Origin of the sequence: Kitasatospora sp. NPDC127060 (assembly GCF_042724935.1) — a bacterium.
GTDB lineage: Bacteria > Actinomycetota > Actinomycetes > Streptomycetales > Streptomycetaceae > Kitasatospora.
On the sequence record NZ_JBHXEG010000007.1, the window covers coordinates 1 to 54,996 of the forward strand.

Below are 54,996 nucleotides of genomic sequence, written 5' to 3' on the forward strand. Positions count from 1 at the left end.
CCCACCACGGTGGCCCGCCGCCGGCGGGCGTTGTGGGGGTCCGACGGCCCCCCCCCCCGTTGGGGGGGGGCCCCCCCCCGGCCGCGCGGGGGGGGGGGCCCCTCCCCGTACGTCACGTCCCGACGGTCTAGTAGACCGGCTTGTGCGGCTCGATCTGGTTCACCCAGCCGAGCACCCCGCCGCCCAGGTGGACGGCATTGGCGAAGCCCGCGGCCTTGACCACGGCCAGCACCTCGGCCGAGCGCACGCCCGACTTGCAGTGCAGCACGATCTTCCGGTCCTGCGGGAGCTTCTCCAGGGCGTCGCCCATGAGGAACTCGTTCTTCGGGATCAGCACCGCGCCGGGGATGTTGACGATCTCGTACTCACCGGGCTCGCGGACGTCGATGAGGTAGATGTCCTCCTCGTCGTCCTGCCACTGCTTGAGCTGCTTGGAGGTGATGGTCGACCCGGCCGCGGCGGCCTGCGCCTCCTCCGACACGACGCCGCAGAAGGCCTCGTAGTCGATCAGCTCGGTGACCGTCGGGTTCTCCCCGCAGACGGCGCAGTTCGGGTCCTTGCGGACCTTCACCTGGCGGTAGTTCATCTCCAGGGCGTCGTAGATCATCAGCCGGCCGACCAGCGGGTCCCCGATGCCGGCCAGCAGCTTGATCGCCTCGTTGACCTGGATCGAGCCGATGGACGCGCACAGCACGCCCAGCACGCCGCCCTCGGCGCAGGACGGGACCATGCCCGGCGGCGGGGCCTCCGGGTAGAGGCAGCGGTAGCAGGGGCCGTGCTCGGCCCAGAAGACGCTGGCCTGGCCGTCGAAGCGGTAGATCGAGCCCCACACGTACGGCTTGCCGAGCAGCACCGCGGCGTCGTTCACCAGGTAGCGGGTGGCGAAGTTGTCGGTGCCGTCCACGATCAGGTCGTAGCCGGAGAAGATCTCCATCACGTTGGAGTTGTCGAGGCGCTCCTCGTGCAGGACCACGTCGACGTAGGGGTTGATCTCCTTGACCGAGTCGCGCGCCGACTCCGCCTTGGAGCGGCCGATGTCGGCCTGGCCGTGGATGATCTGGCGCTGCAGGTTCGACTCGTCGACCACGTCGAACTCGACGATGCCCAGCGTGCCGACCCCGGCCGCGGCCAGGTACATCAGCGCGGGCGAGCCGAGGCCGCCGGCGCCGACGCACAGCACCTTGGCGTTCTTCAGCCGCTTCTGCCCGGCCATCCCGACGTCCGGGATGATCAGGTGGCGGGAGTACCTGCGGACCTCGTCAACGGTGAGCTCGTCGGCCGGTTCGACCAGGGGTGGCAACGACACGGGGACTCCGATGGGTGTCTTCTTCAGGCGGCCAGGGCCAGCCTCGGACGGGGTTGTTGCACCGCCACTCAGGTGGCTCTCTAGGCCAACAGTGTCACGCCCCGCCGGTATTCCGAGACAGCTCGTCCGGTGGGCGAGACGGCCCGCGCCGGATCGTGGAACCGCCCACCGGGCCCCCGGGAGCCCCCCGGGCCCGTGGTTGCGGGCCCGGGGCGCCCCCGCGCCCGACTCACACCCGGCAGGCCGTCTCCAGCCAGACGTCCCCGAGCGACTCCTCCAGCGGCACCTGTGTCCGCCAGCCGAGACGGTCCCGGGCGGTGCGCACGTCCGCCTGCCGCCACGGCACCGGCTCGCCCGGGGCGGGCCGGCCCTCCGGCCGGTGGCCCTCCGCGCGGTGGCCGGGCAGGTGGTGGCCGGCCACGTGGTCGCCGCCCGGCCCGCCGACCTGCGCGGGCAGCAGGACCGGCCGGTTCTCCTCCACGATCGCCCCCTCGAAGCCCGAGGCCCGGACCAGCAACTGGGCCGCGTCCCGGGCCCGCACGGCGTGCCCGCTGCCGACGTTGATCACCCCGGTGGCGGCCGAGACCGCGGCCGCCTGGATCGCCCGGGCGACGTCCCGCACGTCCACGAAATCCCGGTATCCGGACAGGTCCGGCATCCGCACCTGGTTCTCGTCTCGCTCCAGCGCCCGCCGCAGGCCCTCGGCCAGGCGCCCGAACAGCGAGGCGGTCGGCGCCCCCGGGCCCACCACGTCGAACACCCGCAGCACCGCCGCGTCCAGCCCGGAGGCCAGCACCAGCTCCGTCCCGGCGAGCTTGGAGACCCCGTACGGGCCGACCGGCCGCGGCTCGGACTGCTCGGACACCGGCACCCCGCCGGGCACCGGCCCGTACTCGGCGGCCGAGCCGACGTGCACCAGCCGGGCCGGCTCCCGGCTGCGCCGGATCGCCTCGCAGACCGTCGCGACGGCCAGCGTGTTCGACCGGATCAGGGTCCGCGAGCTGCCGTAGGTGGCGCCCGCGCAGTTGATCACCACCTGCGGCGCGACCGCGTCCAGGAAGCGGGCCAGCGCGCCCGGACTCCCGGTGGTCAGGTCGAAGCGGATGTCGGCCGAGTCGCGCCGGCCGAGCACCGTCACCTGCAACTCCTGGTCCATCAGCAGACGATCGGTCACCCGGCGGCCGATGAAGCCGTCGGCGCCCAGCAGCAGCACCCTCATCGGGGGCGTCCTTCCACGAAGCGAGGTCGGGGACGACCTGGCGGACTGAAAACAGCGAGAACAGCGAACGAGATCTGACAGGTGTTCATCGAGCGGCGGTTCCTCGGGCGGGGGTTCATCGGACGGTCCTCGGCACGGCGGGGTTCGCCGGGCCGTGCTCAGCGGTGCGAGCCGGCCCGGCCGAGCACCGCCCAGCCGTGGACCGCCAGCACCGCCGCTACCGCACCGCCGCCCAGCAGGACGGCCGACGGCCAGGGACGGCCCAGGGCGAGCAGCACCGCCGCGGCGGCGGGCCCGGCCACCGCGCCCAGCGCTGCGGCCGTGGCCCGGCCGCACCGGGCCAGCAGCGCGGGCAGCACCAACAACAGGCCCAGCACGCCCTGCGCGGCCCACGCGGCGGGGCCGGCCCGCTCGGCGGCCAGGTGCAGCAGCCCGCCGCCGTGGCCGGGCCCGGGGCGCGGCGCGACGACCGCCAGAACGGCCAGCGCCGCGTAGGTCAGCACCCCGAGCACCGCCAGGTGCAGCGCGACCGCGACCGGCAGCACCGGCCGCATCCGGGCCCGGAACCCGGCCAGCGTGCGGGCCGCCCCGAGGTGGCCCCGACCGACCTGCCGGTACCAGCGGGCCGCCCGCTCGGCCGAGCCCGCCGAGACCCCGGCGGCCAGCACCAGTGCGGCGGCCAGCGGCCGGTCCGCGCCCGGCGCCGTCAGCGGGAGCAGCAGCAGCGCGGCCAGGCCCAGCCCCTGCCCGAGGGCGGTCGGGCCCGACCCGGAGCCCGTCGGCCGGGTCGGTGTGCGGGCCGGGCCGAGCGCCGCCGGGCGGGCCGGTCCGCCGGGCTCGGCCGGGGCCGGGGCGGTCAGCGCGGGCAGCAACACCAGCGGTACGGCGGCGGGCAGCAGCACCGGCCACCGGGCGCCGAGCGCCACCACCCCGGCGCAGGGCAGCGCGGCCAGGGCGGCGGCGGTCAGCGCCGCCCGGGCGGCGGGCCCGCACTGCCGGGGCCCGGGCGGCTCCGGTGCCGGCGGCCGGCGGGGCACCCGGGCGTACAGCTCCTCGGCCAGCGAGAACAGGTCGGCGTGCCGGCAGCGGGCGGCGGCGTCCGGGCCGTAGCCGGCCTCCTCCAGTCCGGCGGCGATCTCCAGCGGGTCAACGGCGCGCTCGCACAGCTCCCGGTGCTCGGCCATCACCTCGCGCACCGGGTCTGCGCTCGGGCCGGTCCGCGGGCCGCCGGCGCCCGCCCGGGGTGCGGGCCCCGCCTCCGCGCGGCCGGGGGTCCGCGGCTGGGCCGGGCCGGTCATCAGACGGCCTCCGCGAGGGCCGGCCCGGCCGGTCGCGCCGGATCGGGGCGGGCCGCGGCCGGGGCGTCGGCGAGCACCGGGAGCGCGGCGAGGCCGCGCGGGCCCGGAGTGACGGCCTCGGCGGCTTCGCCGTCGTCCTCCCCGCCCTCGCCCCGCCCTTCGCGCTCCCGTCCCTCGCGCTCGTCCCGCTCGCCGCGCGGGCCGTCGCTGAGCCAGTACTCGGCGGGGCGGGCGAACGGGCGCGGCCCCCGGGCGTCCTCGCCGGCGCCGCCGCCGACGGGGAAGGCCGGGTACTGCGAGACCAGCTCCAGGTAGATCTCCCGGAAGGCACCGATCACCGGCTCGACGGCGAAGCGTTCCTGCGCCCGCAGCCGCCCGGCCAGGCCCAGCCGGGAGCGCCGTTCCTCGTCGCGCAGCAGCGCCAGGCAGGCCCCGGCCAGCGCGCGCGGGTCGCGGGCGGGCACCAGCAGCCCGGTCGGGCCGAGCACCTCGCGGGCCACCCCGACGTCGGTGGACACCACGGCCCGGCCGCTGAGCATGGCGTCGGCCAGCAGCCGGGGGCTGCGCTGGGAGAGCGCGGAGAAGACCGCCACCGTGCCGCCCTGCCAGGCCTCGGCGAGCGAGCCGGGCCGCCCGGCGAAGTCCACCGCCGCGGCCACCCCGAGCCGCTCGGCGACCGCCGCGCAGTGCGCCAGGTAGCCGGGGGCCGCCTCCTCGCCGTGCACCACCAGCCGGGCCGCGGGCAGTTCGGTGCGGACCCGCGAGAAGGCGTGCAGCATCAGTTCGGTGTCCCGCCCCGGCTCCAGTGCTCCCGCCCAGACCAGGGTGGGCCGCCGCGGTTCCGGCCCGGCGGCCGGGCGGTCCACCGCCGGGGTGCCCTCGTACACCACCCGGGTGCGCGCCGGATCGGCCCCGCAGCGGCGCTGCCACTGCTGGTCGTGGGCGCTACCCGGGGTGAGTATCGCGGCCCGCCGGTAGGTCTCCTCGGTGAGCGCCCGGAAGTAGGACAGCAGCAGCGCCCGGACCGGCCAGCGGTAGGGCGCCCGGTGACCCGCTCGCCGCTCGCCCTCCTCGCCCGGCGTCGGGCCGGAGGGGCCCGCGCTTCCGGCACCGGCGCGCCCTCGGGCTCGGGGCGCGCAGCCGAGGTACTGCTCGCGCAGGTGCAGCCGGTGCTCGGTGACCACGAACGGCACCCCGTGCAGCTGCCGGGCGACCAGGGCGGGCAGCGTGGCCGGGCCGCCGCCGACCACGTGGCACAGGTCGGCGCCGCCGAGGCCGCCCGACCCGGTGCCGTACCAGGGCGCGGACAGCGGACGCAGGCACTGCTCCAGCAGGTCCGCGGCGACCAGGACGTCGCACACCAGCGGCTGTCCGGCCGAGGTGTCCGCACCGGGCAGCCGCCAGGTCCGTTCCAGCACCCGGCGGGCGTGGGCGGAGGCGAGGAAGGCGGGCAGCGTGCCCGAGGCCTCCCTGGCCAGCGCCGCCAGCCGGTACAGCCCGGCCCCGAAGCCGGCCCGCTCCCCCGGCAGCACCAGCGCCCGCACCAGCTCCTCGTACGCCCGGGCGTACTGGCGTCTGCGCAGCGCCCCGGGCGCCCGGCCGCGCGGGCGGCGCCCCCACAGCGCCAGGTCGCGGGCGCCGTGCCAGGCGGGCGAGAGCCGGGCGGCGGCGCCGGGGCCGTCCGGGCCGGTGAGCAGGTACAGCTCGAACTCGTGCTCCGGCAGGCCCTCGGCCAGCCGGTCGCACCACGGGCCGGCGCCACGGTCGGGGTGCGGGCGGGCACCCTCGGTGAGCAGGGCGACGCGCACGGGAGACCTCCTAGGGTTGCTGCCCCTCCCAGGGGCGACCGGAGCCGCGGGGCCGTACGCCGGGACCCTTGCTGTCGCTTGTCACCCACCCAGTGGTCCGGTGTCTGCGGCTCTCCCCCACACCTGTTCGGTCCGGCAGCAGAACGGTAGGACCGGCTTCCGGCCGCCCATCGGTCACATGCCTGGCTGCCACCTGAACGAGTGAACCCCCGTGTCCTCGGCCCGGACCGGGGCGTTGGTCCGCGCTATACGCCGCAGCCCCCGCCCGCGGACGGGTGGGGGCTGCGGCGGTGGGCCGGACGGGACCCAGGGCCGGACAGGGCCTAGCGGGCGGCGGCCGCGATCAGCTCGCGCACGGCCCGGGCGACCGCGTCGGGGTGCTCCATCATCGCCACGTGCCCGGACTCCGGCAGCACCAGCAGCCGGGCGTCGGCGAAGGCCGTACAGGCCCGGCGGGCCGAGCGGTAGCCGACCAGCTTGTCGCGCAGCCCGTACACCAGCAGCACCGGCGCCGTCACCTGCTCGGCCTGCCGCCACAACGCCTGGTCGCCGCGCTCGGTGTACGCGGAGACGATGCCGCGGGCCGAGCCGACCAGCGCCGGCATCGCGTGCGGCAGCTCCAGCCGGTGCCGGTACTCGGCCACCGCCGCGGCCCGGGCGGCCGGGCTCAGACCGGCCGGGTCTCCGTAGACCAGGCGCAGCAGGTCCTCGGTGGCGGCCTCGGCGTCCCGTCGGCCGGCCGGCAGCCGGCGCAGCAGGGCCGGCAGGCCGGGCACGGCGAGCAGGCCGGTGGGCCAGGCGGAGCGCTGCGGGGGCAGTTCGGGCAGGGCGGGCGAGACCAGGGTGAGGCTGCGGACGAGGTCGGGGCGCAGGGCGGCGAGCCGGACGGCGACGGCGCCGCCGAGCGAGTTGCCGAAGAGGTGGACGGGGCCGCGGCCGGCGGCCTCCAGGTAGCCGATGACGGCGCGGACGTGGCCGGAGAGGCTGAGGTTGCCGTCGGCGGGCGGGCCGGAGCGGCCGAAGCCGGGCAGGTCGACGGCCTCGCCGTCGACGAGGCCGGAGAGCCGGTCCATCAGGTCGTTCCAGTTGGCGGCCGAGCCGCCCAGGCCGTGCACGAAGAGCCCGGGCTCGCGCCCGTCGGTGCCGGTTCCCCCGCCGGGCCGGTGCACCGCGAGCACCGCGCCGGGGACCTCGACCGTACGTACCTGCTGCTCAACGCTGCTCATGGTGGACGATGGTAGTGAGCCCCGGCCGGGGGCGGCGGGGGTGGTCCGGCCGTCCGATCCCTCGTCACACCACTGCCGACGCCGAGGTCAGCGCCGTATTGTGGGCTCCTGACAAGGGGGCGGGCAGCTTTTCTCGCGTTCGCCGAGGGCCGACGCGGTTACCGAAAAGTAGAATCGGCCCTCTTGCCCGCCCGATCAACCCCGAAGTGAGGAGCGCCGTGACGGCCATCCAGGAGGCGCAGGAGCGCCCGCGCGGTGCCCGCCTGCCGCGAAGCGCCCGCCGTGAACAACTGCTCGGTGCCGCCCAGGAGGTGTTCGTCGCGCAGGGCTACCACGCGGCCGCCATGGACGACATCGCCGACCGCGCCGGGGTGAGCAAGCCGGTGCTCTACCAGCACTTCCCCGGAAAGCTGGACCTCTACCTGGCGCTGCTGGACAAGCACTGCGACGCCCTGGTCGAGTCGACCCGCGAGGCGCTGGGCACCACCACCGACAACAAGCTGCGGGTGGCGGCGACGATGGAGGCGTACTTCAACTACGTCTCCAGCGAGTCCGGCGCCTTCCGGCTGGTCTTCGAGTCGGACCTGACCAACGAGCCGGCCGTGCGCGAGCGGGTGGAGCGGGCGTCCGAGGCGAGCGCGACGCTGGTCAGCAAGGTGATCCAGGAGGACACCGACCTGCCGGAGGCGGAGTCCAAGCTGCTGGCCGCCGGGGTCTGCGGCCTGGCTCAGATCACCGCCCGCTACTGGCTGTCGCAGGGGCTGGAGATCCCGCGCGACGAGGCGGTGCGGCTGGTCGCCAGCCTGGCGTGGCGGGGCCTGAAGGGCTTCCCGATGCACCCGGGCGACCTCGCGACCTGAGACGGGCCCCTGGGTTCCGCTCAGCGCTGACGATCCGCTGGGCTTCGCCTGAGCGGTGATCGGGTGCTCTATGGTGAAGCCGTACGGCGTGGTCGCCGCGGTCGCTTGTCCCAGGCGCTCCGGTGGCCGCGCGTGGAGGCTGCAACCCCGGAGGGACGGAAGCCGTGGAGGTCAAGATCGGCGTGCAGAACGCGCCCCGCGAGATCGTGATCGAGAGCTCGCAGACTGCCGATGAGGTCGAGAGCGCGGTCGCGAAGGCGCTGGAGGGCTCCACCAAGCTCTTCTCGCTCACCGACGAGCACGGCCGCCGCGTCATCGTCCCGGCCGAGCGCCTGGCGTACGTGGAGATCGGCGAGCAGGCCGCCCGCAAGGTCGGTTTCGGCACCACCTGAGGCGCCGCCCGCAGAGGGTCCGACCGGTGCCCCGCTCCCACCAGGGAGCGGGGCACCGTCGCGTGTACGGCCTGGTCGGCCTGGGTACGGCGACAGGAGCGGCGCCGGTGCCGCGCACCCTTCCCCGGGGAGGCCGCCATGCTGGTCGAATCGATCGTCTTCGCCCTGGTCGGGCTGGCCGCGGCCGCGGCCGCGCTGCTCGGCCTGCCGGGGTACTTCCGGGCCTCCCGCCCGCTGGTGGTGGGGACGGCCACGGCCGCGGCGCTGCTCGGCGGGGTGGTCGCGCACTTCTGTCTGGACGGGCGCCTGCCGGTGGTCTCGGTGGCCTTCTCGGCGCTGTCCGCGGGGGTGCTCACCTCGCTGCTGGCCCGGCCGGACCTCGCCGCCGGGCGGGCCCCGGCGCACCGCCACCACCCGCACCGGGCCGGCGCCCACCGCGCACCGCGGCGGCACCGGCCGGCGTGAGGGGTCGGGGCCTAGCTGGCCAGGCCGAGGGCGGCCATCCGCCGGGTGTGCGCCTCGGTGATCCGGTTGAACATCTTGCCGACCTCGACCAGGTCGAAGCCCTGCACCTGGACGCCGCCGACCAGCAGGTTGGACAGCGCGTCGCGCTCGGCGACGACCCGCTGGGCCTGGCTGAGCGCCTCGCCCATCAGCCGCCGGCCCCAGAGGGCGAGGCGTCCGCCGGCCCGCGGGTCGGCCTCGATGGCCTGGCGGACCTTGTCGACGGCGAACTGGCCGTGGCCGGTGTCGGACATGACGCCGAGCACCAGCTCGCGGGTGTCGTCGTCCAGCCGGACGGCCACCTCGCGGTAGAAGTCGGTCGCGATGGCGTCGCCGACGTAGGCCTTGACCAGGCCCTCCAGCCAGTCCGAGGGCGCCGTCATCCGGTGGAACAGCTCCAGCGGCTCGACGAAGGGGCGCATGGCCTCCTGCGGGTCGGCGCCGATCTCGGCGAGCCGGTCGTGCAGCCGCTGGTAGTGCTGGAACTCGGCGGAGGCCATCCGGGCCAGGGCCGCCTTGTCGGCGAGGTCGGGCGCCAGCTTGGCGTCCTCGGCGAGCCGCTCGAAGGCGCTCAGCTCGCCGTACGCGAGTGCGCCGAGCAGGTCCAGCACCGCGGCGCGGTAGCCCGGTTCGGCCGAGCACGCGGCCCAGTCGCCGATCGAGCCGCCCGTGCCGTCCTGCGTCTCACCTTGGGTCTCCATGACCCGCCACCTTAGTCCCGCGGCGGCGGCCGCCCCACCACCGACCGCACCCGGGTGACCTGCCGGATCGGCCGATGGAGGGCCGGTCACCGGGGGCAATGTCAGACGCGTCACGTGTTCGAGTCGTCGCCTGACTGTATGGTGGTACGGAGCCCCGTCGTGTTCGCACGGTGTCACCGCCGTCTCGGTGGCCCGCACGAGCCCGCTCCCAAGCGGCACCGTCCCCTCGGACGTGTCCGCACCGGAGGCACGGGTACTCACGTACGCGGATGCCCGGTCGGAGAGCCGATCGGCTCCGACCATGGCTTGGACTTCAAGCCTTGGCACCGCATCAGTGGCCGAGCGAGGGCCGCCGAGACCACGCCCACCTGGCGGAGGTCCCGCGCAGGTCCCTCACGGGAAACCCTCCCCGACGCCGCCGGCGACGCGCCCCGCCATCGGGCCGCGCGCACCGGCCGGCCGCAGGGACCGGCGCGGTTGTGCGTCCGCGCAGCTGTCATCAGGGCCGCCAGGCCCGTACGCAGCCGCGCGGCTGCCCGCCCGCCGCTCGCTCTCGGCCCCTCCGAAAACGGAAGAGGCAGCACCCTGTCCACCACCGCTGAACCCATCAAGACGACGTTCCGGGACCTGGGGATCCTCCCGGAGACCGCCGAGGCCCTCGAGTCCGTCGGCATCGTCCATCCCTTCCCGATCCAGGAGATGACCCTCCCGGTCGCGCTGACCGGCCACGACGTCATCGGCCAGGCCAAGACCGGCACCGGCAAGACCCTCGGCTTCGGCCTCCCGCTGATCGAGCGGGCCATCGTGCGCGCCGACGTGGACGCCGGCCGGGCCACCGAGGAGCAGCTCTCCGACTGCCCGCAGGCGCTCATCGTCGTCCCGACCCGCGAGCTCTGCACCCAGGTCACCAACGACCTGCAGACCGCCGGCAAGGTCCGCAACGTCCGCGTGCTGGCCGTCTACGGCGGCCGGGCGTACGAGCCGCAGGTCGAGGCGCTCAACAAGGGCGTCGACATCGTGGTCGGCACCCCGGGCCGGCTGCTGGACCTCGCCGGGCAGAAGAAGCTGAACCTGTCCAAGGTCCGCGCGCTGGTCCTGGACGAGGCCGACGAGATGCTCGACCTGGGCTTCCTGCCCGACGTCGAGAAGATCATCACCATGCTGCCGGCCAAGCGGCAGACCCTGCTGTTCTCGGCCACCATGCCTGGCCAGGTCATCAGCCTCGCCCGCCGGTACATGAGCCAGCCGACCCACATCCGGGCCGCCGCCCCGGACGACACCGGCGCGACCGTCGCCAACACCGAGCAGCACATCTTCCGTGCGCACTCGCTGGACAAGGTCGAGACGGTCTCGCGCATCCTGCAGGCCGACGGCCGCGGGCTGGCGATGATCTTCTGCCGCACCAAGCGCACCGCCGCCGACGTCTCCGACCAGCTGACCCAGCGCGGCTTCGCGGCCGGCGCCGTCCACGGTGACCTCGGCCAGGGCGCCCGCGAGCAGGCGCTGCGCGCCTTCCGCAACGGCAAGGTCGACGTCCTGGTCTGCACCGACGTGGCCGCCCGCGGCATCGACGTCGAGGGCGTCACCCACGTCATCAACTACCAGTGCCCCGAGGACGAGAAGACCTACCTCCACCGGATCGGCCGCACCGGCCGGGCCGGCGCCTCCGGCACCGCCGTCACCCTGGTCGACTGGGACGACATCCCGCGCTGGCAGCTGATCAACAAGGCGCTGGACCTGCCGTTCAACGAGCCGGAGGAGACCTACTCCACCTCGCCGCACCTGTACGAGCTGCTGAAGATCGCGCCGGGCACCAAGGGTGTGCTGCCGCGCTCGGAGCGCACCCGGGCCGGGCTCGGCGCGGAGGAGATCGAGGACCTCGGCGAGACCGGCGGGCGGGGCGCCCGCTCCGGCCGCGGTGGGCGGAGCGGCCCGGTCCGCCCGGCCGTCGAGACCCCGGCGGCGGAGGAGAAGCCTCGTCGTAACCGTGAGCGCCGCCGCACCCGCCGTGGCACGGAGGTCGGCGCCGAGGGCGAGGCGGCCGTCACCGCCGCGGTGACCGAGGCGGCTCCGGCCGTCGAGGGCGCCGAGGGCGAGAGCGCGCCGCGCCGTCGTCGCCGCCGCTCGCGCGGTGGCGCCGCCGCGGCCGAGGCCGCTCCGGTGGCCGAGGTCGTGGCCGAGGCTGCCGCGGTCGTCGAGGCCGCCGTGGTCGCGGCCGAGCCGGTGGCCGAGGAGAAGCCGCGTCGCACCCGGACCCGCAAGCCCAAGGCGGAGGTCACCGAGGTCGCCGAGGCCGTCGAGGCGGCCGCGGTGACCGAGGCTCCCGCCGAGGCCCCGGCCGAGAAGAAGCCGGCCCGCACCCGGGCCCGCAAGCCGAAGGCCGTCGCCGAGACCGTCGAGGCGGCCCCCGTGGCCGAGGCCCCGGTCGACGCCCCGGCCGAGGCCCCGGTCGCGAAGAAGGCGACCCGGGCCCGCAAGCCGAAGGCCGTCGCCGAGACCGCCGAGACCGTCGAGGCGGCCCCCGTCGCCGAGGCCCCGGTCGAGGCCCCGGTCGAGGCCCCGGTCGCGAAGAAGGCGACCCGGGCCCGCAAGCCGAAGGCCGTCGCCGCGGCCCCGGAGGCCTCGGCCGCCGAGGCCGCGGCGGCCGAGGTGCCGGCCCCGCGCAAGCGGACCCGCACCCGCAAGGCCGTGGCCGCCCCGGAGGCCACTCCGGAGGGCTGACCAGTCCCACCCCCGAGGGGGCGGCCGGACCGTCGTGGTCCGTCCGCCCCCTCGGGCGTTCCCGGGCGTTCCGGCCGGTGGGAGGGGGTGCCGGGACGGCATAGGCTCGGGGCGTCGCCTGCCCCGGAGGGAAACCGCTCATGAGTACTCCGCCGTTCCTGACCCTGCCCGGCTGCGCCCACGCGGAGCGCGTGGTGACCGCGCGCGGCGAGTTCGCGGCCCTGCGGGCGGAGCCGGACGGGCCGGTGCGCGGGTCGGCGCTGCTGGTGCCGGGGTTCACCGGCAGCAAGGAGGACTTCATCGCGCTGCTCGGCCCGCTCGCGGCGGCCGGGTACCGGGTGACGGCCGTGGACCAGCGCGGCCAGTACGAGACCGGCGGGCCGGACGACCCGGCGGCGTACGCCGTGGCGGAGCTGGGCGCCGATGTCCGGGCGCTGACCGCGGTGCTGGCCGCCCGGGGCGGGCCGGTGCACCTGCTGGGGCACTCCCTCGGCGGCCAGGTGGTCCGGGAGGCGGTGCTCGCGGCCGCCGCCGAGGGCCCGCTGCCGTGGCGTTCGCTGACCCTGATGGCCACCGGCCCGGGGGCGATCGACCCGGCCGAGGCGGCCCGGACCAAGCTGCTGCTGGACGCCCTGCCGGCGATGAGCCTGGAGGAGATCTGGCAGGTCATGCGGCAGCTGGACGAGAGCAGCGGGGTGACCAAACCCGCCCTGGCACCGGACGTCGCGGAGTTCCTGCACCGCCGCTGGGTGGCCAACGTGCCACGCTCGCTGGCCGTCACCGGCGCGCACCTGATGGCCGCGCCGGACCGGGTGGACGAGCTGGCCGCGGTGGCCGCCGGGGCGCTGCCGGTGCTGGTGCTCTCCGGCGAGCGGGACTACGCCTGGCCGGTGCCGGGGCAGACCGCGATGGCGGAGCGGCTGGGCGCCCGCCGGGTGATCGTCGCGGGGGCGGCCCACTCCCCCAACGCCGAGCGGCCGGCCGCCACGGCCGACGCGCTGGCCGCGTTCTGGGCCTGATCGGCCCCCGACCGGCGCCCTCTTCGGAGTGGTCTGTACCACTTCCGAGGGTTTCACCGGTATCGACGCAGGACAAAATTCGTTAGTTACGGTAATCTTTGATTCTGTCCGGGACTCATCGACGGCCTCCACCGGGGTGCCCATCAGTCGAAACCTGGACGTTACGGACGGGCAACGGCCCAGTAGCACCGCCACGGCACCGTGGTTCACGAGGCATTGGACGCACCAGGCAAGCAGGGGGAGCCCTTGCCGCAGCAGACCGCCGCACGCACGCCCCGCCCGATCCGGCCGCAGCGCCGGATCCGTAAGACCCCGAAAGGGCTGATACCGACTCAGCCGCAATCGCCCCGCCCGTCGGGGCCCGGAAAGGAGACGCCCATGACCAAGCCCATGCGCTTCGAGATCCTCCGACTGGACGACGCCAACGGCTCCGCGACCGACCGCGTGATAGCCGACGCCGAGACCGTCCGCGAACTCGTCCAGGACGCCGCCCGCACCGGCGAACGCCTGCTCATCCGCCCGTGCCCGACCGTCTGACCCTGCGCGGCGCCTCCGACCGGGAGACCCCACCCGCCGCCGACGAGCCGGGAGCGTCCGATCCGGACGTACCGATACCCGACTGACGCCCCGTCACCGCGATCGCCGTTGACGGGGCGTCAGTGTGTCCGGCCCCGGCCCCCGGGACGTTTGCCGCCGCCCGCCACGGGACATCCCCCAACGGGAGCCGCCCGCGGCGCACCCACCCGCGCAGGCCGGGCGTCACCACCGACAGGTGCCGCCGAGCCGTCCGTACGGGTGATCGTCCTTGACGCGGCGGTCCGGAGGGAGGAGCGTTGTCGGCTATGAGGGGCGAGCCAAGCTGCCCGAGGTGCGCCGGTCGGGTCCGCGCCCCCGGTCTTTTTTCGGACACCTGGCAATGCGACCGGCACGGAGCCGTGCACCCGATGCAGCCCGTGCTGCCGCCGAGCGTGGAAGCCCTCGGAGTCGCCGTCGCCCGCTCGCAGGTCCCCGTCTGGCTGCCCTGGCCGCTCCCGGTCGGCTGGCTGTACACCGGCATCGCCCATGTCGGCGACGACATCTCGGGCGCCCGGGCCACCGCCGTCGCCTGCTCCGGGCCCGCCCCGCTCGGCGGCTTCGGCGAACTGGTCCTGGTCGCCGAGGAGCTGGGGGTCGGCCTCGGCGCCCGCTACGCCGGACTGCCCGGCCCCGACCCGGGCGACTCGGTCGGCCTGTACAAGCCCGCCGACGCCAAGCTGATGGCCGCCGGGCGGCCCACCCCGATGTTCCACGTCCCGGACGCCCCGGCCGACCGCGCGGTGTTCGTCGGCGAGGCCCGCGGGCTCTGGCTCTGGGCGGTCGCCTGGCCCGAGCAGTCCGCCCTGGTGATGTACGACGAACTGGTGCTCACCGACCTGCGCGAGGCCGGCGCCGAACTCGGCCTGCTGCCCTGCGGGGCGCTCACCCCCCGACTGCTCGGCTGACCGCCGCACGAACGGCCTATCCTGGGCGGCACCCCACGAGCCTCCAGGAGTCCGCCCCGTGCGCATCGACCTGCACGCCCACAGCAACGCCTCCGACGGCACCGACAGCCCGGCCGAGCTGGTCGCGGCGGCGGTCGCCGCCGGCCTCGACGTGGTCGCGCTCACCGACCACGACACCGTCGCCGGCCACGCCGAGGCCGCCGGGGCGGTGCACGCGCTGCCGGACGGCGCCCGGCTGACCGTCGTCCCGGGCGCCGAGCTGTCCTGCGTGGTGGACGGCGTCAGCATGCACCTGCTGGCGTACCTGTTCGACCCCGCGGAGCCGGAGTTCGCGCGCGAGCGGGAGCTGGTGCGCACCGACCGGTTCCGGCGCGGCCGGGCGATCGTCGAGCGCTGCCGGGAACTCGGTGCGGACATCAGCTGGGAGCAGGTGCAGCGGATCGCCGGGGCCGGCTCGGTCGGGCGGCCGCACATCGCCAGCGCGCTGGTCGAGGCGGGCGTGGTGGCCACCGTCTCGGACGCCTTCACCCCCGACTGGCTGGCCAACGGGGCCCGGGCGGACGTCCGCAAGCACGAGACCGACCCGGTGCGGGCGGTCCGGCTGGTCCGGGCGGCCGGCGGGGTGCCGGTGTTCGCCCACCCCGGCGCGGTCAAGCGCGGCCGGACCGTCCCGGACCAGGTGATCGCCGACCTCGCGGCGGCCGGGCTGGCCGCGCTGGAGGTCGACCACACCGACCACGACGAGGAGACCAGGCAACGGCTGCGCGGCCTGGCCGGCGACCTCGGCCTGCTGGTCACCGGCTCCAGCGACTACCACGGCAGCCGCAAGACCGTCCGGCTCGGAGAGCACACCACCGACCCCGAGGTGTACGAGGCGCTGCTCGCCCAGGCCACCGGGGCGAAGCCGATCGAGCGCTGACGGCGGGCGGGGCTCCGGCGCACGAGGCCGGGGGTCAGTCGAGCTTGACCCCGCGCCGCTGCGGGTCGCGCAGGTCGGTGCCCTGGTTCAGCCAGCGCTCCTGCAGCGCGGCCGCGCCGTGCACCCGCTTCCAGCCGGCCTCGTTGGGCGTCATCGGGAGCAGCGGCAGGAAGCGCACCGGCTCGGCGGGCTCGGCCAGTTCCAGGTCCTCGACCAGGCCGCCCGGCTCGGCGGCCAGCACCGAGGTGAAGGGGGCGCCGTCCCAGAGCGGGGCGCCGAGGTCCAGCGAGCCGCCCGGGGCCACCACCAGGCCCTCGACCTGCGGGGTCGCGGCGAAGGTGGCGAGGCTGCGCAGCACGCCGTCGCTCCCGCCGCGCACCGTCAGCACCAGTTCGACGCGGGGGCCGCGCAGCTGGTCGGCGACCAGCGCGGTCGGGTCGGCCATCGGGGCGGCGGACATCCCGAGCGTCGCGTAGCGGACCAGTCCGTCGGCGTCCGGACCGAAGCGCAGCACCTCGATCCGGTCGGTGCCGAGGAAGGTGACGGCGGCTCGGCCGCTCGGCTCGCCGAAGGTCGAGATCAGCCGGGCCTCGACGGCCGCCAGCACCGCCTCCCGGGTGAGTTCCGGGGAGCTGCCGCCGTGGGGGTCACCGAAGGACGGGAAGTCGTGCGCCATGCCGGTGAGCGTAACCCGGGCGGATTCGCGGTCCGCGCGGGGGCGTACGGGCAAAGGGCAGGGAAACCCCGGGGCACCGATGCCCGGTCAGCTGTTAGGGTGAGCGACTGGCCACCGGGATCGTTCGTCCCGGGGCGGCGGCGCGAAGGAGGTGGTTGCGGTGGATACCGGCCGACCATGCAGTACCGGCAGCTCTGCCCGGCCCCGACTTCCCCGCATCCCTCGCCTCGCAGGCCCTGCCGGCTGATCCAGCCGTAGCGGCCCGGGCGCGGGTCGGCGGCGGACGGACCGGCCGGGAGAGCACCCTCATCCCCTTCACCGGTGTTCCTCGCCGTCGCACCACGGCCCTGCCCGCGGTTCTTCCGCGCCGCCGTGCGACGGCTCCTGCTTCAGGGAGCCTGCCATGTCGATGATCAACAGCCTGCGCGCCGCCGTCCGCACCAACCGCCGCCGGGGTGCCACCGGGGTGTACGACGCCGTGCCCGAGGGCACCGGCTCTGCGGTCGTGGACTGTGCCGTCTACCAGCACGGCCGGCGCAACGGCGAGGCCTGCAGCCCGCGCGAGGCCGCCCGCCGGGTCAAGGCCGCGCACCAACTCACTGACACCGCGGGGTCGTTCAGCTGGATCGGACTGCACGAGCCGACCGGCGCCGAGTTCGAGGGCATCGCCCAGCGGTTCGGTCTGCACCCGCTCGCGGTGGAGGACGCGGTGCACGCCCACCAGCGGCCCAAGGTCGAGCGCTACGACGACGTGCTGTTCGCCGTCTTCAAGACCATCCGCTATGTCGAGCACGACCAACTCACGCCCACCAGCGAGGTGGTGGAGACCGGCGAGCTGATGGTCTTCGCCGGGCGGGACTTCGTCATCACGGTGCGGCACGGCGGCCACGGCTCGCTGCAGGAGCTGCGGCACCGGCTGGAGGCGGACGCGGACGAGGCCGGACTGCTCGCCAAGGGCCCGGCTGCGGTGCTGCACGCGATCGCCGACCACGTGGTGGACAACTACCTGCTGGTCGCCGAGCGGCTGCAGAACGACGTGGACGAGATCGAGTACGGCGTCTTCTCGGCCAAGGGCGCGCGCAGCGCGGACGTCGGACGGGTGTACCAACTCAAGCGCGAGGTACTGGAGTTCAAGCGCGCGGTGGTGCCGCTGCTGCGCCCGATGCAGCAGCTGTCCGAGCCGGTGCAGCGCCTGGTGGACCCGGACATCCAGAAGTACTTCCGGGACGTCGCCGACCACCTGGCCCGGGTCACCGAGCAGGTGCACGGCTTCGACGAGCTGCTGAACTCGCTGCTCCAGGCGAACCTGGCGCAGGTGTCGGTGGCGCAGAACGAGGACATGCGCAAGATCACCGCCTGGGCGGCGATCTTCGCGGTGCCCACCATGATCACCGGCGTGTACGGGATGAACTTCGACTACATGCCCGAACTGCACCACGCGTACGGCTACCCGATGGTGCTCGGCGCGATCGCGCTGATCTGCGTCGGGATGTACCGGGGCTTCCGCCGCAACGGCTGGCTGTAGCCCCGCCTCCGGGAGGCGGTCAGCGCCGCCCGCCGCGGGCGACCAGGACCAGACCGAGCAGGATCAGCGCCACCGCCGGGTAGGCAGCCGCCGGCGGCCACTGCCCCAGCCACAGGGCGGCGATCAGGGCCGCGCCCGGGGTCTCCAGCAGGATCGCGGTGGAGGTGATCGACGGGCCGAGGTTGCGCACCACCCGGTTGCTCAGCGAGTGCCCGAGCAGCTGCGCGGTGACCATCAGCAGCACGATCTGCCACCAGGCACCGGCCGACCAGCCGGCCAGCCCGGTCCCGGTGACCAGGCAGATCACCAGCAGGCCGACCGCCGTGGTGGCGTAGCAGACCAGGGTGTACGCGGTGGTGCTGACGGTCTTGCGGACCTCGGCGCCGAGCAGCACGTACCCGGCCGCGGCCAGGCCGGCGGCGAGCGCCAGGGCGTCGCCGAGCAGGGCCCGCGGGGACATCGAGAGGTCCACGCCGGTCAGTACCAGTACGCCCGCGAAGGCGACGACGGTGCCGAGCCAGACCATCCGGGGCGCCCGGACGCCGAACAGCCGCATCAGCAGGATCGTCCACAGCGGGGTGGTGGTGACCAGCGCGGTGGCGGAGGCCACCGAGGTCATCCGCAGGCTGGGCATCCAGAGCGCGAAGTGCACCGCGAGCAGCACCCCGGCGGCGACCGCCAGCAGCAGCGCCCGCCGACCGATGCCGCGCAGTTCGGCGCGGTGGCGCAGCAGCGCGTACGGGCCGAGGACGCCGACCGACATGACGTTGCGCCAGAAGGCGATGGCCAGCGCGGGCGCGGCGGTGGCGGAGATCAGCGGGCCGGAGAAGGAGATGCCGCCGATCGAGACGGCGAGCAGCAGCAGGTCGAGGCTGGGGAGCGGGTGCGCGGACCGCGGGTCGGCGGCGGTGGCTGGGGCGGGGGCGGTCGCGGGCCGGGCGGCGGGCACGGCGCTCCTTCGCTGGTCGCGGGGGCGGGGCGCTCATACGGTAAGGCCCGTGGCCCGGTAATGGAACTGTCGCCCGGCGGCTGAGACATCCGGCGGGACCAGCCTGGCCGTCCACCCCGGCCACCGCGCCCGTCCGGCCGACGGGGACGGGCCGGAAACCCGTACGCTGTCCGCCATGGACCGCAACTCCGCCGCCCCCACCGCCGACGACTTCCTCGACCAGGCCCTGCTGGAGGAGGCCGCGAAGAAGTCCGGTCTGCTCTGGGTGCGCGCGGACGGCGAGGCGCAGTCCCGCCCGCTGTGGCACGCCTGGCACGACGGCGCGGTGGTGGTGGTCGGCGACGGCGGCGAGCAGCCGCTGCACGGCCTGACCGCGGGCGCCGGCGCCGTGATCACCGTGCGCAGCAAGGACAAGGGCGGCCGGCTGACCGGCTGGAACGCCGAGGTGGTCGAGCTGGAGCCGCACGGCGAGGCCTGGCTGGGCGCCGTCGAGGAGCTCAAGGGCAAGCGGCTGAACGCGCCCGACACCGACACCATCGCCGAGCGCTGGGCGCGCGAGTGCCGGGTGCTGCGGCTGCGGCCGGCCGGGGCGCTGACCGAGCGCCCGGGCGCCATGCCGGACGGCTCGCACGCCGCCCAGCCGATGCCCACCCCGGCCACCACCCGCCGCCCGATCCCGGCCGGGCTGCCCAAACTACTGTTCAAGCGCCGCTAAAGGTTCACGCCCAGGACTCCTGGGGTCGCTACCGTGCCTCACCGGGCCGGGCGTACGCCGCGCGGGTAGCCTTGGCCGAACGCGCGCCGCGGCGCGCACGGTACGGCGTCGAGCAGGTCGAGCGAGTCGAGGGAGTTCATGGCAGGGCCAGGTACCCGGGTCTTCATCTCCCATCTCTCCGCCATCGCGGTCTTCGACCCGAACGGCGACCAGGTCGGACGGGTCCGGGACGTGGTCGTGTCGCTGCGCCTGGGCGGGCGCCCGCCGCGGGTGCTGGGCCTGGTGGTCGAGGTCGTCGGCCGGCGCCGGATCTTCCTGCCGATGACCAGGGTGACCAGCCTGGAGTCCGGCCAGGTGCTCGCCACCGGCCTGATCAACCTGCGCCGCTTCGAGCAGCGCCCGTCCGAGACCCTGGTGCTGGCCGAGCTGCTGGACCGCACCGTCACCTGGTCCAAGACCGGTGAGGACGTCACCGTGCTGGACGTCGGCATGGTGCAGACCCGGCTGCGCGAGTGGGAGGTCAGCAAGGTCTTCGTCCAGGTCGGCCGGGCCTCCCGGCTGCGCAAGGGCAAGGGCGAGCGGCTCACCCTGGACTGGCAGGACGTCACCGGCTTCGCGCTGCCCGAGCAGGACCAGGGCGCGGCCAACCTGCTCGCCACCTTCGAGCAGTTGCGCCCGGCCGACCTCGCCAGCGTGATGCACCACCTGTCCGCCAAGCGCCGCGCCGAGGTGGCCGCCGCGCTGCCCGACGAGCGGCTCGCGGACGTCCTGGAGGAGCTGCCCGAGGACGACCAGGTCGAGATCATCGGCAAGCTCAAGGGGGAGCGGGCGGCCGACGTCCTGGAGGCGATGGACCCGGACGACGCCGCCGACCTGCTCTCCGAGCTGCCCGGCGACGAGGCCGAGCGGCTGCTCGGGCTGATGGAGCCGGAGGAGGCCGAGCCGGTCCGCCGCCTGCTGTCCTACGAGGAGGACACCGCCGGCGGTCTGATGACCACCGAGCCGATCGTCCTGGAGCCGGACGCGACGGTCGCCGAGGCGCTGGCCCGGATCAGGATCCGCGACCACAAGCCCGCGCTGGCCGCCCAGGTGTACGTCTGCCGACCCCCAACCGAGACCCCGACCGGCAAGTACCTGGGCGCGGTGCACTTCCAGCGGCTGCTGCGCGAGCCCCCGTACGTCCTGGTCGGCTCGCTGGTGGACGACGACCTGGACGCGCTGCCGCCGGACACCCCGCTGCCGCTGGTCACCAGCTACCTGGCGACGTACAACCTGGTGGCCGCGCCGGTCGTGGACGAGGCCGACCACCTGCTCGGCGCGGTGACCGTCGACGACGTGCTCGACCACCTGCTGCCCGACGACTGGCGCGACGCCGCGCTGCACGCCCGGGACGACGAGGACACCCGGCACGACGAGAGGGAGGAGACGACCGGTGGACGGTGACCGCAACGGACGCCCCGGCGAGTCCGCGCGCCGGCGCCTGCAGGGCGAACTGCGGGAACTGCGCCAGCTGCGCGAACTGCGCACCCGCGAGGGCATCGGCCGGGACCGCCTGGAGACCTCCCCCATCACCGGCTCCAACCGCACCCGCCTCGACCAGCCGCGCACCGCCCGGCCGGGCCTGCTGACCCTGCCGTCCTACGACCCCGAGGCCTTCGGCGTGCTGTCGGAGCGGATCGCCCGCTTCCTCGGCACCGGCCGGTTCATCGTCTGGATGACGGTGTTCGTCGTGGTCTGGATAGGGTGGAACACCCTGCTGCCGGCCGGCCTGCGGTTCGACGAGTACCCGTTCATCTTCCTCACCCTGGCGCTGTCGCTGCAGGCCTCGTACGCGGCGCCGCTGATCCTGCTGGCGCAGAACCGGCAGGACAACCGGGACCGCGTCAACATGGAGCAGGACCGCGCCCGCAGCGACCGCAACATCGCCGACACCGAGTACCTGGCCCGCGAGGTCGCCGCCCTGCGGCACGGGCTCGGCGAGGTGGCCACCCGTGACTTCATCCGCTCCGAGCTGCAGTCGCTGCTCAAGGAGATGGACGAACGGCGGGGCGCGGCCGAGTCGTTGTGACCCTCGGCACGCTACCGGCCGGTTAAGCGGTTCGCCGGGCGCCGTACCATCAAGGCATGGCCAACGAGACAGAGGTCGCGGCCGGCGTCACGGAAGAGTCCGTACGCCAGGCGCTGGCGACCGTCAACGACCCGGAGATCAACCGCCCGATCACCGAGATCGGCATGGTGAAATCGGTCGGGATCGCCGAGGACGGCGCGGTGAGCGTCGCGGTCTACCTGACCGTCTCCGGCTGTCCGATGCGCGACACCATCGTCACCCGGGTCCGCGAGGCGGTCGGCAGGGTGCCCGGCGTGACCGGCGTCGAGGTCGAGCTGGACGTGATGAGCGACGAGCAGCGCAAGGAGCTCTCCCAGCTGCTGCGCGGCGGCGCCCCCGAGCGGGAGATCCCGTTCGCCAAGCCGGGCACGCTGACCCGCGTCTACGCCGTCGCCTCCGGCAAGGGCGGCGTCGGCAAGTCCTCGGTGACGGTCAACCTGGCCGCCGCGATGGCCGCGGACGGGCTGAAGGTCGCCGTCGTGGACGCCGACATCTACGGCCACAGCGTGCCGCGCATGCTGGGTGTCGAGGGCCGCCCGACCCAGGTCCAGGACATGATCATGCCGCCGCAGGCGAACGGCGTGAAGGTCATCTCGATCGGCATGTTCACCCCGGGCAACGCCCCGGTGGTGTGGCGCGGCCCGATGCTGCACCGGGCGCTTCAGCAGTTCCTCGCCGACGTGTACTGGGGCGACCTGGACGTGCTGCTGCTGGACCTGCCGCCCGGCACCGGCGACATCGCGATCTCGGTGGCCCAGCTGGTCCCCAACGCCGAGATCCTGATCGTCACCACCCCGCAGATGGCCGCCGCCGAGGTGGCCGAGCGGGCCGGCACCATCGCGGTGCAGACCCACCAGAAGATCGTCGGCGTGATCGAGAACATGTCCGGCATGCCGTGCCCGCACTGCGACGAGATGATCGACGTCTTCGGCACCGGCGGCGGCCAGACCGTCGCGGACGCGCTCACCCGCACGGTCGGCGCGACCGTCCCGGTGCTCGGCTCGATCCCGATCGACGTCCGGCTGCGCGAGGGCGGCGACGACGGCCGCCCGGTCGTCCTGGCCGCCCCCGACTCCCCGGCCGGCGTCGCCCTGCGCGCCGTGGCCGGCAAGCTCGGCGGCCGCCAGCGCGGACTCTCCGGCATGTCGCTGGGCCTGACGCCCAAGAACAAGTTCTGAGGCCGTACCTCCCCCGCCCCGAGCGGGCGGACGGACGAGCGGGCGAGTGCCCCCGCCCCGAGCCGAAGGGGCGCGCCGGTGCCGAAAGGGAGAAGCGACCAGCGAGGCACGAGCGCCGGAGCGCCGACCGTCGGCACCGGGTCCGAGCGGCCCGGAGACGAGCGGGCGAGTAACTGAGGGCCCGGGTGGATCTCCACCCGGGCCCTCGGGCGTCCCCAGGGGCCCTACGGGCGGGCGTAGCCGCCCAGGTCGGGGACGGTGGCGAAGCCGACGCCGTACGCGCTGACGCCCCGGCCGAAGGCGCCGAGCAGCACGCCGGGGGCCTCGCCGGCCAGCACCCAGCCGTACTCGGACTCGCGGTAGCGGAACGGCTGCGGCAGGCCGTTGACCGGCAGGCTCAGGGTGGACCAGCCGGGGCCGGCCAGGTCGTCGGCGAGGTCCCAGGCCAGGTTGCTCTGCTGGTCCAGCCAGTCCTGGCGCAGCGTGCGGTCCAGCTGGCCCGGCCAGGTCGCGGCGAGCAGGCCGGAGCCGGCCAGCCAGGCGGCGGAGGAGGCGGAGGTCGCCTCCAGCGTGCCGGTGTTGTCGGCGCTGCGGCGGCTGTCCCGGCGGGCGACGGTGACCACGACGGCGAACTTCCGTACGTCGCGCGGCTCGAACTGCTTGGCGGGCTCGTCGCCGTGGCCGAGGGTGCCGTAGTCGACGCTGCCGGCCGCTCCGCCGCGGGGGACGCCGGCGCCGGCCTGCATCAGGTAGCGGCGGCCGGTCCAGCCGTCGTCCAGGCCGTACCAGGGGAAGTCGGCGGACAGGTAGGGCACCAGCGGGTCCGCCGGGCCTGCCTGCCCGCCGACCACCGGGCCGCCGGCCGTGACCGTCGCCCCTCCCGCCTGACTCGTCGCGTCCATCCCCGGGCCTCCTCAAACGCACGTGTGCCTGCCGTGGCGCGCTCCCATGGTGGCGTACCTCGGCGTTCCCGGAGGCCGTTCCTGGTCCGCGCGGACGCGGATGTGACGGACGGCTCAGCGGGAACAATCAGCACAATAGCGGCGCGCACGCCGCCGCCCCGCTCAGCCGGGCGGCCGGGCGGGGCGGTGGTGTCGGTGCCGCTACGTCGCGTCGGGGTCGAACGGGGGCCGCTCGCCGGGCTGCAGCGGGGCGCCGGCGGAGGCGGGAGCCGGGGCGGCCTTGTCGAAACTCACGCTGCCCGCCCGGCCGTTCACCGGCGCGGCCGGCTTGTCGTCCAGGACGGAGCGGATGTCGAGCGACTCCTTCATGTCCTTCAGGCCCAGCGGGTCCTGCTGGTCACCGATGAGCTGCTTGCGGACGAAGGTCTTGGGGTTGAGGTCCTCGAACTCGAAGTCCTTGAACTCGGGCCCGAGCTCGCTGCGGATGTCCTCCTTCGCGTTGTCCGCGAAGGAACGGATCTTCCGGATGAAGCCCATGGTGTCCTGGATCAGCTTCGGCAGCTTGTCGGGGCCGAAGATGATGATCGCCATCACGATCAGGGTCAGGATCTCCAGCCCACCTACGTCGCTGAACACCTTTGCTCCCTAGCTCGTCGGACGACGGTTCCTACAGGGTAATGGCCACCGGCGGGTCCCTGGCCCACAGCGGGATGAAGCCGTGGTAAAGACCGGCCGGTGGCCTGGGCGAGCGAAGGGGTTCGCTAACGGATCTGCTGGCGCAGGGCGGCGATGCTGCCGGGGTAGCGCTCCGGGGAGGAGGACGGCTTCGCCTCGCGGGTGGCGGCCACCGGGCGGCCCGGGAAGTCCACCGGGACCTGGGCGTTCATCGGGACCAGGCCGGTGCGGCCGGTGGTGCCGCCCACCGGGCTGACCGTGGTGCCGTGCTGCTCCTCGCCCTGGGTGAGCCCCCCGACGCCGCCGAGCGTGACCGCGGCGACGGAGAAGGCGCCGGCGGCGGCGAACACCAGTCGGCGACCGCGGGCCGCGGAGGGGCGTACGGCGGCCGCGGCGGGCTGCGGACGGGCGGCGGCGCGGTCGGGCCGGGCGACGGCCTCCGGACGGGCGGTGCGGCGCCCCATCAGCGGCCGCAGCACCGAGCCGCGGCCGAAGGCGCGCGGGTCGAACCCGGGGACGGGGGTGTCGGCGCCGAGCGCGCCCGCGCCGAAGGAGGCGCCGGCGCCACGGCCGAAGGAGCCGCCGTCGAGCCGGCTGCCGCCGAGGGTGCCGGTGGCGCCCACTCCGCCGCCGGGCAGGTCGTCGTCGTCCCGGCCGCGCCCGCGCGGCGGCCAGTCGGCGTCCGCCGGGGCGTCCTCCGGGAGGCTGCCGACGGCCATCAGCCGGGCCATCAGCGCGGAGGAGGGGCCGGGGTTGTCGGTGCGGGTCAGCAGGTGTTTGACGGAGCGGCCCTCGTCGGCCTCGGCCTTGCACTGCGGGCAGGTCGCCAGGTGGGCCAGGACCCGCTCGCGGGAGTCGTGGCCGAGTTCGCCGTCCAGGAAGGCGGACAGCCGGTCGCCGAGGTGGTGTTCCTCGGCCGCGGGTTCGGCGGGCCGTACGGGGACCGCGCGCAGTGCCGTGTCGGCGGGCAGCGGGAGGGCGGGCGGCAGGGGGTCGCCGGGTTCGCCGAGCACCGGGTCCTCGGTGCCGCGACGGCCCGGCAGTGCCCAGCTCCGCCAGGCCGAGGACCGGTCGGACGCATCCGAACGGTCCGGGCCGGACCGGCTGGTTCCGCTCACGATCGCCTCCGTCCGCGCCCGCCGGGCGCAGTCGCGGCCTCGACGGCGACACCGACCGGCACCGGCTCCTCCGAACCGCCGCGGCGCTCGCGGCCCGGGGCCGAGCCGGGGGCGCGGTGCTTGAGCGCGGCGCGCAGGTGGGAGCGGCCGCGGTGGATGCGGCTACGGACGGTACCGAGCTTGACGCCCAGCGTGGCGGCGATCTCCTCGTAGGAGAGGCCCTCGATGTCGCAGAGCACCACGGCGGCGCGGAACTCCGGGGCGAGGGTGTCCAGGGCCTGCTGCACGTCGGCGTCGAAGTGGGTGTCGCTGAAGTGCTGGGCCGGGCTGGGCTCGCGGGAGGCGAGCCGCTCGGCCGCGTCCTCGCCGAGCGCGTCGAAGCGGATGCGCTGGCGGCGGCGGACCATGTCCAGGAACAGGTTGGTGGTGATCCGGTGCAGCCAGCCCTCGAACGTGCCGGGGGTGTAGGTGGACAGCGAACGGAACACCCGGACGAAGACCTCCTGGGTGAGGTCCTCGGCGTCGTGCTGGTTGCCCGTCAGGCGGTAGGCCAGGCGGTAGACGCGGGCGCTGTGGGCCTCGACGATCTCCTCCCACGTGGGAGGAGTCCAGGTCTGCGCGTCGGGACCTTCGGCGAAGGTCGCGAGGACAGGGGCCTCGGTGGTACCGGCGGCCGGCGTCTCGGCGGCGGGCTGGTCCAGGTCGGAGTGCGCAGGCTGGTTCATCACGGGCTTCGGCGTACGGGCCGACGCGGTGCCGCGGAAGTGCCGCCGCACAGGGACGTCGCCCTCGGCCACACCTCCTCGGTCGGCTCTTCTGCCCAGCAGGGCCACCACCATATCCACCTCACCCGTCAAGCCCGGATAAAAGTGTCCGGGAGGTCTTGCGCACCCGGTCCTCAGTGACAACGGCCCGCCGCCGTACGCGGTTCCCGCCCGGCCAGTAACCTGTGGCAGGAAATATCGACATCCCTCCGCACCGGGCCGCCACCCGGGGCTCCGAAAGAGGCAGCCATCAGCGAGTTCGGGCCCGCGCGCGCGGCCCTCGCCGACACCTACGTGGGCGAGGACGCGGTGCTGACCTACGCCCGGGCCCAGTCCGCGAGGACCGGGATACGGGCCATCGGGCCGAGCGGCGGAGCCTGCCTGCGCCTACTGGCCGCGGCCCTGGACGCCAAGGCGGTGGCCGAGATCGGCACCGGCACCGGGGTGTCCGGGGTCTACCTGCTGCGCGGGATGCGGCCGGACGGCGTGCTCACCACCGTCGACTCCGAGCCGGTGCGCCAGCAACTGGCCCGCGAGGCCTACCAGGCGGCCGGGTTCGCGGCCAACCGCTCGCGGTTCATACCGGGCCGGGCCCTGGACGTGCTGCCCCGGCTCGCCGACGGCCAATACGACCTGGTGTTCTGCGACGGGGACCCGGCCGAGTCCCGCGAGTACCTGCTGGAGTCGCTGCGGCTGTTGCGGCCGGGCGGGATGGTCTGCTTCGAGGGGGTCTTCCAGGAGGGCCGGCTCGCCGAGCCCGAGCTGCAGGACCCGCAGACCGGCGCGGTGCGCGACCTCGTCCGGGACGTCCGGGAGAGCGAGGCGCTGCTGCCCGCACTGCTGCCGGTCTCGGACGGACTGCTCTGCGCCGTCAAGCGCTAGCCGGGCACGCCCCGGGGCCCGCGGGGGGCACCGGGAGAACGCACGGGCCCGGGCCGACGTGACGTCGTACCCGGGCCCGGCAGTACGTCTCCAGGAGACGGCGAGCACCCGCTGCGGTCAGCCGGTGACCTTCTTCAGGGCATCGCCCAGGGCGTCGGCCTCGTCAGGCGTGAGCTCCACCACGAGGCGTCCGCCGCCTTCGAGCGGAACGCGCATGATGATGCCTCGCCCCTCTTTGGTGACTTCGAGCGGGCCGTCACCCGTCCGCGGCTTCATGGCCGCCATGCTCGTTCCCCTTCCTGCAACCGCTCAGCTACGCACCGGCAGTCCGTCCACCGCCGGTATCGAACGCATTGATCGGAAGCCATTATCCCGCATGCCACGGCCTGATGACCAACATCACTCTCGGTGCATCCACGGCCGGACCGGCCGCAACCGTCGCAATTGGCGCCATAAGCCCCGGCGTGGCGGCGGTGGGGGCACCACCGGAAGGTGCGATACCTCACACTCCCAGGCGGCCCTCCGCTCCGGCATCCTGGCACGACCACCGACGCGACGACCGTTTAGGGAGCCCTCCCCCATGTCCGATTCCGTGCTGTACGAGCTGGACGGCGGCCTGGCCGTCATCACCATCAACCGCCCGGAGGCGATGAACGCCCTGGACGTGGCCACCAAGGTCGCGCTGCGCGACGCCGTGACCGAGGCCGCCGGGAGCCCGGCGGTGCGGGCGGTGCTGCTGACCGGGGCCGGCGAGCGGGCGTTCTGCGTCGGACAGGACCTCAACGAGCACCTGGCGCTGCTGAAGCGCTTCGAGGAGACCGGTGAGGGCGCGCTGCGGACCGTCGCCGAGCACTACAACCCGCTGACCCGCGCGCTGGCCGGGATGCGCAAGCCGACCGTCGCCGCGGTCGGCGGGGTGGCGGCCGGCGCGGGCGCCTCGCTCGCCTTCGCCTGCGACTTCCGGATCCTCTCCGACCGGGCCGGCTTCAACACCGCCTTCGCCGGGATCGGCCTGACCGCCGACTCCGGCGCGTCCTGGACGCTGCCCCGGCTGGTCGGACACGCCAAGGCCACCGAGCTGCTGATGCTGCCCCGGACGGTCAAGGCCGCGGAGGCGATGGAGCTGGGCCTGGCCACCAAGGTCGTGCCGGCCGACGAACTCGCGGCCACCGCGCGGGTCTTCGCCCGCGAGCTGGCCGCGGGCCCGACGGTGGCCTACGGCGCCATCAAGGAGTCGCTGGCGTACGGCGCCTCGCACTCGCTGGACGAACTGCTGGACAAGGAGGACGAGTTGCAGACCCTGGCCGGGGAGAGCGAGGACCACCGGATCGCGGTACGCGCCTTCATCGCCAAGGAGAAGCCCGAGTACGTGGGCCGCTAGGCCCTGTCTTCGAACTCCCGTCGTCCGCCCGGAGAGCGGGCGGGGCGGCGTTGGGGTGCGTGCGTCGCAAGGCGGAGGTGGTGGGGGGCACCTCCCGGCCGGAGGCTGGGGGCGGCGCCCGATGCAGCGCATCGGCGACCGACGACGCGGCGAGGTGCGTGCCCCGGCGGCGGCCCGCAGACGGGAGTCTGAAGACAGGGCCTAGCGCTTCTCCGCCCCGCCGGCGCGGACGTGGCAGTCCGCCAGGTGGTCGTCGACCAGGCCGCAGGCCTGCATCAGGGCGTAGGCGGTGGTCGGGCCGACGAAGCGGAAGCCCGCCTTCTTCAGCGCCTTCGCCAGCGCCGTCGACTCGGGGGTGACGGCCGGCACCTCGCCCAGCGTGCGCGGGGCCGGCCGGTCCGGGTCGGCGGCGAACTGCCAGATCAGCGCGTCGAGGCCGCCGTCCAGGTCGCGGGCGACCCGGGCGTTGGCGATCGCCGCCTCGATCTTGGCCCGGTTGCGGATGATGCCGGCGTCGGCGAGCAGCCGCTCCTTGTCGGCCTCGCCGAACTCGGCGACCTTGCCGATCTCGAAGCCCGCGAACGCGGCCCGGAAGCCCTCCCGGCGGCGCAGGATGGTCAGCCAGGACAGGCCGGACTGGAAGGCCTCCAGGCAGACCCGTTCGAACAGGGCGTCGTCGCCGTGCACCGGCCGGCCCCACTCGGTGTCGTGATAGACCCGGTAGTCGTCGGTGGAGTCGCCCCAGCCGCAGCGGCGCAGGCCGTCCGCACCGAGGACGGCGCCGTCGGTCACCGCGGTCACTTCTCCTTCACCGGCTTAGCGTCCTCGGGGGCCTGCGACTTGGTGAGCGCCACCGCGGGCTCGACCACCGCGGCGAACTGCTCCAGGCCGGGCAGGGGTTCGGCGGCCGGGTCGGGGGCGGTGCCGGCCTCGACCGCGCCGCGCAGGTGGGCGGCGGCCTCCAGCTCGGCGATCCGCGAGTCGCGGTAGGCGAGTTCGGCACCGAGGCGGTCCAGGACGTCGTCCACCTCGTCCATCCGGTAGCCCCGCACGGCCATCGGCAGGCGCAGCTCGTCCACGTCCGTCTTGGTCAGCGGCCGGTCCTGCGGCAGCCGGGCGGCGATGCGGTCCGGCACCGCCTCCGGCATCGAGCCGCCACCGCCGAGCGCCACCAGCGCGGCGCCGCCGACCACCACGGCCATGGCGACCACGATCACCCAGAACACGAGCTGTCCTCCCGAACTCCCGGTCGGCCTCCTCCGAGGTGCCAGGGAACCGGGCTGATCATGACAGCATGGTCCCTAGTGAGGCCGGGGGCCATCATCGCACCCGCAGGAGCTGTGGAGGAGACATCGGTGGCACTGCGCCTGGGACCGCGCGAATTCGGTGACGACGAGCTGGTGATCATGGCCATCGTGAACCGGACCCCTGACTCGTTCTTCGACAAGGGCGCGACCTTCGCCGACGAGGCCGCCTTCGCCGCAGCCGACCGCGCGATGGCCCAGGGCGCGGCGATCCTGGACATCGGCGGGGTGAAGGCCGGCCCGGGCGACGAGGTCACGGTCGAGGAGGAACTGCGGCGCACCGTGCCGTTCGTGGCCGAGCTGCGCAAGCGCCACCCCGAGGCGGTGATCAGCGTGGACACCTGGCGGCACGAGGTAGGCGAGGCGGTCTGCGAGGTGGGCGCGGACCTGCTGAACGACGCCTGGGGCGGGGTCGATCCCCGGCTCGCCGAGGTGGCCGCCCGGTACGACGCCGGGCTGGTCTGCACCCACGCGGGCGGCGCCGAGCCGCGCACCCGGCCGCACCGGGCCGGGTACGAGGACGTGATGGCGGACATCCTGCGGGTCACCGTCGGACTGGCCGAGCGGGCGGTGGAGCTGGGCGTCCGCCGGGACGCCGTGATCATCGACCCGGGGCACGACTTCGGCAAGAACACCCGGCACTCGCTGGAGGCCACCCGGCGGCTGCCGGAGATGACCGCGACCGGCTTCCCGGTGCTGGTCTCGCTCTCCAACAAGGACTTCGTCGGCGAGACCCTGGACCGGCCGGTGAACGAGCGGCTGCTCGGCACCCTGGCCACCACGGCGGTCTCGGCCTGGCTGGGCGCCCAGGTCTACCGGGTGCACCAGGTCGAGGAGACCCGCCAGGTGCTGGACATGGTCGCCTCGATCCGGGGCACCCGCCCCCCGGCGGTCGCCCGCCGGGGGCTGGCCTGAGGCTTTCCCCTCCGGCGCTCGGCTCGCCTCCTTCTGACGCTCGCTCGTCCGAGCATCTGGCGCTCGGCTCGCCTCCGGGGCGCCCGGCCCCGGTGCCGACGGTCGTCGCTCCGGCGCTCGTGCCTCGCCGGTCGCTCCTCGCCTTCCGGCACCGGCGCGCCCCTTCGGCTCGCTCGCGCTAGATCTCGTCGGCGGGCCGGCGGGCCTCGGCGAGGATCTTCAGGACCTCGTCGATCTCGTCGGTGATGTGGAACAGCTCCAGGTCGTGCGGGGCCGCCTTGCCCTGGGCGACCAGGGTGTTCTTCAGCCACTCGTAGAGGCCGCCCCAGTAGGCGCTGCCGAAGAGGATCACCGGGAAGCGGGTGACCTTCTTCGTCTGCACCAGGGTGAGCGCCTCGAACAGCTCGTCCAGCGTGCCGAGTCCGCCGGGCAGGACCACGAAGCCCTGCGCGTACTTCACGAACATCGTCTTGCGGACGAAGAAGTAGCGGAAGTTCAGCCCGAGGTCGACGAACTCGTTGAGGCCCTGCTCGAAGGGCAGCTCGATGCCGAGCCCGACGCTGAGGCCGCCGCCCTCCGAGGCGCCGCGGTTCGCGGCCTCCATCGCGCCCGGGCCGCCGCCGGTGACCACCGCGTAGCCGGCCTCGGCGAGGGCCCGGCCGATGGTCACCCCGGCCTCGTACTCGGGAGAGTCCGCCGGGGTCCGGGCCGAACCGAACACGCTGATCGCGGGCGGGAGTTCGGCCAGGGCGCCGAATCCCTCGACGAACTCGGAGGTGATCCGCAGCACCCGCCAGGGGTCGGTGTGCAGCCAGTCGGTGGGACCGGTGGTGTCCAGCAGGCGCTGGTCCGTGGTGCTGGTGCCGACCTGGTCCCGGCGCACCAGCACCGGGCCCTTCTGCTTCTCGGGCCAGGCCTTCTTCTTCCGCGGCACGCCGACCTGCTCGGGGCCGTGTCCGTAGTGCTTGTCGTCTCCTGTGCCTGTCATGACGAAACCCTACGCCCGCCCTCCCCCGTTTTCAGGCAACGGGGGAAGGTCGGTTGGGCAACCGGAAGATGGCGTTCGACCCGGACGGATCGGCCTCGAACGTCTTCTGCTTCGACTGGTCGGCTGGTCAGCTGGTCAGCTGGTCAGCCAGGCGCGCAGCCGGGCCTCGGTCTCGGCGATGGCGGTCAGCGAGCAGTGCTCGTCCCGCTTGTGCGCGTAGTCCGGGTCGCCGGGGCCGTAGTTGACCGCCGGGACGCCGAGCGCGCTGAACCGGGCGACGTCGGTCCAGCCGAACTTGGCGCGGGCCTGGCCGCCGGTGGCTGCCAGGAAGGCCTGGGCGGCGGGCTGGGAGAGGCCCGGGAGGGCGCCCGGGGCGAAGTCGGTCACGGTCAGCTCGAAGCCGTCGAAGACCTCGCGGACGTGCTTCTCCGCCTCGGCCTCGCTGCGGTCCGGCGCGTAGCGGAAGTTGATGGTGATCACGCACTCGTCCGGGATCACGTTGCCGGCCACGCCGCCGTCGATCCGCACCGCGTTGAGGCCCTCGCGGTACTCCAGGCCGTCGATCTCCACCCGGCGCGGCCGGTAGTTCGCCAGCCGGGTGAGCGCCTCGGCGGCGTGGTGGATGGCGTTGTCGCCGAGCCAGCTGCGGGCCGCGTGGGCGCGCACGCCGGTGAGCCGCAGCTGCGCCCGCAGGGTGCCCTGGCAGCCGCCCTCGACCATGGCGCCGCTGGGCTCCATCAGCACCGCGAAGTCGGCGGCCAGCCAGTCCGGGTGGTCCTTGGCGAGGTGGCCGAGGCCGTTGCGGTCGGCCTCCACCTCCTCGCAGTCGTAGAACACGTAGGTGAGGTCGCGGTTGGGCTCGGGCAGGGTGGCGGCGAGCCGCAGCGCCACCGCCACACCGGACTTCATGTCCGAGGTGCCGCAGCCGTAGAGCAGGTCGTCGTCGACGTACGAGGGCAGGTTGTCGGCGATCGGCACGGTGTCCAGGTGGCCGGCCAGCACGACGCGTTCGGCGCGGCCCAGGTTGGTGCGGGCCACCACGTTGTTGCCGTGGCGGTCCACGGTCAGGTGGGGGTAGCCGCGCAGGGCGGCCTCGACGGCGTCGGCGAGTGCCTGCTCGTCGCCGCTCACCGAGGGGAAGTCGACGAGCCGGGCGGTCAGCGTGCCGCCGTCGAGGGTCAGGTCCAGGGGCGTCGGGTTCGGGCTGCTCATGGCGCCAGCCTAGGGCGTGTCCCGGCCCGGCGGTCGTGCACCCGGTGTGGTCGTCCTGTGACGCGGAACGCCCGTGGATCGGCAACCGGAGTGCGCCGCACATCCGTCCGAGTGGGTACGGTGTCGGATCAAGCAGGCAGGGCGCGAGAGGGGCGACGGTGGCCAGGAGAAGGCACAGCGATGAGCTGGGCGAGGAGCTGGGCGATGATGTGGCGCCCCGCCGCCGCGGTCCGGTGCGTGCGCTGTTGCTCGTGCTGGTCGGGCTGTTGGGCCTGGCGATGGTCGCGGGCCTGGCGGTGGTCGGGATCTGGTGGTTCGGGTTCCGGCAGGGCGCCTCGGAGGAGTGCACGGTGAAGACCGCGGCCGGCAGCGGCACGCTGGAGCTGCCGCAGGCCGCCAACGCGGCGACGATCGCCGCGGTGGCGCGTGCGCGCGGGCTACCGGACCGGGCGACGGCGATCTCGCTGGCGACCGCGATGCAGGAGTCCAAGCTGCGCAACCTCGCGGGCGGCGACCGGGACTCGATCGGCCTGTTCCAGCAGCGGCCCTCGATGGGCTGGGGCACCCCGGACCAGATCGCGGACCCGGTGTACGCGACCAACAAGTTCCTGGACGGCCTGGTCAAGGTGCCCGGCTACACCAGGATGCCGCTGACCGACGCGGCCCAGGCGGTGCAGAAGAGCGGCTACCCGCAGGCGTACGCCAAGCACGAGACCAAGGCGACCCTGCTCGCCTCGGCGCTGGCCGGCCGGGAGCCCGCCTCGTTCAGTTGCGTGGTGAAGGACTACGCCAAGCCGGACCCGGCCGACTCGCCGTCGCCGACCGCCGGCGCCTCGGCCGCCCCGGCCGCCCAGCCGGACCGCGCCCAGGTGCTGTCGGACCGGGTGCGCCGGGAGTTCGGCAAGACGGTCACCCCGGCCGCCGGCTACGCCTCGACGATCAAGGGCGCGGAGAACGCCGTCGCGCTGACCCCGGATCCGGCCACCGCCGCGCTGACCACCTCGGCGGACACCGGGGCCGACGCGGGGGCGGGCGCCGAGCGAGCCAGCGGCTGGGAGGTGGCCCACTGGGCGGTCGCCCAGGCCCAGCAGCTGGGCATCGCGACGGTCGCCTACGACGGGAAGATCTGGCGCAAGTCCGAGTCCGAGGACGGCTGGCAGAACCAGACCTCGGGGACGTCCGCCAAGCTCGTCCAGGTCACCCTGGCCCCGTACGGGAAGGGCTGACGGACACACGTTCGGGTTGCCGCCGGACGGGTGATTCCGGTCAACTGCGGTGGACCGGCCGTCCGTTCCGGCGACCCCGGCCGGAGAACCGTCACTTCCCTTGGCCGGAGCCGGTCCGACGGCCTCCGGCAAGGCCGGGAAGGACCACCGCTGCGGTCCTACGATCTGATGGTCAGTCAGGCTATTTCCTTGCACCGGCCGAAACCTTCTGGCTTCTCAAGCGGTAACAAGGTCGTCCGCCAGGTCCCGTCCGCACCCGGGTCGTCCACCCGGCGGACGGGACGGACCCAGACCCCTTCGAGGAGCCTCATGTCTCACCCCCTCACGCGCCGGATCGCCCAGGCCGCGCTCGTCGTGGCGGCCGGAGCGACCCCGCTGGTCGCGGCCGGCTCCGCGTCCGCACTGGGCGGGGACGCCCTGCTTCCCAAGAGCGACCTCGCGGCGCCGCTGGGCCAGCTGACCAACACCGACACCGGTTCCACCCTGCAGCACACCACCCACCAGCTCGGCCAGGCGGCCGGCACCACCGGCGCCGCCACCGTCGCCGCGGGTGTACCGGCCTCCGCCGACGCCGCCGGCAACATCGTCGCCCACCAGCTCCCCGAGGCGAACGAGAAGGCCAGCTCGCTGACCGCGCCGGTCGACCAGACCGCCGCCACCACCGGCCAGCTCTCCGCCGTCACCCCGAAGGTCGCCTCGGCCCTGGCCGGCAAGCTCGGCGAGGCCGTGACCGGCAAGGGCATGGGCACCCGCAGCGCCGAAGCCGGCACCAGCCCGGTCGGCGGTCTCGGCCAGGCGGGCGCACTCGCCCACGCGCTGCCCGGCGCCGACAAGCTCTCCGGCGCCGTCCCCAGCACCAACGCCGTCACCGACGCGCTGCCGACCAGCGCGGTCGAGCGCGCCCTGCCGCTCGGCCCGGTCGAGCACGCGCTGCCCGGCGGCCTGCCCGGCACCGACGTGCTGGGCCTGGCGGAGCACGGCTCGGCCAACCGGCTCGGCGGCGCCGACCTCGGCCCGAACAACCCGCTGTCCGGCCTGACCGGCGCGCTCGGCCCGGTCGGCGGCCTGCTGGGCGGCGTGAACGGCGGCAGCATCAGCGGCCTGCCGCTGTAGTCCCGACGCCGAAGGGGCCGGTGTTCCGTTCGGAACACCGGCCCCTTCCGTCGTACCGTCAGCGTGCCGCGGTCAGCCGCTCCACGGCCGCGGCGACCCGCTCGTCCGTCGCGGTGAACGCGACCCGGACGAACTCGCCGCCGGCCGGCCCGTAGAAGTCACCGGGCGCCACCAGGATGCCCAGCGCGGCCAGTTCGGCCACCGTCTCCCAGCACGGGCGGTCCTGGGTCGCCCACAGGTAGAGGCTCGCCTCCGAGTGCTCGACCCGGAAGCCGGAGGCCTCCAGCGCCGCCCGCAGCGCCGAGCGCCGGGCCGCGTACCGCTCCCGCTGCTCGGCCACGTGCGCGTCGTCCGTCAGCGCCGCGACGGTCGCCGCCTGGACCGGCGCCGGCACGATCATGCCGCCGTGCTTGCGAAGCCCCAGCAGCTCCTGGACCACCACCGGGTCGCCCGCCACGAAGGAGGCGCGGTAGCCGGCCAGGTTGGAGCGCTTGGAGAGCGAGTGGACGGCCAGCAGGCCCTCGTGGTCGGTGCCGCAGACGTCCGGGTGCAGCACCGAGACCGGCTCGGCCTCCCAGCCCAGCTCGAAGTAGCACTCGTCGCTGACCAGCAGCACCCGGTGCTCCCGGGCCCACTCGACGGCGCGGCGCAGCTCGTCCGCGCCGAGCACCCGGCCGGTCGGGTTGGACGGCGAGTTCACCCAGAGCAGGCGCACCCGGGAGCCGTCCAGCTCGTCCACCGAGTCGTACTCGACCGGCTCGGCGCCGCACAGCCGTGCACCCACCTCGTAGGTCGGGTAGGCCAGCCGGGGGTAGGCGACCTGGTCACCCGGGCCGAGGCCGAGCTGGGTCGGCAGCGAGGCCACCAGCTCCTTGGAGCCGACGGTCGGCAGGACGGCCCGCGGGCCGATCTCCGCGCCGCAGCGGCGGTGCAGCCAGCCGGCGATCGTCTCGCGCAGCTCCAGCGGGCCCCAGACGGTCGGGTAGCCGGGCGTGTCGCTGTGCGCGGCCAGTGCCTTCTGGATCACCTCGGGGACGGGGTCCACGGGGGTGCCGACGGAGAAGTCGCAGAGGCCGCCGGGGTGGGCGAGGGCGGTGGCCTTGTACGGCTCCAGCTTGTCCCAGGGGAACACGGGGAGCCGGTCGGAAACGCGGCGCGCCGCCCCCGGGTGGCCCGGGAACGGCGCGCGCGTGCTGTTGGTGTTCACAGCTCAGTAGCCACCGATCGTCAGTGGTCGGCGTTCTGCGGCGGCAGAGCGGCGATGAACGGGTGGTCCCGCTCGATCAGGCCGAGCTTCGAGGCGCCACCGGGCGAGCCCAGGTCGTCGAAGAACTCGACGTTCGCCTTGTAGTAGTCCTTCCACTCCTCCGGGGTGTCGTCCTCGTAGAAGATCGCCTCGACCGGGCAGACCGGCTCGCACGCGCCACAGTCGACACACTCATCCGGGTGGATGTAGAGGGAGCGCTGGCCCTCGTAGATGCAGTCAACCGGGCACTCTTCGATGCACGCCTTGTCCTTCACGTCGACACAAGGCTGCGCGATGACGTAGGTCACGCTGTCGTTCCTCCTCGGAAGGGCCTGGCGGCCCGTTCTGTTCTGCTGCCGTGCGCGGTGAGCGCGGCGTCGTCGATGCCCGCCCCTAGTATCGCGGGTCGGAGCAGGCAAATGCACAGGAGGTGGCCGGATCATGACCCGAGACCAGCGGGAGAGCCGTCCGGAAGTCCGGATAGATCGCTCTGACGTGGGACTTCGAGTCTCCGCGCGACGCCTCTCGGAGTTCGTGGACGACCGCCCGGTGTTCCGCGATGTGATCGGCGTGCTCACATCGTGGGACGATCAAGGGCTGACGGTCGAGCCCCGCTCCGGCGGGCCGGTCACCTTCCCGGAGAAGCTGCTGGTCGCGGGCAAGGTCGTGCCGCCGTTCCCGGCCCGGCGCGCGCCGCTCCCCGCCGCCACCCCGGTCGAACTGCAGCGGACCGCCGGGCGCGGCTGGCCCGGGGTCGAACAGGAGGCGCTCGGCGCGTGGACGCTGCGCGCCGCGGCCGGGTTCACCCAGCGGGCCAACTCCGTCCAGGCGCTCGGCGACCCGGGCATGCCGCTGCCCGGGGCGCTGGCCGTCGTCCGGGACTGGTACGCGGCGCGCGGACTGCCCGCCCTGGTCGAGGTGGTCACCCCCGGGACGGCCGACGAGCTCCGGCCGCTGCTCGGCCCGCCGCGCTCCCCCACCACGGTGCGCACCGCCCCGCTGGCCGCGCTGGCCCGGACCGGCGCCGGGCACGGGCGGGTGCGGCTCTCGCGAACGGCCGACGACGGCTGGCTGTCCCTGTACGGGAAGCTGAGCGAGGACCCGGCGGTGCGCGCGGCGGCCCGGCACGTCCTGCACGGCGGCCCCTCGGTCTGGTTCGCCACCGTGCCCGGCGCCCCCGGACAGCCGCCGCTGGCGATCGGACGCTGCGTCATCGACGGCCCGTGGGCCTGCTTCGGCGCGATCGAGGTGCAGCCGTACGCCCGCCGGGCCGGGCTGGCGACGGCGGTCATGGCGGTGCTCGCGGCCCGCGCGGCGGAGGAGGGCGCGAGCGGCGCGTACCTGCAGGTCGAGGCCGGCAACGAGGCCGCGATCGCGCTCTATGACGGACTCGGCTTCACGACCAGTCACACTTACCACTACGCGCTCCTTCCCCAGGAGTAGCCGCCCGACCGTTCCATCCTGGTATGTCCGCTTGTCCGTCCGTCGTACGAAGGCCGTCGCCGTCACCGTGACCGAGCAGAGCAGAGACCGCTTCCGGACCGCCGCCCGCGCCGAGCAGCCCGACCCGGTGCTGCTCTGCCTGCTCGCCGCCGCCGAGCACGACCCCGTCCTCGACCCGGGCGATCCGGGCGATCCGCCCGGCGTGGACACCGTGCTGGCCGCCTGCGAGGCCGCCCTCGACCGGCACGCGACGGCCGTCCGGCAGGCCGTGGCCGAACGCTCACCGTCCGGGCCGGAGGAGACCGCCGCCCTGCTCGCCGCCGTGCTCGGCGGGCGGGAACGCTTCCACGGGCGGCAGTCCGACTACCGGCGGCTGGAGTCCTCACTGCTGCCGGACGTGCTGCGCCGGCGGCGCGGCCTGCCGATCATGCTCTCGCTGGTCTGGGCGGCGGTCGGCCGGCGCGCCGGGCTCACCGTCCACGGCATCGCCCTGCCCGGCCACTTCATCGTCGCGGTCGGCGGCCCGGGCGGCGGCGAGGAGTACGTCCTCGCCGACCCGTTCCACGGCGGACGGCTGCTCGACCCGGCCGACGTCGAACGGCTGGTCGCCGCCTCCGGGCACGACTTCACCCCCACCCTGCTCACCCCCGCCCAGCCGCTGGACATCGTGCTGCGGGTGCTCGGCAACATCCGGGTCTGGGCCGCCGAGCGGCCCGAACAGGCCCGCACCCAGCTGTGGGCCACCGAACTCGCCCTGCTGCTCCCCCGGCACCCGGCCCAGCTCCGCCTGGAGCGGGCCGAACTCCTGGTGCGGATGGGCGACTTCCTCGGCGGCGCGGCGGAGATGGACGACTACGCGCGGATCCTGGACGCCTTCGACCCGGACACCGCCGCGAAGGTCCGCCAGGAGGCCCGGGCGGCCCGCCACCGGCTCAACTGAGCCGCAAACCGACGGAGTTACAGCCAGCCCTTCTCCCGGGCGATCCGGACCGCCTCGGTGCGGTTGCGGGCCTCGGTCTTCTGGATCGCCATCGAGAGGTAGTTGCGGACCGTCCCCTCCGACAGGTGCAGCCGCCTGGCGATGTCCGCGTTCACCGCGCCGTCCGAGGCCGCGCCCAGCACGTCCCGCTCGCGCGCGGTCAGCGGGTTGGCGCCCTCCGCCAGCGCGGCCGCCGCCAGCGCCGGGTCGATCACCCGCTCGCCGCGCAGCACCCGGCGGATCGCCTCGGCCAGCTCGGAGGCGGGCGCGTCCTTCACCAGGAAGGCGTCCGCGCCGGACTCCATCGCCCGGCGCAGATAGCCGGGCCGGCCGAAGGTCGTCGCGATGACCACCTTCGTCCCGGGCGACCGGCGGTGCAGTTCGGCGGCCGCCTCGATGCCCGTCATCCCCGGCATCTCGATGTCCAGCACGGCGACCTGCACGTCGTTCGCCAGCACCGCCGCCACCACCTCGTCCCCGCGGCCCACCTGCGCGACGACGTCGATGTCCCCCTCCAGCCCGAGCAGCGCGGCCAGCGCCTCCCGGACCATCCCCTGGTCCTCGGCGAGCAGCACGCGGATCGAGGGACTGTTCTCTGCGTTACCCATGGCCAAGACCTTATGGCCTGTCACCCGGCGGAACGGGTGGGGATGTTCGGGCGCTCATCGACGACCGCCCCGCAGTCCGCCACCACCGCGCCCTGGCACCGGAGAGCTAGGGAACCTGCGGGGACGGCGCCGGCACCGTGCGCAGCGGCACCGAGGCCCGGACCCGGAAGCCCTTGCCGCGCGGTCCCGGGCCGGTCTCCAGCCGCCCGCCGACCAGGGCGAGGCGCTCCCCCAGCCCGGAGAGCCCGTTCCCCGGCTGGGACTTGCCCGGCCCGCGCCCGTCGTCGGTGATCTCCAGGACGGCGTACCGCTCGCCGCTGCCCTCCCAGCTCTCGTCCGCCGTCACGGTGCAGACGGTGGCGCCCTCGCCGTGCCGGACGATGTTGGTGACGGCCTCGCGCAGCGCCCAGGCCAGCGCGCCCGCCTCCTCGTCGGCCAGCGACGGCCAGGCGTCCACCAGTTCCGGCGCGGCCTCCAGGCGGACCTGCGCGGCGGACAGCGCGGTACGGGCGGCGGCCAGTTCGACCGGCAGGGTGGGGCGGCGGAAGCCGGTCACCGCCTCGCGCACGTCGATCAGCGACTGCCGGGCGACCTGCTCGATGTCGGCGACCTGGGCCCGGGCCGCCTCGTCCTTGCCCGCGTCCATGAACCGGCCGGCCAGCTCGCTCTTCAGGGTGATCAGCGAGAGCGAGTGCCCGAGCAGGTCGTGCAGGTCGCGGGCGAGCCGCAGCCGCTCCTCGGAGGCGGCCAGGTGGGCGACGGCGGCCCGGGCCTCGCGCAGCTCCTTCATGGTGGCCACCAGCCGCTGCAGGCCGGTCATCGCGACGCCGGAGAGGAAGGCGCTGAACGCGAAGGTGGTGACGTTGTCGCTCCCGGCGTGGATCAGCACGCCGGTCGCGGCGGTGAGCACGGCCATGCCGACGAGCGCGCGCGGCGCGAGGTTCGGCGGGGTGACGACCGCGAGGCAGACCGAGGCGTAGATGAACATGGTGAGGAAAGCGCCGCCGAGCGCGAAGGAGGAGCCCACCGCGAGCACGATCATCGTCCCGACGATCACCTGGCAGGCCCGCGGCTTCATCCCGGCCTGCGAGCGGAAGAACACCAGCAGCACGTAGGCGACCACGAAGACCGCCAGGCAGACCCAGCCGATCGCCTGCCCGGCCGGGCTGTGGCCGCCGTTGACCAGGTCGCTCGCCGGGTAGGCCAGGTAGATCATCCACAGCAGCATCCAGGCGACCTTGACCATCAGCTGCCTCCGGGTCTCGACCGGGGCGCCGGGGACGTTCATGAAGGACGCGCGCGCCGGACCCGCCTCCGTCGACTCGTCGGGGCGTCGGGTCCGGCGCTCGTCACTCATGTGGATCATCATGCCTGGCGGGTGTCACGCCGGTACAGGACCGTGGCGGCGGCCACGAACACCGCGAAGAAGGCGACCAGCCCGGAGACGGCGGCCAGGTCCAGCGAGTGGCCGGGCTGGGTGAAGGTGGCCAGCTTGTTGTACAGGAACACCGGGTTGAACCGGGCGAACCTCTCCAGCGAACCGCTCACCGGGAACCAGGTGCCGCCGAGCAGCGCCATCGCCATGTAGGTGATCATCACGATCGGCTGCACCGCGTCCGGCGCCGCCGCGTAGCCCAGCGCCACCCCCAGCGCGGCGAAGACGAAGCTGCCCAGCCAGAGCGCGACCGCCAGCCCGATCCACTGCGGCACGCTCAGCGAGACGCCCTGGCTCGCGCCGACCGCGAAGACCACCAGGATCGCCGGCAGCGTGGTCACCGCGGTCGCCGCGATCTTGCCGACGGTGTACGCCCGGCCCGGCAGGGCGGTCAGCCGCAGCTGGCGCGTCCAGCCGCTCTTGCGCTCCAGCGAGATCCGCTGGGCGCTGCCGGTGAGCACCGCGCCGACCGCGCCGAAGGTGGCCATCGAGACCATGAAGTAGGTCTTCACGGGCAGGCCGCCGGCCTGGTTGCCGGAGCCGTAGGCGTTGATGAAGAAGACGTACATCAGCGCCGGGTAGACGACGGTGAAGAACAGGTAGCGCCGGTTGCGGAGGGTCCGCAGGATCTCCAGCTTGATCAGGGTGGTCATCGCGCGCTCTCCTCTGCCAGGTCCTGCTTGTCCAGCTCGCCCGTGATGGTCAGGAAGGCCTGCTCCAGGCCCACCCCGGCGACCTCCAGCCCGCGCGGGTACAGGCCCGCCCGGTAGATGCCGGCCATGCTGGCGTCGGCGTCCGAGGTCCGGATCCGTACCGTCCGCACCCCCGGGACGCGGGCGGTGACGTCCAGCGACTGCACGCCCGGCAGGGCCCGCAGCACGGCCTCGTCGAAGCGGGCGGCGTCCGCGGCGACGTCGGCGTCGTGGAGTTCGAAGGCGATCCGGCGGGCCCCTGCGCGCGCCTTGATCTCCGCCGAGCTGCCGTCGGCGATCAGCCGGCCCCGGTGCAGCACCAGGACGCGGTCGGCGATCGAGTCGGCCTCCTCCAGGTAGTGGGTGGCGAACAGCACCGTGCGCCCGGCGTCGGCCTGGGCCCGCATGCTCGCCCAGAACGCCTGCCGGACGCTGACGTCCATGCCCGTGGTTGGCTCGTCCAGCACGATCAGGTCGCTGTCGCCGGCGATCGCCAGGGCGAAGCGGACCCGCTGCTCCTGGCCGCCGGACAGCTTGTCCACCCGGCGCTCGGCGAGCTCGGTGATCCCGGCGTCGGTCAGCACCTCCGTGACCGACCGGCCGCGCGGGTGCACCTTGCAGGCGAGTTCGACCAGTTCGCGGACCTTGACGTCGGTCATCAGCCCGCCGCTCTGCAGCATCGCGCCGACCCGGCCGTCCTCGATCGCCGCCCGCGGGGTGCCGCCGAACAGCGTGACGCTGCCCTGGTCGGGCTCCCGCAGCCCGAGCAGCAGGTCCAGGCTGGTGGACTTGCCGGCGCCGTTCGGGCCGAGCAGGGCGACGGTCTCGCCCGGCCGCAGCACGAGGTCCAGTCCGTCCACGGCGCGCACCCGCCCGTAGCTCTTGCCGACGCCGCGGAAGGCGGCCACCTCGGTAACCATTCGCCCGGCTCCTCTTCCCTGGTGGTGTCGCGTGCGGTGCTGTCCGCACCACTTCAGGGTCCCGCTCGGGCGGGGGCCGGCGGCAGTGTCGGCCGTCGTGCCTTCGGTATGACGGATGTCATGCCGGCGGCCGGCACCCCGTCCACGGGTACCGGCCGCCGGATCGGCTGGTCAGGGGTGCTACAGCCCCAGCGAGCGCTTCACGAATTCGACCTGGAGCAGCAGCAGGTTCTCCGCGACCTCCTCCTGCGGGGTCATGTGGGTGACGCCGGAGAGCGGCAGCACGGTGTGCGGGCGGCCGGCGGCGAGCAGCGCCGAGGAGAGCCGCAGGGTGTGGGCGGCCACCACGTTGTCGTCGGCCAGGCCGTGGATGATCATCAGCGGGCGCTCCAGCCCGGCCGCGTACCCGGTCAGCGAGTTCGCCCCGTACACCTCGGGCCGCTCGGCCGGGTGGCCCAGGTAGCGCTCGGTGTAGTGGGTGTCGTACAGCTCCCAGTCGGTCACCGGCGCCCCGGCCACCGCCGCGTGGAACACGTCGGGGCGGCGCAGCACGGCGAGCGCGGCGAGGTAGCCGCCGTACGACCAGCCGCGGATCGCCACCCGGTCGAGGTCCAGCGGGAACTCCCCGGCGAGCGCCCGGAGCGCGTCCACCTGGTCGTCCAGGGTGGCCCCGGCGAAGTCGAAGGCGATGGACTTCTCCCAGGCCGGCCCGCGCCCGGGGGTGCCGCGGCCGTCGGCGACGACCACCGCGAAGCCCTGGTCGGCGAACCACTGGGAGTTGAGGTGGGGGTTGTGCGCCTGGACGACGCGCTGGCCGTGCGGGCCGCCGTACGGGTCCATCAGGACGGGCAGCAGGCCGTCCCGCTCGCGGTCGTAGCCGGTGGGCAGGAAGACGGCGGCCGGGATGCGGCGCTCCCCGGCGAAGCGGAAGACCGGGCGGGCGGTGAGGACCGGGGTCTCGGCGTACGAGGTGACGGTGGCGACGTCGTCGACCACCAGGCCCTCCGGGAGGTCCCGGGCGACCTGCACCAGGGTGCCGGGCAGGTCGGGCTCGGCGGTGGCCCGGACGGTGATCCCGCCGGCGTGCACCGCGCTGGTGACGGAGGTGAACGGGCGGCCGTTGGCGGACTCCCAGGCCAGCTGCTTGCCGTCGTGGCTGATCCGGCCGACGGCGATCCAGCCGGGCTCGGGGTCGGTCTCCCCGGCGCCGCCGGCGGCGCTGAAGAACACCTCCCGCTCGGTGACCGCGACGACCGAGCGGACGTGCAGGTCGGCGCCGGTGACGGCCTGGTCGCCGACCACCAGGGCGCGCACGCCGTCCTGGTCGGAGATCCGGACCAGCTTGCCGTCCGGGGTCCACGCGGGCACCCCCGGGAAGGCCTCCAGCCAGGCCTCGTCCTGCTCCTCGAACAGCACCTCGGTGGCGCCGGTGGCCACGTCCAGGCCGAGCACCCGCTGGCTGCGCTGGTCGCGGGACTGGACCAGCAGCAGCGGCACGCCGCCCTCGGACCAGTGCACCCGGGCCAGGTACGGGAAGGCCTCGTGGTCCCAGACCACTTCGGTGCGCCCGCCGTGCAGGTCGAGCACCCAGAGCCCGACCTCGGCGTTGGCGGTGCCGGCCGCCGGGTAGGCGACCTCGGCGGGCTCGCGGTCCGGGTTGGCCGGGTCGGCGATCCACCAGCGGCGCACCGGGCTGTCGTCGGCGCGCTCGGCCAGCAGCCGCTCGCCGTCGGGGGACCACCAGAAGCCGCGGTCGCGGTCGATCTCCTCCTGGGCGATGAACTCGGCCTGGCCCCAGGTGACGTTCGGGCCGTCCGGCTCGGCGAGGGCCCGGTCGCCGCCGCCGTCGGTGCGGGTCAGCCGCAGTTCGCCGGCCGTGTTGGCGTAGGCGACGTGGGTGCCGTCCGGGGACAGCCGCGGGTCCAGCAGCGGGCCCACGGCGGGCAGTTCGGCGGTGCCGCCGGAGGCGAGGTCGGCGGTGAACAGCCGGCCGGACAGCGCGAAGGCGGCCCGGGCGCCGGCCGCGTCCAGGGCGTAGCCGACGATGCCGGCCGAGCCCTCCCGGCTGCGCTCGCGGCGGGCCTTCTCGGCCGGCGAGAGGTCCTCCTCGCCGCCGCCGAGCAGCACGGCCGGGTCGGCGGCGATCCGCTCCTCGCCGGTGGCGGTGTCGAGGGTCCAGAGCAGGTTGGCCCGGTCGCTGCCGGATCGCGAGCGCAGGAAGACGACCCGCGAGCCGTCCGGGGCGACGGAGAAGGAGCGGGGGGCGCCGACGGTGTAGCGCAGGGTCCGCGCGTACTGCCGGGGGAAGGTGTCCGCAGGGGTGTGGGAGGTCATGGCACCAGACCCTACGACGGCCGACTCCCACAGTCGGGTGACTGACGATCACTCGTTCGGAGCATCACCCCCGGGTACGCCCCAAAGGGGCCCACACCCCCTCCGACCGGCCCATGCGCCCCACCAGTGCCCCCGTGCCCCGGCGCGCGCGGACTCACTGAATGTAACGCTCCCCTTACTCATCGGGTATGACTGGTCAGGCGAGTGATCGTCGGCCCCGTCCCGGGCCACGGTCACCCCACCCCGGTTCCCGTACGGTCCCACCGCCGCCCTCCCCAGCGGGCGGCGCCCGAGAAGGGGTATGAGCCCACATGGCCATGAACATCTCCGCAGCCGTGCTGATGCTCGTCATCGTGGTGGTGCTGATCCGCCGCTCCGGCCTCAAGCTGGCACACGCCATCGTCTGCGCACTGCTCGGCTTCTACCTGGCCTCCAGCTCGATCGCACCGTCGATCAGCCAGGTCACCAGCAATCTCGCCGGAATGATCAACGGCCTGAAGCTCTGACCCGTTCCGGCCCGTGGACAAGGGCCTGCCGCCGACAGGCCCTAGGCTTCCTCCCATGACCGCGACTACCGGCCGCCGCCTCCTCCTGGTGCACGCCCACCCCGACGACGAGTCGATCGGCAACGGCGCCACCATGGCCAGGTACGCCGCCGAGGGCGCCCGGGTGACCCTGGTGACCTGCACCCTCGGCGAGGGCGGCGAGGTGATCCCACCCGCGCTGGCCCACCTGACGGCTGATCGGGACGACACCCTCGGCGCGCACCGGATCGGCGAGCTGACCGAGGCGATGCGCGCCCTCGGCGTCACCGACTTCCGCTTCCTCGGCGGCCCGGGGCGCTACCGCGACTCCGGGATGATGGGCGTGCCCGACAACGACGCCCCCGGCTGCTTCTGGCGGGCCGACGTGGACGAGGCGGCCGGCCACCTGGTCGCGGTGATCCGCGAGGTGCGCCCGCAGGTGCTGGTCACGTACGACGACAACGGCGGCTACGGGCACCCGGACCACATCCAGGCACACCGAGTCGCGATGCGCGCCCACGAGCTGGCCGCCGATCCGGCGCACCGACCCGAACTCGGCGCCCCCTGGCGGATCGCCAAGGTGTACTGGAACCGGATGCCCGGCTCGGTGCTCGACGCCGGGCTCGCCGCGACCGCCGCCGAGGCGTCCTTCCCGGGCGTCGCCCAACCCGCCGACGTCCCCGGGGTGGTGGCCGACGAGGTGGTCACCACCGTGCTGGACGGCACCGGCTACGCCGAGCGGAAGGCCGCGGCGATGGCCGCGCACGCCACCCAGATCACCGTGGCCGGCGCCTCCTTCGCGCTCTCCAACCACCTCGGCCAGCCGCTGTTCGCCACCGAGTACTACCAGTTGGTGCGCGGGCGGGCCGGTGCGGAACGACCCGAACGCGACCTGTTCGCGGGCCTGGAGGGCGACTCCGCGGCCCCGGGCACCGACCCGACTCCCAGCGAGGGGAACGCCCGATGACCGCGCCCGCCGCCAAGCCGAAGAGCCGCTCGATCGCGGTGGCCGTCCTCGGCACCCGCGACGAACGGCTGGCCGAGCCCCAACCCCCGCGCGCCGCCCGGATCGCGGCGTATGTCCTGTTCTTCCTGCTGGGCGTCGCGGTGTCGGTGTGCGGATCCTTTGTGCAGGCCCTGTGGCCGCCCGTGGGGGTTCTGCTGGCGCTCGCCGCCACCGCCGCGACCTTCTACGCGGGCCTGCGGGTCACCGGCACCCGGCTGGGCGCCGCGATGCCCGCGGCCGGCTGGTTCCTGGCGATGCTGCTGCTGATGGTGCCCCGGCCGGAGGGCGACAACGTGCTCTGGTCCAACGCCACCTCGCTGGCCTGGCTGTTCGTCGGCTCGATCCTGGGCGTGATCTGCGCCACCCTGCCGACCCGCACCAGCTGGTTCCCCGGGGTGCCCAACCCCCCTCGCTGATCCCGGCGGTCGGCCGCGTACGGTGGCGCGCACAACGCGCAGTCAGGACCACTCCGCCGTACTCTCATACCGGAGGAACCGGACGTATCAGGATCTGTCCGAAGCCGTTCACCGCTCAGTTCTTCCCAGTATGGTGGTCCCGCAGTACGTCGTACCCGACCGCCGTTTGCCCCAGGCCCGGCGACCACGAACCGCGGTCGCGCCGCACGGCCCGCCCGCGAACCCGGAGCAGAGCAGCATTGAGCAGCCGCGAATCTGACAACGCCAACCCGACGCCCCGGCGCACGGGCCCGGACGCCTACCCGTCGGGCACGCCGCCCTACGGCACCCCGGGCCTCCCCGGCGGCGACCGGGCCGCGGTCGGCGCCGACACCGGGTCGGGCGGCGAGGACGACGGTCCGAAGACCGAGACCACCCTGACCACCCGAGTCCGGATCAACATCCCCGGCTCGCGCCCGATCCCACCGGTCGTCGTCCGCAGCACCGTCAAGAACGAGACCGCCGGAACCGACGAGGGCCCGGCCGAGCCGGCCGAGCCCGGTGGCCCGCGGCACCGCTCCGCGCCCGCCTCGCCCGTCCTCGGCGTGATGGACGGCGGTGGCCACCCGGCCACCCCGCCGAACCTGCCGCCGGAGTGGCAGATCCCGCCGATCCCGCCGGCGACCTCGGAGTCCGAGTCCACCGGCGCCTGGTTCCGGCCGCGGCAGAAGAAGACCCCGACCGCCGAGCCCGCCCCGGCCGCCGTGCCGGCCGGCGCCCCGAGCGCGCCGGAGGCCCCGACCGGGCCCGGCACCGCCGCCGAGGCCCGTCCGCAGGCCGCCCCGAACGGGGCCCGCCCGGCCCCGGCCACCGGTGCGGCCCGGCCGAACGGCCGTCCGGTGCCCGCCCAGGGCAAGGCTCCCAACCCGGGCCCCGCGCCCACCCCGACCGCCCCCGCCACCCCGTACGGCGCCGGGACCCCGGCCGAGGAGCCGGGCGTCTACGAGGCCGCCGACCCGTTCGCGCCGGTCACCGACCCGTTCGCCCGGACCGGCACCGCCGCCGGTGCGCGCGGTCCGCGCGGCGGCCGTCCGCAGCGGCAGGCTCAGCAGCAGGGCGGCCTCCCGCAGGGCCCGCCCCGGGCCAACGGGGCCCGCCCGAACGGGCCCCAGCAGGGCGGACTGCCGCAGCGCGGCGGTCGCCCGCAGGCCGGGTCCGACCCGGAGGACACCTCGGTGGACGGCTTCGCGCCGATCCGCGAGAACACCCCGCCGGCCGCCATACCCGGCCTGCCCCCGCACGACGCCCGGAACGGCGCCCCGCGCGGCACCGACGGCCGTCCCCAGCCGGGCCTGTTCGCCTCCGCCCCGACCGGCACCGACCCGTTCGCCGCCCAGCGCCCGGCCGCCCCCGACCAGGACCCCTTCGCCACCCCGGCGGGCCCCGGCGGGCTGTTCCCGGGCGCGCCCCAGCCGGCCCCGCAGCCCGGCCCCGGCGGGTCCCGGCAGCCCGGCCGCGACCCGGAGGTCACCGAGGTCACCCCGCTTCCGGTCCCCGGTCCTCCGGCCGGCCCCGGCGCCCAGCCCGTCCCCGGCGCCGGCCCCGGCGCCACTCCGGTTCCCCCGCCCGGCCCGGCCCCCGCCAAGGCCAAGGCCGAACCGGCCGCCCCCGCCAAGGCCAAGCGCGGTGGCGCCAAGAAGCTCGTCAAGCTCGGCGTCTACGCCGTCGGCGGGGTGCTCTTCCTCGGCGCCGCCGCGTACGGCACCGGCCTGATGCTCAACCAGTCCGACATCCCCAAGGGCACCGTGGTGCTCGGCACGGACATCGGCGGCAACGGCCGCGACCAGGCGATCCACGCGCTGGACGCCTCGGTCGGCAAGGCCGGGCAACAGCCGCTGAAGCTGAAGATCGGCGACCAGGCGGTCGACCTCGACCCGACCGTCGCCGGGCTGAGCTTCGACACCACGGCCACCGTGGACGGCCTCGCCGCGCACAGCTACAACCCGGTCGACGTGATCAAGTCGATCCAGGGCGGCACCAAGGCCGTCGCCCCGGAGGTCCGGATCGACCGCGCCAAGCTCAAGGCCGCGCTGGACTCGCTGGCGGCCGGCTCGGGCCAGGGGCTGCAGGAGGGCTACGTCAAGTTCGCCGACAACGGCGACCCGGTCGTGGTCCCCAGCAAGGCCGGCCAGGCGGTGGACACCAACGCCGCCCTGGACGTGATCGAGCAGGCCTACCGCGACCGCGCCGCCGGCAAGCCCGACCAGCCGATCGCGCTGGCCGTCACGGCCGCCCAGCCCAAGGTCTCCACCCAGGCCCTGCAGGCCGCCGCCGACAGCCTCGGCAAGCAGGTGACCAGCGGCAAGGTGCACATCGTGGCCGGCACCAAGTCCTGGGACTTCGGCCCCAAGACGGCCGCCAAGGTGCTCACGCTGGCCCCGGACGCCTCCGGCAAGATCGCGCCCAAGTGGGATCTCGACGCGCTGAACTCCCAGCTGAACGGGGTGTTCGACAAGGTGAAGACCAAGAAGAACGGCCAGAGCGCCGCGATCACCCCGCAGGACGTCGCGGACGCCGTCGGCTCGCTGTTCGACAAGACCGGCGACAAGGAACGCACCTACAAGTTCCCCACCGCCTGACGCCACCCGTCGCCGTCGCCGTCGCCGTCGGCACCGACGAACCGGACACGAACGAGGGGCGGGACGACCGCATCCACCGGATGCCACCGTCCCGCCCCTCGACAACTCCCCCTCCCGGTCAGCAAGATGTGACGCCACACCATCCGCCACAGTCACCCCGGGAGCCACGCCGATGGGCCGCCGCCTCCAGCACCACCGGACGGCACAGCTCGCCGGTCTCGCCGTCCTCACCCTCTCCCTGGCGCTCTGCTCCTGCTCCTCCGGGTCGGACGGCGCCGCCGCGGACGCGGTGCCCGGCGCCAACGCCGGGATGCCCAAGCTCACCTCGGTCGACATCAACGCCCACGACCGCGCCCAGCTCCGCCCGGGCGGCACCCTGAACCTGGCGATCGCCCAGTTCTCCCACCAGTGGTCGCCGATCCAGACCGACGGCACGGTGTCCTCGACCGTCGCGGTCAGCAAGCCGCTGCTGCCGACCTTCTTCCGCTCGGACGCGGCCGGCACCCAGACCGTCAACCCGGCCTACCTCCAGGAGGCCCACGCCGAGATCAGGGACGGCCGCCAGGTGGTCACCTGGACGCTCAACCCGAAGGCCCACTGGTCCGACGGCACCCCGATCACCTGGCGCGACATCGAGGCCAACTGGCGCGCCCTGAACGGCAAGGACCCGGCCTACCGGCCCTCCAGCACCTCCGGCTTCGAGCAGGTCACCTCGGTCGAGCGGGGCAAGGACGACTTCCAGGCCGTGATGACCTTCGACCGGCCGTTCTCCGAGTGGCAGTCGATGTTCAACAGCGCCGCCAACGCCCCGCTGCTGCCCGCGAGCAAGGTCGCCACCCCGGACCTCTTCAACTCGGCCTACCTGGACGCCATCCCGCTCACCGCCGGCCCGTTCAAGGTCGATCGCCTGGACCCGGCTGCGCAGACCGTCACCCTGGTCGCCGACCCGACCTGGTGGGGCGACAAGCCCGTGCTGGACCGGATCGTCTTCCACGCCATGCTGCCCGACGCGATGCGCACCGCCTTCGCCAAGGGCGGGATCGACCTCCTCGACAACGGCCCCGACCTGGCCGGCTACCAGGTCATCAGGAACACCAAGGGCGCGGCCGTCCGCCGGGCCGGCGGGCCGGACTTCCGCCAGCTCACCCTGAACGCCCGCAGCCCGCTGCTCACCGACCCGACCGTCCGCCAGGCCGTCTTCCAGGCGATCAACCGGGACGCCCTGATCCGCACCGACCTCAACGGCCTGGACTGGCCCGCCGTCCCACTCAACAACCACCTGCTGGTCGCCAACCAGAACGGCTACCGCGACAACTCCCTGGGCCTGTCCCGCTTCGACCCGGCCGAGGCCGCCCGCAAGCTGGACTCGGCGGGCTGGAAGCTCGACGGCGACGTACGGAAGAAGGACGGCCGCGAGCTGAACCTGCGGATGGTCGTCCCGACCGGGGTCGCCGTCGCCCAGAACGAGACGACGTCCCTCTCCAAGATGCTCAAGGACGTCGGGATCAAGGTCACCCCGGTGACCGCCGCCCCCAACGACTTCTTCGACAAGTACGTCAACCGCGACGACTTCGACATCGCCGTCTACGCGCTGCTCGGCACCCCGTTCCCGGCCAGCGGCAGCCGTGCCAGCTACGCCCAGAACAGCGCCGGCAACCGGGCCGGCGCGGGCAGCGCCGCCGCGGACGCCGCCCTCGACCGGGCGGCCGGCGCCACCGACGCCGGCACCGCCTCCGAGGCGATCAACCAGGCCGACGGCGAACTCTGGAAGGTGGCCGGCGTGCTACCGCTCTACCAGCGCCCCCAGCTGTACGGCGCCCGCGCCGACCTCGCCAACATCGGCGCCCAGGGCCTGTCCGACATCGTCTGGGAGAACGTCGGCTTCACCAAGTAGCGCCGGCCCTCAGCCGTGCAGGGTCTCCCACCAGTAGTGGCAGGCGCTGCGGCGGCCCGGCAGCTCGGCCCCGTCCTCGGTCGCCACCGGTACCAGCGGCGGGAGTTCGGTCAGGCAGCGGTCCTGCACCCGGTCGCAGCGGGGGTTGAAGGCGCAGCCCTCGGGGACCCTCAGCAGGCTGGGTGGCAGCCCCTTGATGGCGTGCAGGTCCTGGCCCTTCTGGTCCAGGCGCGGGATCGATGCCAGCAGGCCCTTGGTGTACGGGTGGGCGGGCCGCGCGTACAGCTCGTGCACCGGCGCCGTCTCGACGATCCGGCCCGCGTACATCACGGCGATCTTGTCGGCCACGTCGGCGACCACGCCCAGGTCGTGGGTGATCAGGATCAGGCCCATGTTGAACTCGGCCTGCAGCTCCGCCAGCAGGTCCATCACCTGGGCCTGCACCGTCACGTCCAGGGCCGTGGTGGGCTCGTCCGCGATGATCAGGTCGGGCTCCAGGGCGAGCGCCATGGCGATCATGATGCGCTGGCGCATCCCGCCGGAGAACTGGTGCGGGTAGTCGCCGACCCGCTGCCTGGCCGCCGGGATGCGCACCCGGTCCATCAGCTCGACGGCCTTCGTCTTCGCCTCGGCGCGCGACAGCCCCTGGTGCACCCGGTACATCTCGCCGAGCTGGTAGCCCACACTGAGCACCGGGTTGAGCGCCGACAGCGCGTCCTGGAAGATCATCGCGATCTGCCGGCCCCGGACCGTCCGCCGGACCCTGGGGCTCATGGTCAGCAGGTCCTCGCCCCGGAACAGGATCCGCCCCGAGGTGATCTTCGCGGGCGGCATGTCCAGGATGCCCATGATCGCCTGCGCGGTCACCGACTTGCCCGAGCCGGACTCGCCCAGCACCGCCAGCGTCTCCCCCGCCGACACCGAGTAGCTCACCCCGTTGACAGCCTTGGCCACGCCGTCCTGGGTGTGGAACTCGACGTGCAGGTCCTCGACCTCCAGCAACGGCGTCCCGGGCACCAGGTTCTCCCGTCCGCCGCCGGTCACCTCCACCGCGTCCATGTGGGCAGCCCTCCTCAGCGCAGCAGCGACCATCGACAGGCGCAGAGCAACTATCAAGGAAGCGCAGCCACTTGGGGAGCCCACGGCAGATCTCGGTTCCATCACGGCGAAGGGCGCGCCCTCGTCGCGAGGACGCGCCCTGGGGCGGCAGCCGATCCGGCGCGCCGTCAGCCGGGGTCCTGCCCGTCGCCCTTCTCCGCCGCGCCCTGCCCGATCTCGCGCTCCGCCGCACGGTCACGCTCCGCCGCGCTCTGCCCGATCTCGCGCTCCGCCGCGCTCTGCCCGATCTCGCGCTCCGCCGCGAAGTGACAAGCCGAGTCGTGCCGCGCCGCCCCCGACAGCCAGCCCGGCGCGGCCAGCAGCGGGACCTCCACCGCGCACCGCTCCTGCGCCTTCCAGCACCGGGTGCGGAACCGGCACCCCGAGGGCGGGTTGGCCGGCGAGGGCACGTCCCCGGTGAGCACGATCCGGTCCCGGGTCTCGCGCGCCGTCGGGTCCGGCACCGGCACCGCCGAGAGCAGCGCCTGGGTGTACGGGTGGGTCGCGTGGTCGTAGATCTCGGCGTCGCTGCCGATCTCGACCATCTTCCCCAGGTACATCACCCCCACCCGGTCCGAGATGTGCCGGACGATGGAGAGGTCGTGGGCGATGAACATGTACGACAGGTTGAACTCGCCCTGCAGCTGCTCCAGCAGGTTGATCACCTGCGCCTGCACCGACACGTCCAGGGCGGAGACCGGCTCGTCGCAGATGATGATCTCCGGCTTGAGCGCCAACCCCCGTGCGATGCCGATGCGCTGGCGCTGACCGCCGGAGAACTGGTGCGGGTACCGGTTGATGTACTCGGGGTTGAGCCCGACCACGTCCAGCAGGTCCTGGACGGCCTTGCGGCGGTCGCCCCTGGGCGCCACCTCGGGGTGGATCTCGAAGGGCTCACCGATGATGTCGCCGACCGTCATGCGCGGGTTCAGCGAGGTGTACGGGTCCTGGAACACCATCTGGATGTTGCGCCGGACGGCCTTCAGCGCGGATCCGGACAGCCGGGAGATCTCCTCCCCCTTGTAGCGGACGGACCCTCCGGTGGCCGGTTCCAGGTTCATCAGCACCTTGGCCAGGGTGGACTTCCCGCACCCGGACTCGCCGACGACGCCGAGCGTCTCGCCCTGCATCAGGTCGAAGCTGACCCCGTCGACCGCCTTGACGGCGCCGACCTGTTTCTTGAACAGGACGCCCTGGGTCAGCGGGAAGTGCTTGACGAGGTCCCGGACTTCGAGGATGGGCTCCCCGCGCGGCACCTCCTGCGTGAAGGCGGCCTCCTCCGGCACCACCGCGCCCAGTGCGCTGGCCCCGCTACCGGTCATGGAGGGTCTCCTTCCAGAAGAAGCAGGCGCTGCCGCGCCCCTCCAGCGGCGTCCCGTCGTCCTCGATGACCTCGAACAACTCGGGCACCTCGGTCCGGCAGACGTCCTTCGCGCGGGGGCAGCGCGGGTTGAAGGCGCAGCCCTCAGGGACCCGCAGCAGGTTGGGCGGCAGGCCCTTGATGGCGTAGAGCTCCTGGCCCTTCTGGTCCAGCCGCGGGATGGAGTCCAGCAGGCCGCGGGTGTACGGGTGCGCGGGCCGCGCGTACAGCTCGTGCACCGGCGCCGTCTCGACGATCCGGCCCGCGTACATCACCGCGATCTTGTCCGCGACGTCCGCCACGACGCCCAGGTCGTGGGTGATCAGGATGAGCCCCATGTGGTACTCGGACTGCAGTTCGGCGAGCAGGTCCATCACCTGCGCCTGGACGGTGACGTCCAGGGCGGTGGTGGGCTCGTCCGCGATGATCAGGTCCGGTTCCAGGGCCAGCGCCATCGCGATCATGATGCGCTGGCGCATGCCGCCGGAGAACTGGTGCGGGTAGTCGTTCACCCGCTGCTTGGCCGCCGGGATGCGTACCCGGTCCATCAGTTCGACGGCCTTGCCCGTGGCCTCCCTGCGGGAGACGCCGTGGTGCGCCCGGAACATCTCGCCGAGCTGGAAGCCCACGCTGAGCACCGGGTTGAGCGCGGACAGCGCGTCCTGGAAGATCATCGCGATCTTCTGGCCTCGGATCCTGCGCCGCTCCTCCTTGCCCATCTTGAGCATGTCCTGGCCCCGGTAGCGGATCTCGCCGCGCGGGATCCGGGCCGGTGGCATGTCCAGGATGCCCATGATCGCCTGCGCGGTCACCGATTTGCCGGAGCCGGACTCGCCCAGCACCGCCAGCGTCTCACCGGCGGAGACGGAGTAGTCGACCCCGTTCACGGCCCTGGCGACGCCGTCCCTGGTGACGAACTCGACGTGCAGGTCCCGCACGTCGAGCAGCGGCCCCTGGTACGCCGCGTCCCGTCCGTGCCCGGTGGTGTCCACCGCTGTACTCACGATGCGCTCCCCTCGCTCAGCGAAGCTTCGGATCGAGGGCGTCGCGCACCGCGTCGCCCATCATGATGAAGGCCAGCACGGTGATGGAGAGCGCCGCGGCCGGGAAGAACAGCACGTAGGGCGCCGTGCGGATCACCTTCTGGGCGGAGGAGATGTCGATGCCCCAGGAGATGGTCGGGTCCTGCAGGCCGATGCCGAGGAAGCTCAGCGTCGCCTCGGTGGCGATGTAACCGCCGAGTGCGATGGTCGCCACCACGATCACCGGCGCGACCGCGTTCGGCAGGATGTGCCGGAGCATCAGCCGTCCCGTCCCGGCCCCCAGTGCCCTGCCCGCC

53 protein-coding genes (1 of these 53 only partly in view) are annotated in these 54,996 nt (G+C 74.2%); 25 read left to right on the top strand and 28 right to left on the bottom strand.

The annotated features are described in order from the left end of the window. Positions 1 to 127: 127 nt before the first annotated feature. From moeZ to ACFWIS_RS06250, 5 genes are all read right to left on the bottom strand, one after another. On the bottom strand, positions 128 to 1,306 hold the full coding sequence (moeZ, locus tag ACFWIS_RS06230) for an adenylyltransferase/sulfurtransferase MoeZ (protein ID WP_380463498.1): 1,179 nt from the start codon (positions 1,304 to 1,306) through the stop codon (positions 128 to 130). Between the two features lie 229 nt (positions 1,307 to 1,535). Beyond that, positions 1,536 to 2,525 carry an NAD-dependent epimerase/dehydratase family protein gene (locus tag ACFWIS_RS06235; RefSeq protein ID WP_380463496.1) on the bottom strand — a complete coding sequence of 330 codons (990 nt, stop codon included), beginning with the start codon at positions 2,523 to 2,525 and terminating at the stop codon, positions 1,536 to 1,538. A gap of 158 nt (positions 2,526 to 2,683) precedes the next feature. Continuing rightward, positions 2,684 to 3,823 carry a hypothetical protein gene (locus ACFWIS_RS06240; protein ID WP_380463494.1) on the bottom strand — a complete coding sequence of 380 codons (1,140 nt, stop codon included), beginning with the start codon at positions 3,821 to 3,823 and terminating at the stop codon, positions 2,684 to 2,686. Beyond that, a complete protein-coding gene (locus tag ACFWIS_RS06245) occupies positions 3,823 to 5,631 on the bottom strand; it encodes a DUF3492 domain-containing protein (RefSeq protein ID WP_380463492.1) in 1,809 nt (602 codons plus the stop codon). The genes ACFWIS_RS06240 and ACFWIS_RS06245 overlap by 1 nt, the downstream gene beginning before the upstream one ends. 323 nt (positions 5,632 to 5,954) lie before the next feature. After that, positions 5,955 to 6,857 (bottom strand): alpha/beta fold hydrolase, encoded by a 903-nt coding sequence (locus ACFWIS_RS06250; protein WP_380463490.1) that lies wholly within the window; start codon positions 6,855 to 6,857, stop codon positions 5,955 to 5,957. A 218-nt stretch (positions 6,858 to 7,075) separates the two neighbouring features. Between ACFWIS_RS06250 and ACFWIS_RS06255 the strand changes: the two genes are divergently transcribed. The 3 genes from ACFWIS_RS06255 to ACFWIS_RS06265 all read left to right on the top strand — a co-directional run bounded on the left by ACFWIS_RS06255 (position 7,076) and on the right by ACFWIS_RS06265 (position 8,574). Further along, positions 7,076 to 7,717: a TetR/AcrR family transcriptional regulator gene (locus ACFWIS_RS06255; RefSeq protein WP_380463488.1), complete on the top strand. Its 642-nt coding sequence runs from the start codon at positions 7,076 to 7,078 to the stop codon at positions 7,715 to 7,717. Between the two features lie 164 nt (positions 7,718 to 7,881). Then, the gene (locus ACFWIS_RS06260; protein ID WP_350506147.1) at positions 7,882 to 8,109 is read left to right on the top strand and encodes a DUF3107 domain-containing protein; all 228 of its coding nucleotides are present in this window, start codon (positions 7,882 to 7,884) and stop codon (positions 8,107 to 8,109) included. 138 nt (positions 8,110 to 8,247) lie between these two features. Beyond that, positions 8,248 to 8,574 carry a hypothetical protein gene (locus tag ACFWIS_RS06265; protein ID WP_380463486.1) on the top strand — a complete coding sequence of 109 codons (327 nt, stop codon included), beginning with the start codon at positions 8,248 to 8,250 and terminating at the stop codon, positions 8,572 to 8,574. 11 nt (positions 8,575 to 8,585) lie between these two features. On the opposite strand, the gene ACFWIS_RS06270 is transcribed toward ACFWIS_RS06265, so the two are convergent. Beyond that, positions 8,586 to 9,314 carry a ferritin-like fold-containing protein gene (locus ACFWIS_RS06270; RefSeq protein WP_380463484.1) on the bottom strand — a complete coding sequence of 243 codons (729 nt, stop codon included), beginning with the start codon at positions 9,312 to 9,314 and terminating at the stop codon, positions 8,586 to 8,588. Between the two features lie 699 nt (positions 9,315 to 10,013). Between ACFWIS_RS06270 and ACFWIS_RS06275 the strand changes: the two genes are divergently transcribed. From ACFWIS_RS06275 to ACFWIS_RS06295, 5 genes are all read left to right on the top strand, one after another. After that, positions 10,014 to 12,035 carry a DEAD/DEAH box helicase gene (locus ACFWIS_RS06275; RefSeq protein WP_380523493.1) on the top strand — a complete coding sequence of 674 codons (2,022 nt, stop codon included), beginning with the start codon at positions 10,014 to 10,016 and terminating at the stop codon, positions 12,033 to 12,035. Between the two features lie 140 nt (positions 12,036 to 12,175). Further along, complete coding sequence (locus tag ACFWIS_RS06280; protein ID WP_380457835.1) at positions 12,176 to 13,054, top strand: alpha/beta fold hydrolase; 879 nt, start codon at positions 12,176 to 12,178, stop codon at positions 13,052 to 13,054. A 378-nt stretch (positions 13,055 to 13,432) separates the two neighbouring features. Then, a complete protein-coding gene (locus ACFWIS_RS06285) occupies positions 13,433 to 13,591 on the top strand; it encodes a hypothetical protein (protein ID WP_188305309.1) in 159 nt (52 codons plus the stop codon). Positions 13,592 to 13,896: 305 nt separating this feature from the next. Beyond that, positions 13,897 to 14,535, top strand: a complete 639-nt coding sequence (locus ACFWIS_RS06290) for a DUF6758 family protein (protein WP_380457836.1) — start codon at positions 13,897 to 13,899, stop codon at positions 14,533 to 14,535. A gap of 58 nt (positions 14,536 to 14,593) precedes the next feature. Beyond that, entirely contained in the window at positions 14,594 to 15,454 is an 861-nt protein-coding gene (locus ACFWIS_RS06295) for a PHP domain-containing protein (protein WP_380457838.1), read from the top strand. A gap of 34 nt (positions 15,455 to 15,488) precedes the next feature. On the opposite strand, the gene ACFWIS_RS06300 is transcribed toward ACFWIS_RS06295, so the two are convergent. After that, positions 15,489 to 16,130 carry a suppressor of fused domain protein gene (locus ACFWIS_RS06300; protein WP_380457840.1) on the bottom strand — a complete coding sequence of 214 codons (642 nt, stop codon included), beginning with the start codon at positions 16,128 to 16,130 and terminating at the stop codon, positions 15,489 to 15,491. Between the two features lie 403 nt (positions 16,131 to 16,533). On the opposite strand from ACFWIS_RS06300, the gene corA reads away from it, so the two are divergent. Continuing rightward, entirely contained in the window at positions 16,534 to 17,655 is a 1,122-nt protein-coding gene (gene corA, locus ACFWIS_RS06305; protein ID WP_380457842.1) for a magnesium/cobalt transporter CorA, read from the top strand. A 19-nt stretch (positions 17,656 to 17,674) separates the two neighbouring features. Here corA and ACFWIS_RS06310 read toward each other — a convergent pair whose 3' ends face one another. Further along, a complete protein-coding gene (locus tag ACFWIS_RS06310) occupies positions 17,675 to 18,604 on the bottom strand; it encodes a DMT family transporter (RefSeq protein ID WP_380457844.1) in 930 nt (309 codons plus the stop codon). 175 nt (positions 18,605 to 18,779) lie between these two features. On the opposite strand from ACFWIS_RS06310, the gene ACFWIS_RS06315 reads away from it, so the two are divergent. From ACFWIS_RS06315 to ACFWIS_RS06330, 4 genes are all read left to right on the top strand, one after another. Further along, positions 18,780 to 19,319, top strand: a complete 540-nt coding sequence (locus ACFWIS_RS06315; RefSeq protein ID WP_380457846.1) for a hypothetical protein — start codon at positions 18,780 to 18,782, stop codon at positions 19,317 to 19,319. A 138-nt stretch (positions 19,320 to 19,457) separates the two neighbouring features. Further along, positions 19,458 to 20,762 (top strand): magnesium transporter MgtE N-terminal domain-containing protein, encoded by a 1,305-nt coding sequence (locus ACFWIS_RS06320; protein WP_380457848.1) that lies wholly within the window; start codon positions 19,458 to 19,460, stop codon positions 20,760 to 20,762. Continuing rightward, on the top strand, positions 20,752 to 21,387 hold the full coding sequence (locus ACFWIS_RS06325) for a DUF1003 domain-containing protein (protein ID WP_380457850.1): 636 nt from the start codon (positions 20,752 to 20,754) through the stop codon (positions 21,385 to 21,387). Before ACFWIS_RS06320 ends, ACFWIS_RS06325 begins: the two co-directional genes overlap by 11 nt. A gap of 56 nt (positions 21,388 to 21,443) precedes the next feature. Next, positions 21,444 to 22,604, top strand: a complete 1,161-nt coding sequence (locus ACFWIS_RS06330; RefSeq protein ID WP_380457852.1) for an Mrp/NBP35 family ATP-binding protein — start codon at positions 21,444 to 21,446, stop codon at positions 22,602 to 22,604. A 224-nt stretch (positions 22,605 to 22,828) separates the two neighbouring features. Here the strand turns inward: ACFWIS_RS06330 and ACFWIS_RS06335 are convergent, their stop codons facing one another. The 4 genes from ACFWIS_RS06335 to sigE form a co-directional block, all read right to left on the bottom strand. Then, entirely contained in the window at positions 22,829 to 23,506 is a 678-nt protein-coding gene (locus tag ACFWIS_RS06335) for a hypothetical protein (RefSeq protein WP_380457854.1), read from the bottom strand. A 201-nt stretch (positions 23,507 to 23,707) separates the two neighbouring features. Continuing rightward, a complete protein-coding gene (locus ACFWIS_RS06340; protein ID WP_380457856.1) occupies positions 23,708 to 24,142 on the bottom strand; it encodes a sec-independent translocase in 435 nt (144 codons plus the stop codon). Positions 24,143 to 24,267: 125 nt separating this feature from the next. Next, positions 24,268 to 25,299 carry an anti-sigma factor family protein gene (locus ACFWIS_RS06345; RefSeq protein ID WP_380457858.1) on the bottom strand — a complete coding sequence of 344 codons (1,032 nt, stop codon included), beginning with the start codon at positions 25,297 to 25,299 and terminating at the stop codon, positions 24,268 to 24,270. Further along, positions 25,296 to 26,024, bottom strand: a complete 729-nt coding sequence (sigE, locus tag ACFWIS_RS06350; RefSeq protein ID WP_380457922.1) for an RNA polymerase sigma factor SigE — start codon at positions 26,022 to 26,024, stop codon at positions 25,296 to 25,298. Before sigE ends, ACFWIS_RS06345 begins: the two co-directional genes overlap by 4 nt. Before the next feature lie 288 nt (positions 26,025 to 26,312). On the opposite strand from sigE, the gene ACFWIS_RS06355 reads away from it, so the two are divergent. Beyond that, positions 26,313 to 26,945 (top strand): O-methyltransferase, encoded by a 633-nt coding sequence (locus ACFWIS_RS06355; protein WP_189915839.1) that lies wholly within the window; start codon positions 26,313 to 26,315, stop codon positions 26,943 to 26,945. A gap of 117 nt (positions 26,946 to 27,062) precedes the next feature. Here the strand turns inward: ACFWIS_RS06355 and ACFWIS_RS06360 are convergent, their stop codons facing one another. After that, complete coding sequence (locus ACFWIS_RS06360; RefSeq protein ID WP_188303543.1) at positions 27,063 to 27,230, bottom strand: DUF3117 domain-containing protein; 168 nt, start codon at positions 27,228 to 27,230, stop codon at positions 27,063 to 27,065. 295 nt (positions 27,231 to 27,525) lie between these two features. Here ACFWIS_RS06360 and ACFWIS_RS06365 point away from each other — a divergent pair, with 295 nt between their 5' ends. Next, entirely contained in the window at positions 27,526 to 28,326 is an 801-nt protein-coding gene (locus ACFWIS_RS06365; protein WP_380457860.1) for an enoyl-CoA hydratase-related protein, read from the top strand. A 201-nt stretch (positions 28,327 to 28,527) separates the two neighbouring features. On the opposite strand, the gene ACFWIS_RS06370 is transcribed toward ACFWIS_RS06365, so the two are convergent. Both ACFWIS_RS06370 and ACFWIS_RS06375 read right to left on the bottom strand, forming a co-directional pair. Next, positions 28,528 to 29,118, bottom strand: a complete 591-nt coding sequence (locus tag ACFWIS_RS06370) for a DNA-3-methyladenine glycosylase I (protein ID WP_380457924.1) — start codon at positions 29,116 to 29,118, stop codon at positions 28,528 to 28,530. A gap of 5 nt (positions 29,119 to 29,123) precedes the next feature. Next, positions 29,124 to 29,552, bottom strand: a complete 429-nt coding sequence (locus ACFWIS_RS06375; protein WP_380457862.1) for a DivIVA domain-containing protein — start codon at positions 29,550 to 29,552, stop codon at positions 29,124 to 29,126. 180 nt (positions 29,553 to 29,732) lie between these two features. Between ACFWIS_RS06375 and folP the strand changes: the two genes are divergently transcribed. Then, on the top strand, positions 29,733 to 30,545 hold the full coding sequence (gene folP, locus ACFWIS_RS06380) for a dihydropteroate synthase (protein WP_380457926.1): 813 nt from the start codon (positions 29,733 to 29,735) through the stop codon (positions 30,543 to 30,545). Between the two features lie 178 nt (positions 30,546 to 30,723). On the opposite strand, the gene ACFWIS_RS06385 is transcribed toward folP, so the two are convergent. Both ACFWIS_RS06385 and dapE read right to left on the bottom strand, forming a co-directional pair. Then, complete coding sequence (locus tag ACFWIS_RS06385) at positions 30,724 to 31,533, bottom strand: TIGR00730 family Rossman fold protein (RefSeq protein WP_380457864.1); 810 nt, start codon at positions 31,531 to 31,533, stop codon at positions 30,724 to 30,726. Between the two features lie 135 nt (positions 31,534 to 31,668). Beyond that, the gene (gene dapE, locus ACFWIS_RS06390) at positions 31,669 to 32,745 is read right to left on the bottom strand and encodes a succinyl-diaminopimelate desuccinylase (RefSeq protein ID WP_380457866.1); all 1,077 of its coding nucleotides are present in this window, start codon (positions 32,743 to 32,745) and stop codon (positions 31,669 to 31,671) included. A gap of 158 nt (positions 32,746 to 32,903) precedes the next feature. On the opposite strand from dapE, the gene ACFWIS_RS06395 reads away from it, so the two are divergent. Continuing rightward, on the top strand, positions 32,904 to 33,971 hold the full coding sequence (locus ACFWIS_RS06395; protein WP_380457868.1) for a hypothetical protein: 1,068 nt from the start codon (positions 32,904 to 32,906) through the stop codon (positions 33,969 to 33,971). A 309-nt stretch (positions 33,972 to 34,280) separates the two neighbouring features. Then, on the top strand, positions 34,281 to 35,084 hold the full coding sequence (locus tag ACFWIS_RS06400; protein ID WP_380457870.1) for a hypothetical protein: 804 nt from the start codon (positions 34,281 to 34,283) through the stop codon (positions 35,082 to 35,084). Positions 35,085 to 35,142: 58 nt separating this feature from the next. Here ACFWIS_RS06400 and dapC read toward each other — a convergent pair whose 3' ends face one another. Together dapC and fdxA are read right to left on the bottom strand one after the other, a co-directional pair. Continuing rightward, on the bottom strand, positions 35,143 to 36,291 hold the full coding sequence (gene dapC / locus ACFWIS_RS06405; protein ID WP_380457872.1) for a succinyldiaminopimelate transaminase: 1,149 nt from the start codon (positions 36,289 to 36,291) through the stop codon (positions 35,143 to 35,145). 20 nt (positions 36,292 to 36,311) lie between these two features. Next, complete coding sequence (gene fdxA / locus ACFWIS_RS06410) at positions 36,312 to 36,638, bottom strand: ferredoxin (RefSeq protein WP_030287402.1); 327 nt, start codon at positions 36,636 to 36,638, stop codon at positions 36,312 to 36,314. 187 nt (positions 36,639 to 36,825) lie between these two features. On the opposite strand from fdxA, the gene ACFWIS_RS06415 reads away from it, so the two are divergent. Both ACFWIS_RS06415 and ACFWIS_RS06420 read left to right on the top strand, forming a co-directional pair. After that, complete coding sequence (locus ACFWIS_RS06415) at positions 36,826 to 37,773, top strand: GNAT family N-acetyltransferase (protein WP_380457874.1); 948 nt, start codon at positions 36,826 to 36,828, stop codon at positions 37,771 to 37,773. 31 nt (positions 37,774 to 37,804) lie between these two features. Beyond that, positions 37,805 to 38,713: a transglutaminase family protein gene (locus ACFWIS_RS06420; RefSeq protein WP_380457876.1), complete on the top strand. Its 909-nt coding sequence runs from the start codon at positions 37,805 to 37,807 to the stop codon at positions 38,711 to 38,713. Between the two features lie 17 nt (positions 38,714 to 38,730). On the opposite strand, the gene ACFWIS_RS06425 is transcribed toward ACFWIS_RS06420, so the two are convergent. The 5 genes from ACFWIS_RS06425 to ACFWIS_RS06445 all read right to left on the bottom strand — a co-directional run bounded on the left by ACFWIS_RS06425 (position 38,731) and on the right by ACFWIS_RS06445 (position 44,741). Beyond that, complete coding sequence (locus ACFWIS_RS06425; RefSeq protein WP_380457878.1) at positions 38,731 to 39,360, bottom strand: response regulator transcription factor; 630 nt, start codon at positions 39,358 to 39,360, stop codon at positions 38,731 to 38,733. Between the two features lie 106 nt (positions 39,361 to 39,466). After that, complete coding sequence (locus tag ACFWIS_RS06430; RefSeq protein WP_380457880.1) at positions 39,467 to 40,717, bottom strand: sensor histidine kinase; 1,251 nt, start codon at positions 40,715 to 40,717, stop codon at positions 39,467 to 39,469. Between the two features lie 8 nt (positions 40,718 to 40,725). After that, entirely contained in the window at positions 40,726 to 41,448 is a 723-nt protein-coding gene (locus ACFWIS_RS06435) for an ABC transporter permease (protein ID WP_380457882.1), read from the bottom strand. Next, a complete protein-coding gene (locus ACFWIS_RS06440) occupies positions 41,445 to 42,407 on the bottom strand; it encodes an ABC transporter ATP-binding protein (RefSeq protein ID WP_380457884.1) in 963 nt (320 codons plus the stop codon). The genes ACFWIS_RS06435 and ACFWIS_RS06440 overlap by 4 nt, the downstream gene beginning before the upstream one ends. A 180-nt stretch (positions 42,408 to 42,587) precedes the next feature. Next, the gene (locus tag ACFWIS_RS06445; protein ID WP_380457886.1) at positions 42,588 to 44,741 is read right to left on the bottom strand and encodes a prolyl oligopeptidase family serine peptidase; all 2,154 of its coding nucleotides are present in this window, start codon (positions 44,739 to 44,741) and stop codon (positions 42,588 to 42,590) included. Positions 44,742 to 45,052: 311 nt separating this feature from the next. Between ACFWIS_RS06445 and ACFWIS_RS06450 the strand changes: the two genes are divergently transcribed. The 5 genes from ACFWIS_RS06450 to ACFWIS_RS06470 all read left to right on the top strand — a co-directional run bounded on the left by ACFWIS_RS06450 (position 45,053) and on the right by ACFWIS_RS06470 (position 51,199). Then, positions 45,053 to 45,247: a DUF2304 family protein gene (locus ACFWIS_RS06450; RefSeq protein ID WP_030062563.1), complete on the top strand. Its 195-nt coding sequence runs from the start codon at positions 45,053 to 45,055 to the stop codon at positions 45,245 to 45,247. A gap of 55 nt (positions 45,248 to 45,302) precedes the next feature. Continuing rightward, positions 45,303 to 46,232: an N-acetyl-1-D-myo-inositol-2-amino-2-deoxy-alpha-D-glucopyranoside deacetylase gene (gene mshB / locus ACFWIS_RS06455; protein WP_380457888.1), complete on the top strand. Its 930-nt coding sequence runs from the start codon at positions 45,303 to 45,305 to the stop codon at positions 46,230 to 46,232. Beyond that, positions 46,229 to 46,687, top strand: coding sequence for a DUF6113 family protein (locus tag ACFWIS_RS06460; protein ID WP_380457890.1), 459 nt, complete (start codon positions 46,229 to 46,231; stop codon positions 46,685 to 46,687). The genes mshB and ACFWIS_RS06460 overlap by 4 nt, the downstream gene beginning before the upstream one ends. A 239-nt stretch (positions 46,688 to 46,926) precedes the next feature. Beyond that, positions 46,927 to 49,305: a peptidoglycan binding domain-containing protein gene (locus ACFWIS_RS06465; RefSeq protein ID WP_380457892.1), complete on the top strand. Its 2,379-nt coding sequence runs from the start codon at positions 46,927 to 46,929 to the stop codon at positions 49,303 to 49,305. 172 nt (positions 49,306 to 49,477) lie between these two features. Further along, positions 49,478 to 51,199, top strand: coding sequence for an ABC transporter family substrate-binding protein (locus ACFWIS_RS06470; RefSeq protein ID WP_380457894.1), 1,722 nt, complete (start codon positions 49,478 to 49,480; stop codon positions 51,197 to 51,199). A 9-nt stretch (positions 51,200 to 51,208) separates the two neighbouring features. On the opposite strand, the gene ACFWIS_RS06475 is transcribed toward ACFWIS_RS06470, so the two are convergent. From ACFWIS_RS06475 to ACFWIS_RS06490, 4 genes are all read right to left on the bottom strand, one after another. Beyond that, complete coding sequence (locus tag ACFWIS_RS06475) at positions 51,209 to 52,258, bottom strand: ABC transporter ATP-binding protein (RefSeq protein ID WP_380457896.1); 1,050 nt, start codon at positions 52,256 to 52,258, stop codon at positions 51,209 to 51,211. Positions 52,259 to 52,425: 167 nt separating this feature from the next. After that, the gene (locus ACFWIS_RS06480; RefSeq protein ID WP_380457898.1) at positions 52,426 to 53,619 is read right to left on the bottom strand and encodes an ABC transporter ATP-binding protein; all 1,194 of its coding nucleotides are present in this window, start codon (positions 53,617 to 53,619) and stop codon (positions 52,426 to 52,428) included. After that, the gene (locus ACFWIS_RS06485) at positions 53,609 to 54,664 is read right to left on the bottom strand and encodes an ABC transporter ATP-binding protein (protein WP_380457928.1); all 1,056 of its coding nucleotides are present in this window, start codon (positions 54,662 to 54,664) and stop codon (positions 53,609 to 53,611) included. The genes ACFWIS_RS06480 and ACFWIS_RS06485 overlap by 11 nt, the downstream gene beginning before the upstream one ends. Before the next feature lie 13 nt (positions 54,665 to 54,677). Next, positions 54,678 to 54,996, bottom strand: partial view of an ABC transporter permease gene (locus tag ACFWIS_RS06490; RefSeq protein WP_380457930.1) — the end only. Its footprint extends 596 nt past the window's final position; only the last 319 of its 915 coding nucleotides appear in the window; its start codon lies beyond the right edge, outside the window; its stop codon occupies positions 54,678 to 54,680.

Excerpts from the sequence above, each read along its gene's own strand:
- ACFWIS_RS06235 (WP_380463496.1), bottom strand. The coding sequence starts at position 2,525 with ATGAGGGTGCTGCTGCTGGGCGCCGACGGCTTCATCGGCCGCCGGGTG.
- ACFWIS_RS06240 (WP_380463494.1), bottom strand. The coding sequence starts at position 3,823 with ATGACCGGCCCGGCCCAGCCGCGGACCCCCGGCCGCGCGGAGGCGGGG.
- ACFWIS_RS06250 (WP_380463490.1), bottom strand. The coding sequence starts at position 6,857 with ATGAGCAGCGTTGAGCAGCAGGTACGTACGGTCGAGGTCCCCGGCGCG.
- ACFWIS_RS06265 (WP_380463486.1), top strand. The coding sequence starts at position 8,248 with ATGCTGGTCGAATCGATCGTCTTCGCCCTGGTCGGGCTGGCCGCGGCC.
- ACFWIS_RS06270 (WP_380463484.1), bottom strand. The coding sequence starts at position 9,314 with ATGGAGACCCAAGGTGAGACGCAGGACGGCACGGGCGGCTCGATCGGC.
- ACFWIS_RS06275 (WP_380523493.1), top strand. The coding sequence starts at position 10,014 with ATGACCCTCCCGGTCGCGCTGACCGGCCACGACGTCATCGGCCAGGCC.
- ACFWIS_RS06280 (WP_380457835.1), top strand. The coding sequence starts at position 12,176 with ATGAGTACTCCGCCGTTCCTGACCCTGCCCGGCTGCGCCCACGCGGAG.
- ACFWIS_RS06285 (WP_188305309.1), top strand. The coding sequence starts at position 13,433 with ATGACCAAGCCCATGCGCTTCGAGATCCTCCGACTGGACGACGCCAAC.
- ACFWIS_RS06290 (WP_380457836.1), top strand. The coding sequence starts at position 13,897 with ATGAGGGGCGAGCCAAGCTGCCCGAGGTGCGCCGGTCGGGTCCGCGCC.
- ACFWIS_RS06300 (WP_380457840.1), bottom strand. The coding sequence starts at position 16,130 with ATGGCGCACGACTTCCCGTCCTTCGGTGACCCCCACGGCGGCAGCTCC.
- corA (WP_380457842.1), top strand. The coding sequence starts at position 16,534 with ATGTCGATGATCAACAGCCTGCGCGCCGCCGTCCGCACCAACCGCCGC.
- ACFWIS_RS06315 (WP_380457846.1), top strand. The coding sequence starts at position 18,780 with ATGGACCGCAACTCCGCCGCCCCCACCGCCGACGACTTCCTCGACCAG.
- ACFWIS_RS06320 (WP_380457848.1), top strand. The coding sequence starts at position 19,458 with ATGGCAGGGCCAGGTACCCGGGTCTTCATCTCCCATCTCTCCGCCATC.
- ACFWIS_RS06330 (WP_380457852.1), top strand. The coding sequence starts at position 21,444 with ATGGCCAACGAGACAGAGGTCGCGGCCGGCGTCACGGAAGAGTCCGTA.
- ACFWIS_RS06335 (WP_380457854.1), bottom strand. The coding sequence starts at position 23,506 with ATGGACGCGACGAGTCAGGCGGGAGGGGCGACGGTCACGGCCGGCGGC.
- sigE (WP_380457922.1), bottom strand. The coding sequence starts at position 26,024 with ATGAACCAGCCTGCGCACTCCGACCTGGACCAGCCCGCCGCCGAGACG.
- ACFWIS_RS06360 (WP_188303543.1), bottom strand. The coding sequence starts at position 27,230 with ATGGCGGCCATGAAGCCGCGGACGGGTGACGGCCCGCTCGAAGTCACC.
- ACFWIS_RS06365 (WP_380457860.1), top strand. The coding sequence starts at position 27,526 with ATGTCCGATTCCGTGCTGTACGAGCTGGACGGCGGCCTGGCCGTCATC.
- folP (WP_380457926.1), top strand. The coding sequence starts at position 29,733 with ATGGCCATCGTGAACCGGACCCCTGACTCGTTCTTCGACAAGGGCGCG.
- ACFWIS_RS06385 (WP_380457864.1), bottom strand. The coding sequence starts at position 31,533 with ATGACAGGCACAGGAGACGACAAGCACTACGGACACGGCCCCGAGCAG.
- dapE (WP_380457866.1), bottom strand. The coding sequence starts at position 32,745 with ATGAGCAGCCCGAACCCGACGCCCCTGGACCTGACCCTCGACGGCGGC.
- ACFWIS_RS06400 (WP_380457870.1), top strand. The coding sequence starts at position 34,281 with ATGTCTCACCCCCTCACGCGCCGGATCGCCCAGGCCGCGCTCGTCGTG.
- ACFWIS_RS06425 (WP_380457878.1), bottom strand. The coding sequence starts at position 39,360 with ATGGGTAACGCAGAGAACAGTCCCTCGATCCGCGTGCTGCTCGCCGAG.
- ACFWIS_RS06430 (WP_380457880.1), bottom strand. The coding sequence starts at position 40,717 with ATGAGTGACGAGCGCCGGACCCGACGCCCCGACGAGTCGACGGAGGCG.
- ACFWIS_RS06435 (WP_380457882.1), bottom strand. The coding sequence starts at position 41,448 with ATGACCACCCTGATCAAGCTGGAGATCCTGCGGACCCTCCGCAACCGG.
- ACFWIS_RS06440 (WP_380457884.1), bottom strand. The coding sequence starts at position 42,407 with ATGGTTACCGAGGTGGCCGCCTTCCGCGGCGTCGGCAAGAGCTACGGG.
- ACFWIS_RS06445 (WP_380457886.1), bottom strand. The coding sequence starts at position 44,741 with ATGACCTCCCACACCCCTGCGGACACCTTCCCCCGGCAGTACGCGCGG.
- ACFWIS_RS06450 (WP_030062563.1), top strand. The coding sequence starts at position 45,053 with ATGGCCATGAACATCTCCGCAGCCGTGCTGATGCTCGTCATCGTGGTG.
- mshB (WP_380457888.1), top strand. The coding sequence starts at position 45,303 with ATGACCGCGACTACCGGCCGCCGCCTCCTCCTGGTGCACGCCCACCCC.
- ACFWIS_RS06460 (WP_380457890.1), top strand. The coding sequence starts at position 46,229 with ATGACCGCGCCCGCCGCCAAGCCGAAGAGCCGCTCGATCGCGGTGGCC.
- ACFWIS_RS06470 (WP_380457894.1), top strand. The coding sequence starts at position 49,478 with ATGGGCCGCCGCCTCCAGCACCACCGGACGGCACAGCTCGCCGGTCTC.
- ACFWIS_RS06475 (WP_380457896.1), bottom strand. The coding sequence starts at position 52,258 with ATGGACGCGGTGGAGGTGACCGGCGGCGGACGGGAGAACCTGGTGCCC.
- ACFWIS_RS06480 (WP_380457898.1), bottom strand. The coding sequence starts at position 53,619 with ATGACCGGTAGCGGGGCCAGCGCACTGGGCGCGGTGGTGCCGGAGGAG.